Source organism: Microbulbifer guangxiensis, assembly GCF_021729075.1.
Taxonomy (GTDB): Bacteria; Pseudomonadota; Gammaproteobacteria; order Pseudomonadales; family Cellvibrionaceae; genus Microbulbifer; species Microbulbifer guangxiensis.
This window is the reverse complement of sequence record NZ_JAJSAQ010000001.1, coordinates 57,672-115,342: the sequence shown is the minus strand read 5'-3', so window position 1 is coordinate 115,342 and position 57,671 is coordinate 57,672. Positions and strand designations below refer to the sequence as shown.

Genomic DNA, 57,671 nt, shown 5'->3' with positions numbered 1-57,671 from the left:
CCAGTGGATGTCGCCCAGCCGCTGGTAGGCGGCCACCATCGCGGTGAGCCCACCCACCGTATCCAGCGCCGTTGCGATTACGCCGCCATGCAGGATGTTCTTCCAGATATTGCCGATCAGCTCCGGACGCAACTCGAAAGCGGCGGAGATAGTGAGCTGTTCCAGATCCAGCTCACGCATTTCCAGGCCGATCTGCCTGTTGAAGGGGATCTGCTCGAAGAACCCTTTTACCAGCTCGCGGAACTCCGTTGGCGACGGCTCCGTCACAGACGCATCACCCGGTTCAGGCCATCCAGCGCGGCACTGCGATAAGCCTCTGCCATGGTCGGATAGTTGAACGTGGTGTTGACGAAGAAGTCGATCACATTATTGGGTGCCGGCTGCTTCATGATGGCCTGGCCAATGTGCACAATCTCCGCGGCCTCCGCACCAAAGCAGTGGATGCCGAGAATCTCATGCGTTTCGATATGGAACAGGATCTTGAGCATACCGACACGCTCACCGGAAATCTGCGCCCTGGCGGTATGTTTGAACAGTGCCCGCCCGACTTCGTAAGGCACTTTTGCTGCGGTGAGTTCGGACTCTGTCTGGCCGACGGAAGAGATCTCCGGCAGGGTGTAAATCCCGGTGGGTGCATCCTCGATCACCCGGTGACCACGACCGGCAATGGCGGCGGCGACTGCCCTGCCCTGGTCATAGGAGGCACTGGCCAGGCTCGGCCAGCCAATCACATCTCCCACCGCGTAAATACTGTCCACGGCGGTGCAGTAGTGCTCATCGACCGTCAGCTGCCCTCGATGGTTGGCCTCGAGGCCCACGTTTTCCAGCCCCAGTGAACCGGTGTTGCCGGAGCGTCCGTTACACCACAGGAGTGCATCGGCATGGATACGCTTACCGGACTGCATTTCCATGATCACGCCATTTTCCGTGGGCACCACTTTGGCATACTCCTCCTGGTGCCGGACGGTGACGCCCATGTCCCTGAGGTGGTAACTGAGCGCATCGGAAATCTCATCATCGAGGAATTCCAGCAGGCTGCCACGGGTGTTGATCAGGTCAACCTTGATTCCCAGTGCCGCAAAGATGGATGCGTACTCACAGCCAATCACACCGGCACCGTAAATCATCATGGAGTGCGGGGTGTGCTGCATCTCAAGGATGGTATCGCTGTCATAGACACGGGGATGATCAAAATTCACATCACCCGGACGGTACGGCCTGGACCCGGTGGCAACAACAAACCTGTCAGCCCTGATCACTTCCAAGGCGCCATCCTGAAGCTGTACTTCAATCGTGTTGGCATCGCGGAAGCGGGCTTCACCGAGAATCAGCTCGACGCGGTTTCGCGCGTAGAAACTGGTGTGCATCTCCACCTGGTAGTTGATGACTTTGTGCACCGACTCCATGACCTGCGGAAAAGACAGCCGGCAGGGTTCACCCAGGGTACGGAACACGGGCTGGGTGTTATAGCGCATCAGCTGCTTGACCGAGTGACGCAGGGCCTTGGAAGGGATCGTGCCCTTGTGCGTGCAGTTACCACCCACCGCGGGACGCTTCTCGATTACCGCCGCTCGCATGCCCTTTTTGGCCGCGCTCATGGCGGCGGCCTCTCCAGCGGGGCCGGATCCGATTACTACCAGGTCAAACTTTTGCTCTGCCATCTAACAGCTCTGATAATTCTGATTTGTTGTACTTGTATAACTTACTGGCGCTTGGTTGCGTCGTAGGCGAGGTCCGCTGCCTCTGCAAGGCGCTCCTTGCGCTCCTGCTCTTTGCGACACTCATCGTCATCGCCGCCGCAGATCGCACAATCCTGCTTCATGCCAATATTGTTGAGGCCACCACAGCTGCCCTTCAGCGGCTTGTTCTGGATGATGGCTCCGAGGGCCATACCGGTGATTACCAGCGCAACGGCGATAAACGCAAAGATATAGATCATTTCTATTCAGACCTCTTTAAAAACGGTTCGAAGGCAGTGCTGGCGACCGGCTCAAAGCCCTCGTCCGTCTTTACCAGCATATAAACAGCGAGCCCCTCCCGCTCCGCCAATTGTAACCCGGCCTCAGCGCCCATCACATTGAGGGCCGTGGCCAGGCCGTCTGCTTCCGCGCAGCTCTCCGCCAGCACCGTCACCGAGGCGAGTCGATGCTGCAGTGGGCGTCCAGTCCTCGGGTCGATACTGTGCGCGTAGCGGACGCCATCGCGCTCGTAATAATTGCGATAGTCGCCACTGGTGGCCATGGCATAGCCGCTGATCTCAACGGGCAACTGAACCACACTGCCCGAGGGAACGGGCCTCTCGATCCCGATGCGCCACCTGGCGCCCTTCGGGTTTACGCCAGCAGTGCGCAGCTCACCACCGATCTCAACGAGATAGTTCTCGATGCCCTGCTCTTCCAGCAGCTGAGCCACCCGATCGACACCGTGTCCCTTGGCGATCGCCGACAGGTCCAGTTCTACAGGCCGGGTGCGGGTCAGCCGATCCGGGTTGCGCTCGACCTGCAATGCGTCGGAGCCGACGGTCTTCAGCAGCGCGTCAATGGCGTCATCGCCCGGCGTGGTTTCCGGTTCCGGGCCCGGCCCGAATCCCCACAGGTTGACCAGGGGGCCGACCGTAATGTCGAACGCGCCTTCACTGCGCCGGAAAATATCCAGCGACAGCTCCACCACCTCAGCAAGATGACCACTGACCGGCACCGCTTCACCGACTGGCCCGCGGTTGAAACGCATCAGCTCCGAATCCGGGATGTAGGTGGACATCTCCTGATTCACGGCCTGGAGTTCGATATCGATCGCAGCCTGGAGCTGATCCCGCTCCAGGGTAGCCGGGGGGCTCACCACGGTAATGTGGTAACTGGTGCCCATGGTCGGCCCGCTCAGGCGCCAGGTATCTTCACCAGGGGTGCAACCGACGATGAAAAACAGCAGCCCGAAAAGCAAAAACAGGGCCCTGTTAACGGGCCCTGTTTTTGTTGTTGTCGGCACTCGCTTTAAGTCGAGCAGACTAATCACTGCGATCAGCCACCGAAGTCATCGAGCAGGATGTTGTCATCCTCGACACCCAGATCCTTCAGCATGTTGATCACTGCTGCGTTCATCATGGGCGGACCACACATGTAGTACTCACAGTCTTCCGGCGCCGGGTGGTCCTTGAGGTAGTTCTCGTAGACCACGTTGTGGATGAAGCCGGTGTAACCGGTCCAGTTGTCTTCCGGCTGCGGATCGGACAGTGCCACGTGCCACTGGAAGTTATCGAACTCTTCCTGCAGGCCGTTGTAGTCGTCCTCGTAGAACATCTCGCGCAGGGAACGGGCGCCATACCAGAAGCTGATCTTGCGCTTGGAGTTCAGGCGCTTGAGCTGGTCAAAGATGTGTGAACGCATCGGCGCCATGCCGGCACCACCACCGATGAAGACCATCTCGTTATCGGTTTCCTTGGCGAAGAACTCACCGAAGGGACCGTATACCTTGATCTTGTCACCCGGCTTCAGGCTGAAGACGTAAGAGGACATCTGGCCCGGGGGCACACCCTCGGTGCGCGGCGGCGGGGTGGCGATACGGATGTTGAACTTCACAACACCCTTCTCTTCCGGGTAGTTGGCCATGGAATAGGCGCGCACTACCGGCTCGGTCACCTTGGACTCCAGGTTGAAGAAACCGAAATGCTCCCAGTCACCGCGGTACTCCTCTTCGATATCGAAGTCGGAGAACTTGACGTGATGGGGCGGCGCCTCCAGCTGCACGTAACCGCCTGCACGGAAGTCGACGTTCTCACCTTCCGGAAGCTTCAGGGTCAGCTCCTTAATAAAGGTCGCCACGTTCGGGTTGGATTCCACAGTGCACTCCCACTGCTTCACACCGAACACTTCTTCCGGCACCTCAATTTCCATGTCCTGCTTTACCGCGACCTGACAGGAGAGACGCTTGCCCTGCTTCGCTTCACGCGGAGTAAAGTGGGCCGCCTCGGTCGGCAGCATGTCGCCACCACCGGAGACCACTTTACACACACACTGGGCGCAGCTACCGCCACCACCACAGGCAGAGGCCAGGAACAGGTTGTTGGCCGCCAGGGTCTGCAGCAGCTTGCCGCCAGCGGGAACAGTGAGGGTCTTCTCACCATTAACCAGGATGTTGACGTTACCGGTGTTCACCAGGCGCGAGCGGGCGACGAGAATGACCGCCACCAGCGCAATCACGATGATGGTGAACATCAAAACGCCGAGAATAATTTCCAGATTCATGCTAATGCGCTCCCCCGCTTAGATATCGATACCGCCGAAGGACATGAAGCCCAGGGACATCAGACCAACGGTGATAAAGGTGATACCCAGGCCCTTCAGGCCTTCAGGCACATCACTGTACTTGAGTTTTTCGCGGATACCGGCGAGGGCAGTAATCGCCAGCGCCCAGCCGAGGCCAGCACCGAAACCATAGGCAACACTCTCGCCGAAGTTGTACTCGCGCTCCACCATGAACAGTGATGCACCCATGATGGCGCAGTTCACGGTAATCAGCGGCAGGAACACACCCAGGGCGTTGTAGAGCGCCGGTACATACTTATCCAGGAACATCTCAAGGATCTGTACCAGTGCGGCGATTACGCCGATGTATGACAACAGGCCCAGGAAGCTCAGGTCCACATCCGGATAACCTGCCCACGCCAGTGCACCATCCTTCAGCAGGTAGGTGTAGATCAGGTTGTTCACCGGCACGGTGAGCGTCAGTACGAAGATGACCGCCACACCGAGGCCGATGGCCGCATCCACCTTCTTGGACACCGCCAGGAAGGTACACATGCCCAGGAAGAAGGCCAGCGCCATGTTCTCAACGAAGACGGCCCGGACAATCAGAGAAATATAATGTTCCACTTATCAGGCCTCCTGCGCTTTGGTGTTCGGCGCAATCTTGAACTCTTCTTCTTCCACCTGCGCCGGCTTCCAGGTACGGATCGCCCAGATGAACAGGCCGATCAGGAAGAAGGCGCTGGGCGGCAGCAGCAGCATACCGTTGGGCACATACCAGCCACCGTTGTTCACGGTTTCCAGGATGGTGACACCCAGCAGCTTGCCGGCACCGAACAGTTCACGAATGAACGCCAGGCCGATCAGAATCACGCTGTAGCCGAGACCGTTGCCCAGGCCGTCAAAGAAGCTGGCCACCGGGCCATTCTTCATCGCGAACGCTTCCGCACGGCCCATTACGATACAGTTGGTGATGATCAGGCCGACGAATACTGACAGCTGCTTGGAGATGTCGTATGCCAGCGCCTTGATCACCTGGTCCACCAGGATTACCAGGGAGGCAATCACGGTCATCTGCACGATGATGCGGATGCTGTTCGGGATCTGGGTGCGGATCAGGGAGACCAGCACGTTGGAACAGCAGACCACCACGGTCAGGGCCACACACATCACCAGCGTCACTTTCATGGAGCTGGTTACCGCCAGGGCGGAACAGATACCAAGGATCTGCAGGGCAATGGGGTTGTTGTTAAAAATGGGTTCCAGCAGAGTATCTTTGACTTTCATGCTTACGCCTCCCCTGCTTTCAGGTTTTTCAGGAAGGGACCATAGCCCTCACTGCCGAGCCAGAATTCAACCAGGTTGTCGACACCCTTGCTGGTCAGGGTTGCGCCAGACAGGCCATCAACCTTGTGCTCTGCATTCGGGGTGTTCTGGTCGACACTACCCTTGATCACGCTCAGGGCTACGTCGCCATCGGCGGCGTAGGCTTGCTTGCCTTCCCAGATCGCTTTCCAGTTGGGATTGTCCACCTCACCGCCCAGTCCGGGGGTTTCCTTGTGCTCATAGAAACCGATACCGGCGACGGTATTCAGGTCGCTCTTCAGCGCCAGGAAGCCGTACAGCTGACCCCACAGACCATAGCCGCGAACCGGCAGGATGATCTTCTGCAGTTCGCCGTTCTGCTCGACCAGGTACACCTCTTTGATGTGCTCCCGGCGGATGATCTTGGCGATGTCCTGCTCCGGTGACAGCTTTTCACTGGCGGACGGGATCTTGGCAGCCGCACGGCCACTGCCGCCGGCCGGAGCCTCGTCAGTGAACTGGCCGGTGCGGAGGTCAACATACTTGGTGGTGACGTTCGCAAACGCCGCTTCAACCGCTGCGCGACCAGCCTCGGACGGGTCGATCAGGCCACCAGCCAGCAGTACGTTGCGCTTCAGGTCCAGTGCAGCATTGGATTGCTGCATCGGCTTCAGCATCACCGCGGCGGTGGAGACGATGACGGAACAGACGATACACAGCACCAGGGCTACGATCAGTGTTCCCTTGACGGAATCTTTATTAGCCACGTGCCAACCTCCGTTTGATATTGGACTGCACCACGAAGTGGTCAAACAGCGGCGCGAACAGGTTGGCGAACAGGATCGCCAGCATGATGCCTTCCGGGAAGGCCGGGTTCACGACACGGATCAGGACGGTCATGACACCGATCAGGATGCCGTAGTACCAGCGGCTCATGTTGGTCATGGCGGCGGACACCGGGTCGGTGGTCATGAAGATCAGGCCAAACGCGAAACCACCCACTACCAGATGCCAGTACCACGGCACGTTGAAGAACAGGTTGGTGTCGGAACCGATGAAGTTGAACAGCGTGGCGGTTGCCATCATGCCCAGCATGGTGCCGGCTACGATGCGCCAGCTGGCGATCTTCATGCCCATCAGGATGGCGCCGGCAATCAGGATCACAAAGGTGGAAGTCTCACCAATGGAACCGTGCATGTTGCCGAAGAAGGCATCCCACCAGGTCAGCGGACCGGAAGCGGCGTTGATCACACCGTTCTGCACGCCCTCACTGGCCAGTACGGACAGTGCAGTGGCGCCGGTGTAACCGTCGACCGCAGTCCATACCATGTCACCGGACATGGATGCCGGGTAGGCAAAGTAGAGGAAAGCACGGCCGGTCAGTGCCGGGTTCAGGAAGTTTTTGCCGGTACCACCGAACACTTCCTTACCGATCACAACACCGAAGCTGATACCCATGGCCACCAGCCACAGGGGCAGGTCCGGCGGGCAGCTCAGCGCGAACAGGATGGAGGTCACGAAGAAGCCTTCGTTCACCTCATGACCGCGCACCGCTGCGAACAGTACTTCCCAGATACCACCGACCACGAAAGTGGTGAGGTAGATCGGCAGGAAGAACATGGCACCGTAGACGAAGTTGTCCCAGGTGCTGGCCGGGTTGTAGCTGGTCAGCGCGCCAATGATTGCGTGGCGCCAGCCGTCGAACTCGGTGGTGCCCATATCGGCGATGATCAGGTTGGACTGATAACCGATATTCCACATACCCCAGAATGCAGCCAGCATCGCGCAGGCCCACACGCTGATCATGATGCGTTTCAGGTCGATGCCGTCACGCACATGGGCAGTGGTCTTGGTGCGATCGGCGGGCTGGAACAGACCGGTGTCGATCGCTTCGTACAGCGCGTAGAACTTTTCGTACTTACCACCCTTGTGGAAGTGCGGCTCAATCGAATCGAGGAATTTGCGCATCATCCTTAACCCTCCTTCTCAATACGGGTCAGGTTGTCCCGCAAAATGGGGCCGTACTCGTACTTGCCCGGGCAGATGAAAGTGCACAGGGCCAGATCTTCTTCATCCAGCTCCAGGGCACCCAGTTGCTGGGCGGTGGCGGTATCGCCCACGATCAGCGCACGCAGCAACTGAGTCGGGAGGATGTCCAGCGGCATCACGCGCTCATAGGCACCGATCGGCACCATGGCACGCTCTGAACCATTGGTGCTGGTGGTGAAGTCGAACTTCTTACCCTTGAACAGGCCTGAGAGGTAGATCGGCAGCGCAGAGAAACGCTTGTTACCGGCACGCAGGTAGTGCAGGAACGGACGCTCACGGCCTTCCTGGAGCACGCAGACCTGGTTGTGGTAACGACCGAGGAATGCCAGTGCCCCCTCAGCGGTATGGCCTCCGAAAACGGAACCGGAGATTACCCGGTTGTCATCGCCGACAGTCTCGCCGTTGACCAGGGTATTGAGATCGGCACCCAGGCGGGTGCGCAGCAGACGCGGCTGCTTGACCCGCGGGCCACCCAGAGCGACGACACGGTCGGTGTACAGGCGACCGGTGGTGAACAGCTTGCCCACCGCGATCACGTCCTGATAGTTGATGGTCCATACACTCCGGCCGGCTTTCACCGGGCGCAGGAAGTGGATGTGGGTGCCGGACAGACCGGCCGGATGCGGACCGGCAAAGGTTTCGCGGCGGATACCGGAAACGCTGGGAACCGGGATATCAGCCTCGGGCGCCGTGCAGACGAAGGTGGTGTCCGCGAGGCGGGAGAGGACCTGAATGCCCTGCTCGAACGCATTGCGTTGCTCGGCGATGATCACGGCCGGGTCAGCTGCCAGTGGATTGGTGTCCATGGCATTGATGAAGATTGCCTCGGGCTCTGCGTCCAGAGCCGGCACCTTGCTGTAAGGGCGGGTGCGCAGCGCAGTCCACAGACCGGACTGAATCAGGTTCTCGCGAACCTGTTCACCGGTCAGGGTGGCCAGCTGGTCAGCACCGTAGGAAGCGAACTCTTCAGCTTCGTCACCATCGATTTCGATGACGACAGACTGCAGGGCACGACGGGCACCGCGGTTGATGGCCGCCACACGACCGGCGGCCGGCGCCGTGTAACGCACACCTTCGGTCTTCTTATCGGTGAACAGCAGCTGTCCGAGTTTGACGCGATCCCCCTCAGCCACCGCCATGGTCGGCTTCATCCCGTGGTAATCGGGGCCGAGCACTGCGACGGTCTTGAGCGCAGGGCCATCCTGGATGGCCTGCTTGGGCGCGCCGGATATGGGTAAATCCAATCCCCGACGGATCTTTCTCATACGCCTATGCCTAAGTTTCTAGTTTGAAAGACTGCGGGCGGGCCGCTCCCCCGGCCTGAATCAGGGCTTCACCCTGTCGGGCCTGGCTCGGGCACACCCGGGAAATCCTGTCGCGCGAGGTCTTATACCGCTGGGCCCGAGATCGGGCAGAAGGAGAATCACTTCTTTGGCGCACGGTGGCCCCACAAAATCGCGCGCATTATAAAGACGCCCCCCCTGCATTACCAGAGCGTAAGCGGCCGAAATGACCCGTTGCGAGGTTTTTTTCGCTGAAAAAACAGGAAGTTGGAAGGAGATGGGAAGGATAGGATGGAACGCCGGCTCCCGGCTTTTGCACAGCCGGGACCGGCCGGTCGGCGACACCGGCGGTCGCCAACCGTGAACTCTCCAGCGCTGGAGAATCAGTCTTTCTTCGGGAACAGCGCGTAGCGGACACCCGCCATGTCTTCCAGGCAGCGCACCACCTGACAGCTGTAACCAAATTCGTTGTCATACCAGCAGTACAGCACGGCATTGTCGCCATCGACAATGGTGGCGATGGAGTCGTAAACGCAGGCCCTGCGGGAACCGACGAAGTCACTGGAGACCACTTCCGGGGAGTTGGTGTAGTCAATCTGCTGGCGCAGCGGCGAGTGGAGCGCCACCTCGCGCATATACTCGTTCACCTCTTCCTTGGTGGTCTCGCGGCCCAGGCGCAGGTTGAGGATCGCCATGGACACGTTGGGCGTCGGGACCCGGATCGCATTTCCGGTCAGCTTACCCTTCAGCTCCGGCAGAGCCTTGGAGACTGCCTTGGCGGCACCAGTCTCGGTCAGCACCATGTTGAGCGCTGCAGCGCGACCGCGACGCTCGCCCTTGTGGTAGTTGTCGATCAGGTTCTGGTCGTTGGTGTAGGCGTGCACTGTCTCGACGTGGCCGTGCTCAACCCCGAAACCGTCCATCATCGCCTTCAGCACCGGCACGATGGCATTGGTGGTGCAGGAGGCCGCGGACAGGATCTTGTCTTCCGGCTTGATTTCGCCATTGTTGATGCCGTAAACGATGTTCTTGATATCGCCCTTGCCCGGTGCCGTCAGAATCACCTTGGCTGCGCCCGGGGACTCCAGGTGCTGGGCCAGGCCTGCCTCGTCGCGCCACACGCCAGTGCTGTCCACGATGATCGCGTCGTGGATACCGTGCGTGGTGTAATCCACCTCTTGCGGGGAGTTGGCGTAGATCACCTTGATCTCGTTGCCGTTGCAGATCAGGCTGCTGGTTTCTTCATCCACACGAATGGTGCCGTTGAAGGCGCCATGCACAGAATCGCGGCGCAGCAGGGAAGCGCGCTTGACCAGGTCGTTGTCGGCCTTGCCCTTGCGCAGCACGATGGCACGCAGGCGGAGCACATCGCCACTACCGGCCTTCTCGATCAGCAGACGGGCAACCAGGCGCCCGATGCGGCCGAAACCGTAGATCACCACGTCACGGGGCTGAGGGATTGGCTTCCCCGCGCCTTCGGCGTCGGCCAGCTCTTCCTTCACAAACTCGTCCACGGACAGGCCGCGGTCATCGCGCATGTATTTGTTGGTCAGGGTGCCGAGGTCGATATGGACCGGACCCAGGTCCAGCTTGCTGATCGCCTCCAGGACCGGGAAGCTCTCCCACTCGGAAAGCTCGTTCTCCTCCACCTGCCGCACGAAGCGATGCGCCTTCATGATGCTCAGTACGGAACGGTTCACCAGGTTGCGGCCGTACATATAAATACCGACGTTGCGCTCGCGATTGAGCTTGCCAATCATCGGGATCATGGCTTCAGCCAGCGCTTCGCGCTCTTTCCAGTCCTTGAAAAAATCCGCGGGCTTGGGTCGCTTCTGAGTCACTGTCAGACACCTCTGCAATATGATGGGTAGGCAGGAAAAACATGGCATTCCGGGCGCCCCGGGCCACGTGGCTGCGCATTATCAGTATTACCCCCAGACCGCGCAACCGAGCAAAAAACCATCTAAAAATTGTAGTTAAACTACCAATTTGTTCTGCCCGCAGGGCCGCGACGGTATCGCCCAAATCAACCACCGGGACCGAGCCTGCCGCCGACCAGAAAATGACCATGACTGCGCCGGGAGCACATCACCGGTACAATAGCGCACCCTCACCCCCTCCCCGAGGAAATGCGCGGATTTACAAGGTAAACATGACCTCTCTGAACCCCCTCTCCCCACCGGAATTTCAAAGTTCCTCAGATCGCCAGTTCTGGGGCCAGTTGCATGGTTCGGCGGCCGCACTGGCCATCCTCAATGCCGCCCAGCGTCGGCAGGCACCCGTGCTGCTGGTCACCCGGGACAGTCAGGAAGCGCACCGGCTGGAGGTGCAGCTGAAATTTTTTAACAAACGATCGCGAGATGGGGCCCCTGCCAGCCAGTCTGATGACGAGCTGGAGATCATCCACTTCCCGGACTGGGAGATTCTGCCCTACGACACTTTTTCCCCGCACCAGGACATCATCTCGGACCGGCTGGCAACACTCTATCGCCTGCCCCGGATGAAAAAAGGAATCGTCATCGCGCCGGTCAGCACACTGATGCACCGCCTGTCGCCGAGGGACTACATATCCGGCAACGCACTGTTACTGGAGGAGGGGCAGAAGTTCGACCTGGATACGCAGCGGAGGGCGCTGGAGCAGGCGGGTTACCACTGCGTCGATACCGTGTACGAGCACGGTGAGTTTGCCGTGCGCGGCTCACTGATGGACCTGTTCCCCATGGGCAGCTCCCTGCCCTTCCGCATCGACCTGTTCGACGACGAAATCGAGTCCCTGCGCACTTTTGACCCCGAGACCCAGCGCACGGTGGAGCGGGTGGATTCAGTTCAGTTACTGCCGGCCCGGGAATTCCCGATGCACAAGGCCGCCCTTTCCGGCTTCCTTGCCCACTGGCACGAGGCGTTCGAATGCGACCCGGCTAATGTACCGATTTACCAGGATATCAGTGCCGGCATCGCCCCGGCCGGCATCGAGTACTACCTGCCATTGTTCTTCGGTGGCGACTGCGCCAGCCTGTTTGACTACCTGCCCGAAGGCAGTGCGGCCTTCCTGCAGGGAGACATACAGAAACCGCTGGAAAACTTCTGGCGCGAGGTGAACAACCGCTATGAAAGCCGCCGCGGCGACCTGACCCGGCCGATCCTGCCGCCAGCAGAAATCCTGTTGCGGCAGGAAGAATTCAACGGCGCACTGAAGAACCTGCCGCGCGCCATTTTCTCTGAGGACACACTGGAAGAAGCTGCCGGCAATTACAACTTCGCCACCCGGCCCCCGGCCAGCCTGCCGGTCGACGGCAAGGCGGAACAACCCCTCGCCAGGCTCGAAAGCTATCTGCTGGAGCACTCCGGCCGTGTCCTGTTCTGCGCAGAGTCGGGCGGTCGCCGCGAGGCGCTACTGGATCTGCTGAAGGGGATCCGCCTGAAACCGACTCCGTTCAACTCCTGGAGCGAGTTCCTCGCCAGCGATGCCAGCCATGGCATCGCCGTGGCCCCGCTCGACCAGGGCCTGCTACTGGAGTCTCCGGCCGTCAGCCTGATTGCCGAACCGCAGCTGTTCGGTGAGCGGGTGCTGCAGCAGCGGCGCCGCAAGAAAGCCAAGGACGATGCGGAAAATGTGGTCAAGAACCTGGCCGAGCTTCGCATCGGTTCGCCAGTGGTACATATCGATCACGGGGTCGGCCGCTACCGGGGCCTGCAGAGCCTGGATATCGACGGGCAGCCGGCGGAATTCCTCACCCTCGAATACGCGGATGAAGCAAAACTCTATGTGCCGGTCGCCAGCCTGCACCTGATCAGCCGCTATTCCGGCGCCGATGAGGCGCTGGCACCGCTGCACAAGCTCGGCAGTGAGCAGTGGCAGAAGGCCAAGCGCAAGGCCGCCGAAAAGGTCAGGGATGCGGCGGCGGAGTTGCTGGATATCTACGCGCGGCGGGAGGCCCGGGTCGGGCACGCGTTCGACGACCCAGGCCTCGCCTACCGTGAATTCACCGCCGGCTTCCCGTTCGAGGAGACACCGGACCAGCAGGCGGCCATCGAGGCGGTGGTGGCGGACATGTTGTCCGACAAGCCTATGGACCGGCTCGTCTGCGGCGATGTGGGGTTCGGCAAGACCGAAGTGGCCATGCGTGCGGCCTTCGCCGCCGCGCACGCCGGCAAGCAGGTGGCCATGCTGGTGCCCACTACCCTGCTGGCCCAGCAGCACTTCCAGTCCTTCCAGGACCGCTTCGCCGACTGGCCGGTGAATGTGGAGGTGATCTCCCGCTTCCGCTCCGGCAAGGAAGTGGACAGCGTCAAGGAGCGGGTCGCCTCAGGCAAGGTGGATATCCTGGTCGGCACCCACAAGCTGCTGCAGAGCGATCTGGACTTCAAGAACCTGGGCCTGCTGCTGATCGATGAGGAGCACCGCTTTGGCGTGCGACAGAAGGAGCGCCTCAAGAGCCTGCGGGCGGAGGTGGATATCCTCACCCTGACTGCCACCCCGATCCCCCGCACCCTGAACATGGCCATGTCCGGTATCCGCGACCTGTCTGTGATCGCCACCCCGCCGGCACGCCGGCTCTCGGTGAAGACCTTTGTCCGCCAGCGGGACGAGGCGCTCATCAAGGAGGCCATCCTCCGCGAAATCCTGCGTGGTGGTCAGGTCTATTTCCTGCACAACGAGGTAAAGAGCATCGAGCGCATCGCCCGGGAGCTGGAAGCGCTGGTGCCGGAAGCCCGCATCGCGGTGGGCCACGGCCAGATGCGCGAGCGGGAGCTCGAGCAGGTGATGAGCGACTTTTACCACAAGCGTTTCAACGTGCTGGTCTGCACCACCATCATCGAAACCGGGATCGACGTCCCCAGTGCCAACACCATCCTGATCGAGCGGGCCGACAAGTTTGGCCTTGCCCAGCTGCACCAGCTGCGCGGCCGCGTGGGTCGCTCCCACCACCAGGCCTACGCCTACCTGCTGACTCCCGGCAAGCGGTCCATGACCAGCGACGCGGTCAAGCGTCTCGAGGCCATCAGCGAGGCCCAGGACCTGGGCGCCGGCTTTACCCTCGCCACCCACGACCTCGAGATCCGGGGCGCCGGTGAGCTGCTGGGCGAAGAGCAGAGCGGCCAGATCCAGAGCGTCGGCTTCAACCTGTACATGGAAATGCTGGATCGGGCCGTCAAGGCCATCCGCGAAGGCAGGACGCCGAATATCGACGAACCGCTGGAATCCCCGGCGGTGGACGTCAACCTGCGCGTGCCGGCTCTGATTCCTGAAGACTACCTGCCCGATGTTCACGGACGCCTGATCATGTACAAGCGGATTGCCAATGCCGCCGACCGCAATGAATTGCGGGAGCTACAGGTAGAGATGATCGACCGGTTCGGCCTGCTGCCGGAACCCGTCAAGCACCTGTTCCGCACCACGGAAATCAAGCTGCAGGCCAATACCATGGGTATCCGCAAGCTGGAAGCCTCCGCAGCCCGCGGCCGTATCGAGTTCTCCGAATCCACCAGTGTCGACCCGCTGACCCTGGTCAAGCTGGTGCAGAACCAGCCCGGTGTCTACCAGCTGGCGGGGGCCAACCAGCTGACCTTTGCCCTCGACGAGAGCGGCCCGGAGGAACGCCTGGCACAGGTGTCGGGAGTGTTGGAGCGGCTGGCGCAATGATAGACTGCAGCTTTCCGGCGCTCCGGGGCCGGCAATGGAACCCTAACGATCAAAGCGGTATCACCATGAGAAGATTCCTGCACTTGTGTGCGAGCCTGGTCCTCGCCACCGCCTCCGGCATTGCCGCAGCGAAGAACTACGCCGGCAACACCTTTGAGATCGAGATGATCGTCTTCAGTCGGGACAGCGGCATGGCCCAGAGCGGTGAGAACTGGCCCTCTTCCCCGCGGCTGGAGTACCCGCAGCAGTGGGTCGGTTTCGACACCATGGGCGGCGACAGCCCGGTACTGCGACCGGTTGCCACCCGCCTCGACAACAAGGCCGCGGCCATCCGGCGCGCCCGCGGGCAGCAGGTACTCTTCCACAAGGCCTGGCAACAGGTTTTACAGAACAAGCGCAGAAGCCCCGCCGTCGTCATCAGCGGTGGCGAACGCCGTGGCGAGAACCACCAGCTGGAGGGCTCTGTCACCATCAGCGTTGCCCGCTACCTGCACCTGAGCACCAACCTGTGGCTGAGTGACTTCGGGCCGGGCACCCTGTCTGCGGCTATCCCCAACGCCGGGAGCATCACCCTGCCCCTGCCCCCGGTTGCCGAGCCGGAAGTTTTCGGGGAGCCCATGGACCTGGCCGGGCAGGTTGCGGCGCGCCCTGCGACTTTGTCGACAATGAGCGCTGAGCCCCGTGCACCCATGACCGCCACCCGCGTTGCCCTGCTGCAGCAGGAGCGCCGTATGCGCAGTGGCGAGCTCCACTACCTCGACCATCCCCGCTTTGGCGTACTCATCGAAGTGCGGACCGTGGAGCAGGAGGAGCCGCAGACAACGCCCGAGACTCCCTGAAGCTGAGGCTCCCTGAAGCTAAAGCGGGCGATGCGGGCCGCCTGCAAAGGACGGCCCTGCCCGCCCCTCACCGCCATCACAATGTGCGGTCCCGACGATCCCGATAATAAAGACAACGGAAGTACGACCGACCCATGATTACGAACGACGCCATCATCCTCGGCATGCTCGCCGCCATCCTCGGCTTTGTTTTCTACACCGCCGGCAGTGAGCATCGCTTCTGGAAGCGCTTTTACCGTTTTGTCCCGGCACTGCTGCTGTGCTATTTCCTTCCCTCATTGCTGACCACGTTCGGCATCATCGATGCGGAACAGTCCAATCTGTATTACGTGGCCTCCCGCTACCTGCTGCCGGCGAGCCTGGTCCTGCTGACACTGAGCATCGACCTGAAGGCCATCGCCAACCTGGGCCCCAAGGCCCTGGTGATGTTCCTGACCGGTACCCTGGGTATCGTGATCGGGGGCCCAATCGCCCTGCTGATCATGTCTACGATCGATCCCGGCATCCTCGGCGTGAGCGGACCGGATGCGGTGTGGCGTGGGATGACCACGGTCGCGGGCAGCTGGATCGGCGGCGGCGCCAACCAGACCGCCATGAAGGAAATCTTCAGCGTGGGGGACCAGGTGTTCTCCGCCATGGTGGCGGTGGACGTGATCATCGCCAACATCTGGATGGCGGTACTGCTGATCATGGCGGGCAATGCGAAGCAGCTGGATGCCCGACGCGGCGCCGACACCACCGCGATCACCGAACTGCGGGAGAAAGTCGAGACCCTGCAGAAAAAGCACTCCCGCATCCCGTCCCTGCCGGACCTGATGCTGATTGCCGCGGTGGGCTTCGGGGTTACTGCCATTGCACACGGCTTCGCCGACGTGCTGGCGCCCTGGTTCCAGGCCAACGCACCGCAGCTGGCCCGCTTCAGTTTCACCAGCCAGTTCTTCTGGCTCATCATCATTGCCACCACCCTGGGGGTGGCAATGGCATTCTCCCCGGCCTCCAAACTGGAAGGTGCAGGTGCCTCCAGGATCGGCACGGTCTTCATCTACTTCCTGGTGGCCACCATCGGCACCCACATGGATATCACCGCGCTGCGGGACAGCCCGGAGTTGTTCCTGCTGGGGGCGATCTGGATGGCGATCCATGCAGGCCTGATGCTGCTGGTGGCCAAACTGATCAAGGCGCCGACCTTCTTTATGGCCGTTGGCAGCCAGGCGAATGTAGGCGGCGCCGCCTCGGCGCCGGTAGTGGCTGCGGCTTTCCACCCCTCGCTGGCACCGGTCGGTGTTCTGCTGGCGGTCTTCGGCTACGCACTGGGCACCTATGCAGCCTGGTTCTGTGGCCAACTGCTGCGGGTGGTGGGCGGTCCGTAACCGCCCCGCCACTTTTCAGACGGGCATGAAAAAGGCGGGCTTTGGCCCGCCTTGGTGTACCAGTGCTCCTGCAGCGGGCTCAACAATGTGGAGCTGGCCCGCCCTGAGGGAGTGGCAATTACAAAAAAGTTCTTATCGGGGACTCATTCGCAGGGAACGACATCTTCCGCCAACAATCCCTTGTCACCTTTCTGCATTTCAAATTCAACGGCCTGACCCTCATTCAGGGTCTTATATCCTTCGCCGCGAATACTGCGATAGTGAACGAAAATATCCTCGGTACCTTCTCCACAGGTGATAAATCCGTAACCCCGGGCATTGTTAAACCACTTGACGGTACCTGTAACGCGATCACTCATTGAGCCAACCTCATTATTGTTATTGCGTTGACCTCTCTACCCCTGCGTTACCTCAGCGGGTGGAGAGCGACAAACGCCACCCCAATATCGGCAGCCAAAAGGCTGCTCTCTCTTGCACTGTCCACCTAGTCATTCAGGTGTACAACAATGATTCTTAGATAAATTGGCGCCAGTGTCTAGGTTTCTATGTGAAATAAATACTAAATTGCGCGGTTTCCGAGCAATTTTTCATCAACATAAATAGGCAAAACTTCGAGACCTGTTAATTCTGTCACAAAGTACCCAGACAGACTTTTGTGAACTCCCTGTCTTTATATTCAAGCGGGTTCCGGAACAGGCTTTTCTGCATAAGGCATCTCAGCAATATGCACCGTAGAGGTCGGAAAGGCACAGGATGCTCCATTGGCCTCGACGATTTCCAACACCTTCAACAGAATTTCCTGTTTGATTTCGTGGTAACGGACCCACTCGACCGTCTTGGTGAAGGTGTAGATGAAAAAGTCGAGCGACGATGGCGCAAAGCTGTTGAAGTTCACGATCAGCGTCTGATTGGTATCAATCTCGGGGTGGTTCTGCAGCATCGCCTTTACGTCCGCCACGATCGCGGCCATATGCGGCGCGTCTGCGTAGCGGATGCCGACAGTTTCGAAAATCCTGCGGTTGTGCATCCTTGACGGGTTTTCCACCGAGATCTGGGTAAACACACTGTTGGGAATGTAGAGCGGCCGCTTGTCAAAAGTACGGATGCGGGTCAGGCGCCAGCCGATATCCTCGACTGTGCCCTCGATCTCCTTGTCCGGAGAGCGCACCCAGTCTCCCACCGCAAACGGACGGTCGAGGTAGACCATCAGGCCACCGAAGAAATTGGCCAGGAGGTCCTTTGCCGCAAAGCCCACCGCCAGGCCGCCGATACCGCCAAAAGCGAGGATGCCGCTGATGCTGTATTGGAAGTACTGCATGATCACCATGGCCGCAGTGATCAGGATCGAGGCACGCACCAGCTTGCCGAGGGCGCGCACCGTGGTGGCGTCCATAGGCTTGGCGATGTAGCGTGGGTCACGGAGGTTGCGCTCGACATTGTGGGAAAAGCGCCACGCAAACCAGGTCACTACCAGGATCACACCCACATCCCGGATCGGTGTCGCCAGATCGAAGATCTCGGCCCCCGTGGCGGCGCCGGCACGACCGGCAGCGACAGTCAGGCCAATGAGCCAGATCAGTACCGGACCCGGCGGCGTAAGAGCGCCGACCAGTGCATCGTCCCAGGGATTCGATGTTTTCTCGGCGCGCTCCCCCAGTTTCTGTACGAATCGTCTCAGGAACCAGGCACCGAAAGCAGTGGCGAGGATGATCGTGAAGATGACTACGATCCAGAATCGGTTATCGCCAATCCAGGGGACGATCAGTTCCTTGAATGCTTCCACTGACTACTGCTCCAATGACTTCGTTGTAGTTTTCGACACAAGTTGGCGGCACCGGAATACGATCCCGAGCTGACAGGGAGCATGGAGTTGATCCCGGTGCTGAACGTCAGTTAGCGGCCAGCAGGGAATCCAGCCATTTCCGGGTCCGCTGCCAGCGCTCACTCTGCTGTAAAGCCTGCCATGAATCAATGGCCGGCCTGCCGCGCATTCGCGCGAGGCGCGCTGCTGAGGCAGCATCCGGGGAATAGCCGTGCAGAGCCTCCAGGATCTCCTCTGCCCCCGCGCGGTTGTTGCACACAATGCCCATATCGCAGCCAGCAGACAATGCGGCCCGGATCCGGGCTGCATAACCTCCGGCAGCGCCGGCCCCCTCCATGGAGAGGTCATCGCTGAAAATCACTCCATTGAAACCCAGCTGGCCGCGCAGTACCTCCTGAAGCCAGAAGCGGGAGAATCCCACCGGCTGCTGATCCACTTGCACGAAGCGGATATGTGCCGGCATCACCGCATCCAGTTCACCACAGCGGATACATTCGGAAAAAGGCAGTGCGTCACTGGCCAGCACCGCGTCGAGGCTTCTCTCGTCCTCAGGCAGCTCTTCGTGGCTGTCCTCAAGCACATGCCCGTGCCCCGGAAAGTGCTTACCGGTGGTGGCCATCCCCGCCTCATGCATGCCCGCCATAAAGGGGCGGACCTTGCTGGCAACGAGAGCGGGATCGGGATTGAAACTGCGGTCACCGACGATGCGGCAGTGGGCATCGTCCGCATCCAGAACCGGGGCAAAGCTGAAATCGAGGCCCGCTGTCAGCAGTTCCGCGGCCAGTAGCCAGCCCACGTCCCGCAGCTGGTCCTCGTCAGCGACCTGGACGAGCTTCTGCATGGACGGGATACGGGTGAAACCCAGCTCCCGGAATCGCTGCACCCTGCCCCCCTCCTGGTCCACAGCCAGCAGGATGTCGGGGCGCACTGCCCGGATCTCTGCCGCCAAGGCCTGCAGTTGGTCGCGGTCGCGGAAGTTGCGGCTGAAGAAAATCAACCCTCCCACCATCGGGTGTTGCAGGATCTGCCGATCCCGGTCGGTCAGCTCAGTGCCTTCGATATCGATCATCACCGGACCGGGCCCGGTGCCATTTGGCGACTGTTCCATCTGTTCGTCTCACATTCCATGCCAGCCCCGTCAGACATGGGCGGGCAAATTGTCTAAATCGATTGATATCGATGCTTCACGCGTCGGCGTGCAACATGGCGGCCGCAGCGGGCACCAGCCGCTCCAGGGTCTCCTGCAGGCTGCTCTCGGCACCGAAGTCCTCCCGGAGGATAGCTTCGATGGCATCAAAGCTCGACAGCGTGAAAATAGTGGCCCCGAGCATAAAGTAAAGACGCCAGTAAAAAGTCACAGGATCGAGCCCCGGCAGCGCCTTCGATAACAGCCCGGCAAAGCGACGGTAACTGTCACCATAGCGGGAAACAATGAATCGACGCAGGTGCCCCTGGTACTGGGTATAGGCCAGTCCCAACAAGCGCATAAAACGTTGCGGATCCCGCCCCTGGCACTCGAGGCTGGCCATCGCACCGCGATAAAGGCTGTTCAGCAACGCCTCCGCGCTCAAGGGCTCTTCCATTGCCTCACGGCGATCCAGCTCCTTCACCAGGCTGTCGGTAAACGGCGTCAGAAACCGCTCGAAAACGGCCTGAATCAACTCTTTTTTCGAGCCGAAATGGTAGTTTACCGCTGCGAGGTTGACGCCGGCAGTACTGGTGATGGTCCGCAGCGAGGTCTCTGTAAATCCGCGCTCGGCGAACAGCACCTCCGCAGCATCCAGTATCCGGCTGACGGTGTCAGTCTGGGTCATAGGAATTCAAACCACCAATTAAAACACTTGTTTGGCAATGAGCGCAGGTTAGCACATTAACCCACAACTAGCGCAGCTACTGACTCCAGGACGCACACATTAGATTTTGGTAAACACAAGCGGGGCAGGAAGTCATGACACAAATGAAGCCGGACATTGGCAACTGGTTCGAGGACCTGGAAAGTGGCGAGGTTTTTGAGGTGGTAGCCCTCGATGAACTGCACCAGACCGTGGAAGTACAGTATCTGGACGGCACAGTTGGGGAAATGGACCGGGAATACTGGATGGCCCGCTCTCTGGCCCCCGCCGCGGCCCCCGAGGACGCCCACGCCGCCTATGGCCTCACGGCCCGCGAACAGGACCCGGATTCCGCAGGCTCCGTTCCCGAATTGCTCAGCCCCCTGGACAATCTCGAGGGTGAAAGCTTCGCAGGCACCGATGAGAACCCCTTCTGAGGCTCGCGGGGTCTTTCAGACTTTGCCGCGGTGCTCGGGAAAACCATCAACGTGCTCCATAGGTCGCCGGGCCGTCACTCCTTCGAGCGGATAAAGTCGATGATGATTTCCGCCGCCTCATCCACCGTATCCACAACCCGGAACAATTCCAGGTCAGATGCGTCCACACAGCCCCGGTCCAATACTGTTTCCAACAGCCAGTCTTTCAGGCCGCCCCAGAACTGATTGCCCACCAGCACGATAGGGAATTTCTGCACTTTGCGGGTTTGCACGAGCGTCAGCGCTTCGAACAGCTCGTCGAGCGTTCCGTAGCCCCCGGGCAGCCCGACAAACCCGACCGCATGCTTGACGAACATGAACTTGCGCACAAAGAAGTAGCGAAAGTTCAGGCTGATGTCCTGGTACGGGTTTGGTGCCTGCTCGAACGGCAGCTGGATATTCAGTCCGATGGAAGCCCCGGGCTGGGGATGAGCGCCTCGGTTACAGCCCTCCATCAGTCCCGGCCCGCCACCGGTAATTACCGAAATGCCTTCCCCGGCCAGAAGCTCACCCAGGCGGACGGCCTGCTGGTACTCGGCCGTGTCCTCGCTGAAGCGGGCGCTACCGAACACGGTAACGGCCCCGCTGAGCGCGATGAGACGTTCAATCCCGTCCACCAGCTCGGATTGGATACGGAGCACCCTCCAGGCCTCGGGCATCTTGGCATCGAGCATTTTCTGTTTCCTTCCGTGAGGGAACCGGCAGCGCTCAACAACTGAGCGGAAACTGCCAGATTGTGCCGGCTCCGATCATTATCCTTCCTGAGCCCACTTTAGCAGCTGCTTGCGTTGTGACCGACGGGTTTGCGCTCCTGGTTATTCTGTATATAATCACAGCAACTGTATAAAAATACAGATCACTATCAGGCAGGTGACTCTCATGACCAATCTCACTGCGCGCCAGGCTCAGGTACTCGACCTGATCAAATCCTACCTGGACGAAACCGGCTACCCCCCTACCCGCGCGGAAATCGCGCATGAACTGGGATTTCGTTCACCGAATGCTGCAGAAGAGCACCTCAAGGCGCTGGCGCGCAAGGGCGCCATTGAGATGGTAGCGGGGGCATCGCGAGGGATTCGCATCCCCGACTACCAGCCGGGCCTGCCCATCATCGGGAGGGTTGCCGCCGGTAACCCGATTCTGGCTGAGGAGAACATCGAGGATTACTGTGAGCTACCGGCAGATTTCTTCCACCCACCGGCAGATTACCTGCTGCGCGTCCACGGCATGAGCATGAAGGATGCGGGAATTCTGGATGGGGACCTGCTCGCAGTGCAACGCACGGACCAGGTCCGTAACGGCCAGATTGTCGTCGCCCGCATTGAGGACGAGGTGACCGTCAAGCGGTTCCGGCGCCGTGGTAACCAGGCGCTGGTGCAACTCCTGCCTGAGAATGACGAATTTGAGATTATCCAGGTGGATATGCGTGACAAGCATTTCGCGATTGAAGGCCTCGCAGTAGGCGTGATCCGCCAGACCCCCTGAGCACATCAGCCCGCTCTCCATCGCTGCCACCCGGTCCGATGGAGAGCTTCAACCCGGTGAAGAGCTTCAGCCCGGCGGAGAGCTTCAACCCGGTGAAGAGCTTCAGCCCGGCGGAGAGCTTCAGCCCGGCGGAGAGCTTCAGCCCGGTGAAGAGCTTCGGCCAGGCGGAGAGCATCCCCCACTAAGCTGTGAACTCCCACAGCACCCCCGCAACTGCATCAACACGCCACCCCGGATCGCATTCCGGAGCAACGCCTGGCAGAGAGAGAAAATGGATCGGGTCTGAAATGCTGGCGGACGCCGGTCAGTGCCTTTGCCGCCTTGGCGCACGTGAACTCAGGGGGGGGGCGGCAAGCGCCGTTGGAGGAACTCAGTGAATGGTGTGGTTGACCGGCTCCAGTTCTTCTTCAAAGACTTCCGGCTCGGAATCGCCCAAATTTTGAACAGCCTCGATGCCGGCCTCCAGCATCGCCTTGGCAATGGCGATCTTGTGCTCCCGCAGGAACTGCGCGCTCTCCTCGGAAAAATGGATGCGCACCAGCGGATCGTCGCGCTCACCGGCCCGGCGAAGGGCTACATCGCCATTGGCCAGTTCGATGATTTCAAAGGTCTCTGAGGACATGCGCATCTCCGTTCACATCAGTTTTGCGCAGTGTAACACAGCCCCGCAGGGGGGTTCATGGCGTGGAGGCCTGCGGAGTTACCGCCCCTGGTGACAGGTCACCATTCGGCACTGTGAGCACGCTGTCGCTGGATGATCTCGCTGAGTGCAGCCTGCCACTGATTGAGGAGTTCGCCGGAAGGCGCTTCACTGGAACCCCGACTGAGGTCCCGCGCTGGAATCAGCACCGGCTTTGCCGCTCCGCGGCCGTCACCGGGCTCAGAAGAGAACTGCCACAGGCCGCGCCAACAGGACTCTAACCGTGACAGCCAGCTGTCCGGATCCTCCAGCAATGCGAGCAGCTCCCCTGCCTCACCACTACCTTTGTTCTGCGCCTGGGCCAGCCTGGCCAGTGCCGCAGGAGAATCCGGTTCACTCCCCAGCTGTAACTGAAACGCGAGTTCGGCAAGAAATGCCTGATAGGCCCGCCTGAGCTGCAGCAAGCGGGCTTCATCGACGGCCTGCGAAAGGAGGCTGCCTTCAGCCTGGATATCCGCAAGCAGGGCGGATTTTCGCAGTGCCGCCGCCACCACACCCGTGTAGGGATTGCTCATTTCTTCTTGCTCGGCGCTTTCTTGCCCGGTGCCTTCTTGGTTGCGGCCTTTTTGGCCGCCGGCTTCTTCTTTGCTGCTGACTTGCGCTTTGCTGCGGGCTTGGCCTTGCTCGAGCTCTCCGCCTGCCATTTACCGTCCCGGTAGAATGCCCTCCAACCGGTGGCCTTGCCGTCCTCCTCGGACTGCACGTACTGCTCCTGGGTTTTGCGGCTGAAGCGCACGACCGTGTCCCTGCCGTCATCATCCTCGGTCGGTGCAGAGAACAGGAAACTGTACTTCGGGTCGATCTCTGCCTTGTGGGGCAGCAGTTCTTTCACCAGCGGTGCCCGGGTCTCCCGGTTTTTCGGGAACTGGCTCGCCGCGAGGAACAGTCCCGACGCACCATCCCGCAGGATGTAGTGGTCATCCACCTTCTGGCACGGCAGCTCCGGCATGGGCACTGGGTCCATTTTCGGCGGCGCGGGCTGGCCATTCTTGAGCAGCTTACGGGTGTTCTTGCACTCCTCGTTGGTGCAGCCGAAATACTTGCCGAAGCGGCCGGACTTGAGCTGCATGTCACTGCCGCACTTGTCACACTCGATCACCGGGCCATCGTAGCCCTTGATCTTGAAGGTACCCTTCTCCACCTCGTAGCCGGGGCAGTCCGGGTTGTTACCGCAGATATGGAGTTTGCGCTGCTCATCCACGAGGTAGCTGTCCATGGCGGTACCGCACTTCGGACAGCGCCGCTTGTCCCGCAACTGGCGGGTTTCGGCGTCCTCATCCTTGTCTGCATCCACCGCTTCCTCGCCCGGCACCAGATTCATGGTATTGGTGCAGCGCTCCTTTGGCGGCAGCCCATAGCCGGAACAGCCGAGGAATACACCGGTAGAGCCGGTGCGGATCTGCATATGACGGCCGCACTTGGCGCACTCAATATCCGTATCCGTCGGCGTGTTGCGGCGCATCCCCCCTTCTACGGACTGGGCCTTTTCCAGCCGAGAGGAGAAGTCGCCATAAAACTCGTTGAGCAGGTCTTTCCAGCCCCTGTCGCCCTCTGCAACCGCGTCCAGCGATTCCTCCAGGTTGGCGGTAAACCCGTAATCCATCAGGTTCTTGAAACTCTCGCTCAACCGGTCGGTGACAATGTCCCCCATTTTCTCCGCATAGAAGCGTCGATTTTCCAGGCGGACATAACCGCGATCCTGGATGGTGGAAATGATCGAGGCGTAGGTGGACGGACGACCAATGCCACGTTTTTCCAGTTCCTTCACCAGTGCCGCTTCACTGAATCGCGCTGGCGGTTTGGTGAAATGCTGCTTGGGATCGAGTTTCTTCAGGGCCAGCTTTTCACCCACCTTTACATCCGGCAACACCAGGTCTTCGTCCTTCTTGCTGACCTGCGGTGCCACTTTCAGGAAACCATCAAACCGGATCACCCGGCCCCGTGCGCGCAGCTCAAAGTCTCCCGCCGAAACCACCACGGAAGTGGAGGTGAACTCTGCCGGTGTCATCTGACAGGCAACGAACTGCTGCCAGATCAGGTTGTAAAGCCGCTCTGCGTCCCGCTCTACCCCGCTCAGCATATTGGGTTGCATGCGGACATCTGATGGACGGATCGCCTCGTGGGCTTCCTGTGCACCCTCTTTGCTGCTGTAGCTGTTGGGACTCTCCGGCAGGTATTTCTTGCCGAATTTTTCGAGAATGAAATCACGGGCAGAATCCACCGCCTCTTTGCTCAGGTTGGTGGAGTCGGTACGCATATAGGTGATGTGACCGGCCTCGTACAGGCGCTGCGCCAGCATCATGGTCTTTTTCACACTGAAACCCAGCCGGTTGCTCGCGGCCTGCTGGAGTGTCGAAGTGATAAAAGGTGCTGTTGGCCTGGAGCTGGTCGGCTTGTCATCCCGCTGTGAGACAGTGAAGTCACTGGACTGCAGGGCTTTGGCGGCGGCGCTGGCCTGTTCCTCGTTGGTGGGACGAAAAGCTTCGCCAGCCTGGCGCTTGACCTCGAGATGGAGCGGTTCCGATTTGGCCGTCTCGGTGTCGGCTGAAATGGTCCAGTATTCCTCGGGAATAAAGGCCCGGATCTCCCGCTCCCTCTCCACAACCAGGCGCACCGCCACGGACTGCACCCGACCGGCAGAAAGGCCCCGGGCAACTTTTTCCCACAGCAGTGGCGACACCATGTAACCGACGATCCGGTCGAGAAAACGACGCGCCTGCTGGGCATTGACCCGATTGATGTTCAGGCGCCCGGGATCCTTGAAGGCCTCCTGAATCGCGGATTTGGTGATCTCGTTGAACACCACTCGCCGGTAGCGATTGTCATCGCCGCCGATCGCCTCGCGCAGGTGCCAGGCAATTGCTTCCCCCTCACGGTCCAAGTCCGTCGCCAGGTAGATCTGGTCGGCGCTCTCCGCGAGCTTGCGCAGCTCACTGACCACTTTCTCTTTGCCGGGAAGAATTTCATAGTGAGCGGCCCAGTCGTGGTCCGGGTCTATGCCCATGCGCTTGATCAGCTGCTCGCGGTTTTTCTTCCTCTTGTATTTTTCCTTCTCTTCCGGGGAGAGCTTGCGGGTCTCGGCAGCGCGGCGGGCGCGCTCCTTGGGATCGACCGGATTCTTGTTGCTGCCGGCAGTGGGCAAGTCGCGAATATGCCCCACGCTGGACTTCACCACGAAGTCTTTGCCGAGGTATTTGTTGATCGTTTTCGCTTTGGCCGGTGATTCGACAATGACCAGTGATTTACCCATAAGCCCTTGAATTCTTTGATAAATTTTACTTCCAGCAGCGCCGGCCAGACGGCCATCATGGATGCTGCGATGCGCGAATATATAAGCTCCGACCCCATCGGGGTCAAGCGACAGGGGGAAAATCTCCTGATCCCCGGGCCGATCCTGGGGAGCTGTCACATCCCTCCGGCGCAGTCGAATAGAAGACCAGAACCCCGGGTTCAGGCGGGCCAGTCAGGACAAAAACGACTACTGCCGTTCACCTTTTTCTTCTTCGTCCGCGTCGCTGTCACCGTTGCGACCGGCAGGCTGTCGGATGGCCTCTTCTATCTCGGGGCGCATTTGCTGCAGGCTCTGCTCGACGGTCTCAAAGCCCTTGTCACCACTGCGCTCCTGCCACTGTATACCGAGGCCGCCACGGGTACTTTGAATACCGCAGGCGTCTTCCGGCAGACGGTCCAGCAATTCCCGAATGAGGTGCCACGCTGCCTCGGGCGCGGCCCTGCCCGACCAGTCCCAGCGACCGGCGAAGTGCAGCTCATGGGACATGCGCTGCAATTCCAGGTTCCAGCCTACAACCAGCCGACGGGGGTCATCCCAGCGATTGAAATACACCGCGGCGGTACCCTCACCCAGTGCCGGAGGTAACGGACGCATCTTGACCGTCATCCCCGAGGCGATCGCACGCTGCCGCAACCCGGCAAGCCTGCGATCCCGGTCGCTTGGTTTCATCCACATGACCGGACCGACCACGAGGGCAACAGCGAAGATGATAATTAGAAGGGGGAGCCATCCTGACATAAAAAGGTATCCCTGCCCGAATAATCTGGCGCCCATTGTGCTTTGCCGTGCGCCGGTCCTGTCAATCGATTTTTTTTACAGTAGACTCTCTGTGGGCTCTCAAGCCACCGTTGACACCATAATAGAAAGGAGAAGCGCGCTCATGGCGGATTACAAACGTATTCTGGTCGCCCTCGACCTGTCGGAAGAATCCTCCCAAGTGCTGGACAAAGCGGGGGAAATGGCAAAGGCATTTGGCGCCGAACTCTGCCTGACGCACGTAATCGAACCTCTCACCTTTGCCTATGGTGGCGACATCCCAATGGATCTTTCCGAGGTACAGGAGCAACTTCAGACCCAGGCCAAAGAACAGTTGCGCAAGGCGGGCGAAAAGCTCGGCGTTGCCGAAGACCGCCAGCGCGTGGTGTTGGGGCAGCCCGCCACAGAGATTCACCGGCTGGCCGATGAGCTCGGTTCGGACCTGATCATCATGGGCAGCCACGGGCGCCACGGTCTCGCCCTGCTACTGGGCTCCACCGCGAACGGGGTCCTGCACGGTGCCGGCTGTGATGTGCTGGCCGTGCGTGTGCATTCCGACTGAACCCGGTATCAGACGCCCCGGGAGCAGTGTGCGGCAGCATCGCGGTGCACTGCTGGATCCGGTTTCCACCGGAACGGGCTACTTCAGGCAGATCTCGCCGACTCAGGCCTCGCTGTCCAGTTCCGCCCAGCGCTCGAATGCCGTGTCCAGCTCCGCCTGGCGATCTGCCAGCAGCTTGAGGCGTTCCTCTACCTGTGCCGGATCCTGCTCGTAAAACGTGGGCTCACTCACTTCCGCCTCGAGGGTTTCAATTTCCTTCTCCAGCGCCTCGATCACGCCGGGCAGGCTATCCAGCTCCCGTTGCAGCTTGTAGCTGAGTTTTTTCTTCTTGACCGGTTTGTCGCTGCCCCCTCCCTGCTCTCCAGCAGGTTTAGAGGGCTCCGCCTCGGTTTCCGCCCGAGCCCCGGATGTCCCGGTTGCCGGCTCCTTGACGGCAAAGTGCCCACCCTGACGGAGGAAGTCGGAATATCCACCGACGTACTCCCGCACGACACCGTTGCCCTCAAAAGCGAGACACGAGTCGACCACATTATCGAGGAAAGCCCGGTCGTGGCTGACCAGTAGCACGGTTCCCGAGTAATCCAGCAGCAGCTGCTCCAGAAGCTCCAGCGTCTCCACATCCAGGTCATTGGTGGGTTCATCCAGCACCAGGATGTTGGCCGGCTGGCTGAAGAGTTTGGCCAGCAGCGCACGGTTACGCTCACCGCCACTCAGCGCGCCGACAGGCGTACGGGCCTTGACCCCACTGAAGAGAAAATCCGACAGGTACGACATGATATGGCGGCTCCTGCCGCCGACGGTCACGCTGTCGCGCCCCTCGGCAATGTTGTCCACGACCGAGAGATCGGGATCAAGCTGGTCCCGGCGCTGGTCGAAATAGGCGATCTGCTGCTTGGTGCCAAGACGGATGCTGCCCGACTGGGGCTGCAGGTCACCCAGCAACAGCCGGATCAGGGTACTCTTGCCCACGCCATTGGGGCCGATGAGGCCCACCTTGTCGCCGCGCATCAGCGTGTAGGAGAGATCTCGGATCAGATACTCAGGCTCACCACCGGTTGCGCCCCCCTCAGCCGCCGGCGCATATGCAAAAGTGACGTGCTTGAGCTCGGCCACCAGCTTCCCGGAAATCTCGCCGGCGTCCAGCGCCATTCGCGCCGTTCCCTGACGGTTGCGACGCGCATCCCGCTGCCGCCGCAGGGCCTGCAATGCCCTGACCCGGCCCTCGTTGCGGGTGCGTCGGGCCTTGATCCCCTGGCGGATCCAGGCCTCTTCCTGGGCCAGTTTCTTGTCGAACAGCGCCTCGTGTCGGGCCTCCTCCTCGAGCAGCTTGTCCTTCTCCTCCTGATAGCGCTCGAAAGAACAGTTGAATACCCGCAGGTGGCCCCGATCCAGGTCCCACACGCAGGTAGCGAGTCGCTGGGCCAGGGCCCGGTCGTGGGTGACAAATAACAGCGCGCCGCTGAAGCCGGCGAGAAAGTTTTCCAGCCACTCCACCGCGGTGATATCCAGGTGGTTGGTAGGCTCGTCCAGGATTAACAGGTCGGGCTCGGTGACCAGCGCCCTGGCCAGCGCTGCACGACGCTGCCAGCCCCCGGAGAGATCGGCCACGATTGCCGCCTCGTCGAGGCCAAGGCGATCGATGATACTGTCGATGCGCGGCAGCAGATCCCAGCCGTGCGCGGCTTCGATCCGTTCCTGCAACCGCTCTTCGGGCTGTTCGCGATAGGCGGCCAGGTCGCGGCCGATGGTCCCGAGACCCGCCGCCACGTACTGATAGACCGAGTCCCGGCACTCGGATGGCAGCTCCTGCTCGAGGGTGGCAAGGCGGGACCCAGCAGCCCGAATCACTTCGCCCTCATCGGCATCGATTTCACCGGCAATCAGGCGCAACAGGCTCGATTTTCCCTCACCATTGCGGCCGACGAGGCAGATACGGTCCCCTTTCTCGACCCGGGCAGAGACCCCTTCCGCCAATACCTGGGTACCGTAACGCAGGCCGACACTGTCTAACTGGAGCATAAAATACAACTACAATTGAAATTGGTCTGGACCGTTCCGCCACCGCGCACCAAGTACCGGCGACGCGCTCCAGGTCACGCGTAAACACGGAAATTTTACGTAGTTTTCCTCGCGCTGTATTGATAAATTTACTTCCGCGAATTTTCAATCGGGTGATTGAGATGTCGATTGACGCAAAGGGATTCGCGCTGCTGATATCCCTGTTCCTGTCCACAGCGCTCTATGCCGAATCCGGTGCCACCGCGGTGCCGGATGCCGAACACGCAGTCGCACAGCGCGAAAAGCTGCAGAGTGCACGCCTTGCCATTGCCCAGGGCGACCAGAACAGCCTCGAGCAACTCAAACGCGAGCTGGCTGATTACCCCCTGCTGCCCTATCTGGACTACTGGGCACTGAGCAAGAAGCTATCCCGGTTACCCTACGGGGAGATTGACCAGTTCCTGGAGCAATACCGGGACACCGCGATTGGTGACTGGATGCGTGTCAAGGTTCTGCGGGAACTCGGCAGCCGCCAGCATTTTCGCCAGTACCTCAAATACTACGAGCCGGACAAGGTCGAACGCACTTCCCTCCGCTGCTACTACGCCGATGCGCTCGCCCGACACGGTGACAAGGCCGAGGCCTACCGGCTGGTCGAGGAGCTCTGGCTGGTGGGATACTCCCAGGCCGAGGAGTGTGACCCGGTGTTTGCACGCTGGATCGCTGATGGCGGCCTGACCGACGACCTTGCATGGCACCGCCACCTGCTGGCCGTTGAAGCCGGCAACATCGACCTGGCGGAATACATTGCCCGCAGGATGAGCCCCGACAAAGCAGCCCTGGCAAAACTTCTCCGCGCCGTCCACCGGACGCCGGAACAGATCGTCGATCACCGGCGCTTCCTGAGCGATCAGCCGGAGTACCGGCAAATCGTCCTGCACGGGCTCGACAGGCTGGCCGGAAAGAACGCCGGCGAGGCCTTGGCGGCCTGGCACCGCTATGATGCCGGCTACCTGTTCGGCGAGAGGGAACGGGACAGACTGTTGCGGGAAATCGCGCTGCAATTCGCCCGACAGGACAACCTGGATGGCCTCCGCCAGCTGGTGCAACACAGCGAAAACTTCTCCGACGAGCGAACGATCGAGTGGCTTGCACGCCAGGCCCTGCGGGAGCTGGACTGGGAGCAGCTGGATTTCTGGATCAACCGCCTGCCAGAGTCCGCGCGCAATCACGAGCGCTGGCTTTACTGGCGCGCCCGGGTACTCGAGGAGCGTTTTGGTGCCGCCCGCACCCAGGAGGCCGCCTACCTGTACCGGCGCGCCGCCCAGGAGCGCAGCTACTATGGCTTCCTGGCGGCTGATACGCTGGGCCAGAACTACAGCTTTGTCGATCGCCCCGCTCCGATTACACCCAAGGCAGTAGAGGAGATGGCCGCGCGCCCCGCCCTGCTGCGAGCCCGCGAACTACAGGCGATCGGCGAGTTCTATCACGCCCGCCGGGAGTGGGATTACGCCACCCGCACCATGAACCACCAGGAATTGCTGACTGCCGGCAAGGTGGCGAGCGCCTGGGGCTGGTACCACAAGTCCATACGCTCGGTGCTGGCTGCGGACTATCTGGACGACCTGGAGCTGCGCTTCCCGCTGGCGTTCGCCGATATCGTCACCGATGTCAGCCAGCGCATGGGCGGGCAGTCCGCACTCGATCCGTACCTGATTTATGCGGTAGCCCGGCAAGAGAGCCACTTCAGCCATGACGCCAAATCCGGTGCCGGCGCACTGGGCCTGATGCAACTGCTGCCGTCCACCGCCCGCGCCACCGCCCGTCGCGCCGGGGTCAAGTTCCAGCGCAACTGGGACCTGCTGACCCCGAGCACCAACATCGCGCTGGGCAGCTTCTACCTCAGCACCCTGCTGAACCGTTTTGACAATAACCGGATCCTTGCCGCAGCTGCCTACAATGCAGGCCCGACGCGGGTGGCACAATGGCTCAGGGAGACCCGGCAGCAGCTGCCCTACGATGTATGGATTGAGACCATCCCTTACAGTGAGACCCGCAAGTACGTGCAGAATGTGCTGGCCTACAGCGTCATCTACGCCTATCGGAGTGGTACCAACCTGCCCCTGCTGCGGGAGAATGAGGCTACAACCCGGCTGTAACCCGACTCGCTGATATCACCCGGCGTTCGACGCCGGGGAGCCCCGGGATAAAACGGTAGGCAGCAGCAAAGAGAGGGAGAAGGGAGAAGGGAGAAGGGAGAAGCCAGAGTTGAGAGGGTTGGCGGCCGGCCTTGGGGGGCCACGCCGCCACGCTTGTGTACCCCCCCGCTTACAGCCGTTCGGAAATCCACTCCGCCAGCCTTGCCTGATCGAAGGGCCACAGACAGACATCGCCGGGGTCACCAAGTCCAACCGCCGGGATGGAAGTGGCAAACCGCTGCATCAGCTGCTCATCATCGGCGATATCCACCTGCTTCAGGCGCAGGTCAAAAGCCTCCACCACTGGCCAGATTTCCGGCTTTGCCTTCTCGCAGAGGGTGCAACCCAGCGTGGTGTAAAGAATCAGCTCACTGGCCATGGCTTACAACAACCCTTGGCCGCGGGCCCAGAAATAACCGATCACCACGGCGGCAATTGTCAGCACCCCGACCCATGGCCACACTCCCTGCCCGCGCTCCAGGGCCTCCGCCCCCGTCTGCATGCGCTCCCGCTCACGGGTCGTATCACCGGGTGCGGGGACTGCGGCGGCCACTGCCGCGGTGCGATCCCGCACCTGCACCTCAGGCTGGACAACACCGCGGACAACCTCGGGAGGGATGGTGATCGCGGGGCGGACAGTGGTCTTGTCCAGGTCATCTGCCGGCCCAACCACGCTGAAACTCAGGGTATCAAAGCGGAGCTCGTCTCCCCGACGGACCCGGGTTTCTACAACGCGCTTGTTGTTGAGGTAGGTGCCATTGGCTGACCCCAGGTCGATGACGAAAAGCAGGCCATCGCGAACCTCGAGACGGGCATGCCGGCGGGACAGGTGAGACAGGGAAAATGTGATATCGCACTCATCGGAACGGCCGACCACGGTGATTTCCCGTACCGGATATACCTTGCCGGCAATCGCCGGGTGGTTCGCTCGCAGCGCCCAGGCGACCGATGCTGCTGAATTTGCCGCCTTCAGTCGGGTCACCTTGGGATCGATCACGCTCAAAGTGCGGCTGCCGATCGTGACCTTGTCATCGAGCTTGAGCGGACAACTCCGCTGCACCACTTCACCGTTGACGGCGACGGCCCCATTCTCTGCCAGGTTTTTGAGGATCAGGTTGTCGTCCTCGACCAGGATCTCGACCTGTAACTTGGCGACGGCCTCATCCACGATGGTGAAATCGCACTGACTGGCTCGACCGATTGTTACCTTCGGTGCCACCAGCCAGACACTTTGACTGACGTCTTTGAGATCACAAAGTTTAAGCATTGGCATATTGTCCTTGATCGGTCCGCCCTGGCATGGGAACCTCGGAAAAGCTATGCAGGCGTGGCCTTGCATGAAAGCGAAGCTCGCGCCAGACCGCCCTTGCCTTTATGCATCACTCAGGCAACCCGGGCCGGCACCTATTGTTTTGTTCTTTTGCCGCGAGTCTATCACGGGTTTTTTGGTTAGCGTGTGATTCGGTTTGCAGCTTACAATGCCAGCTGACGCTAGTATGCACAGTTGACGGATTTGCAGGCTATTGCCGGGTGGCACAAGGATCAGCGCCCCATGGCCATGGAAGGAACTCCGGCCCGCGGTCTCACCTGGCCGCTGCAGTTGGCATCGATGGCGGTGCCCACCGGATAAACACAATAAACAGGTAGTTGCACGCCAGTGAGTGAAGCCAACGTACGCGAAAGATCGCGGCACAGTGGGACAATCCAGCGCGCCTCCCCGCCCTCCCGGAGCGCGGGAGCCACCCATCCCGGATACAAACGTGAGCAAAACGAGGATGCCCTCTGGTCCGATGAAGACCGCGGCGTCTGGGTTGTCGCGGACGGGCTGGGCGGCCACCACGCGGGCGAAATCGCCAGCATGACCGTGATCGAGGAAGTCCAGCGTTCCGCCGCCACAGACCGCCACTATGAACGCGCACTGCAGAGGGCCCATGCCCTGCTGCTGGGGGAAGAGCAGAATACTGCGAATATGGGTTCAACCGCCGTGGTGCTGGCGGAGGATGGGGCCTACTTCCACATCTACTGGGTCGGTGACAGCCGGGCCTATGTCTTCACACCCGGTGACAAGGGCGGAGAGCTGAAGCAGCTCACCATCGACCACTCCTATGTGCAGATGCTGGTGGACTCGGGAGCGATCAGCGCAGAAGAAGCCGCCAACCACCCCAACCGCCATGTGATCACTCGCTGTATCGGCGGAAGTACCAACCCTCAACTCGAAGTCGATCGGGTATCAGCGCTCTGGCAACCAGGCCAGCGCCTGCTGCTGTGCAGTGACGGACTCAGTGCCGAGGTGCCCGCCGAAGAGATCGGCCGGATCCTGGCCGAGAACCCTGACAATCGCCGCGCCGTGGATCTACTGGTCGCCGCGGCGCTCGATGCTGGCGGCAAGGACAATATTACCGTGCAGGTGGTGGAGGCGCCGCAGAGACCGGCCAACACAAGGGACTGGCCGTTCGGCCGCTCTGCCGGTAAGGAGGAGCGCAGTAACGGCTTTCTTCCCGGCAATACCGTGGCAGTGGCATTCATCGTTGTGATCCTGTCCGCGCTTATCGCCACGCTGATTGCGTGGCTGTTCCACGCGCTCTGAATCGGGGACGAATTCAATGGAAGTCGTCAGCTCTGGTACCTCATCCCTGGAGATCCCCGGTTACCGCATCCTGAAAAAGATCAACCAGGGCGGCATGTCGACCGTCTATCTGGCAGTACAGCGCAGCGTCGGCCGCCAGGTGGCGCTCAAGGTCATGTCGCCGGTGCTCAATGCCGACCCGATATTCAGTGAGCGCTTCCAGCGCGAAGCCAACATCGTCGGCCAGCTCTCCCACCCCAATATCGTTGCCGTCCACGATATCGGCCGCTATCGCAGCCTGAATTACATCGCCATGGACTATATGCCCGGCGGCTCGGTTTCAGACCGGCTGGCGAGGGGCATGATGGATCCCATCGAGGCCCTGAACGTGGCCCGCCAGATCGCCCTCGCCCTAGACCACGCCCATGGCAAGGGGTATGTGCACCGCGATCTGAAGCCCGAAAATATCCTCTTTCGGGAAGACGGCTCTGCAGTGCTGACCGATTTCGGCGTGGCCCGCGCAGTGGCCCGCACCACACGGATGACCAATACCGGGATGGTGGTGGGAACCCCACACTACATGAGCCCGGAACAGGCCCGCGGAGCTGCCATCGACGGCCGTGCCGATCTCTACAGCCTGGGCGTGGTGTTCTATGAAATGGTCACCAACGCCGTCCCCTACCAAGCTGACGAGGCGGTGGCCATCGCCATCAAGCACCTCACCGATCCCATTCCCAGGCTGCCCGCGCGCCACTCGCTGTTTCAGGGACTGATTGACCGCCTGCTGGCCAAGGACCCCGCGGACCGCTTCCAGCGCGGCCTGGAGGTGGTGGATGCCATCGACCATCTTCTCGCTGCCCTGGCTGGCAAACCCACCACGCAGGCAACCCAGCTGAGCAACACCGCCGTCGGCCCCTCCAGTCTGATACGGGCCCTGCTGATGACGCTCTGGGGCACCTTGATGGACAAGGCTGCGGCTCTCTGGGCCCTGCTTCGCGACAAACCCCTGGAGCAGCACCATCCCCGCGCCCAGCAGGACACCATCATGCGCATCCAGCAGGTGATCCAGCAGGCGCCGCAGCGCACACGCCGACAGTGGTTCGCCAGCAGCGTGGGGCTGGCACTGCTTGCCACCTTCGCCCTGGTCTACGCCATCTGGGGAGATAATCTGTCGTGGCCTGACCGTCAGGCTGGCCCTGACGGTAGCGGTATTCCAGTGGCGAGCCGGACAACGGAAACCGGCAACCTCACCAATGGCACAGTGGCCCACACCACTCCTGTCCTGCCACTGCCTCCGACCAGCGCCGCCGGCGACTCCATGGAATTGCCGATTGGCGCCGCCATCCGCCCTCCCCTGCGCCTGCCCGATGAAAACCCCGAAAGGGTTGAAGCGCCGGCAAGAATGCCGGGAGTAGAGGACGACCAGCCGGCTGCCTCCGCAAGCACTGGCGAACCAGCGCTGGAAGAGGCTGCGGCAGTCACAGAGCCTGAACCAGTGGCTGAGAAGAAAGAGCCGGTTGATACATCCACTGACCCAGCACCAGTGGCCAAAAACAACGACGACGCTGGCAGCTCCGGGCCGGAAATCGCAAACAGCCCGGAGCGGCTGCGACTCCGAATCAACCCGCAGCCCGGGGATGCGCTGGTGCGGATCATGAATATCGGGCCGCGATATCGCTATGGGATGGCACTGGAGCCCGGCAGCTACGACGTCGAGGTCAGTAAGCCCGGCTACCGCACCGTGCGCCGCTGGATCAGTCTGAAGGACAATGACCTGACCATGCAGGTAAAACTCAAGCGCGGCTACCCGCCGGGCAGCACCTTACGCAGCCCACTCGCCAGCGGCGGCGATGGTCCGGAGATGGTCGTGGTCAAGGCCGGCACATTCCGCATGGGCAACAGCCGCCATCCGTTCACCAGCCCGATCCAGCGGATCCGCATTGCCGAACCCTTTGCGATCTCTGCCCATGAAATCACCTTCGATGAATACGACCGCTATGCCGATGCCACCGGTGCCGCCCTGCCGGGAGATGGTGGCTGGGGCCGCGGCGACCGGCCGGTAATCAACGTGACCTGGGAGGATGCCCGGGCCTATGCACGCTGGCTATCCCGCGAGACTGGCAAGCGCTACCGACTGCCAAGTGAAGCCGAGTGGGAATATGCGGCACGAGCCGGCAGCTCACGGCCATTCTGGTGGGGCGTAAAAGATGCGAGCGGGAAGGCAAACTGCCGGCGCGGCTGCGCCAGCGAATTCGTCGGCCTGTTCCGGGCCCGGAGTGCACCGGTCGGCCACTACCCGGCAAATGCTTTCGGTCTGCACGACACGGCCGGCAATGTTGCCGAGTGGGTGGAGGATTGCTATGTGGGCGACCACAGCCGCGCCCGCCGCGACGGCAGCCCGGTGCGCCTCAGCAACTGCGACCTGCGCGTAGTGAAAGGCGGTTCCATGCGGGATCCGCTGGGCAACATTGGCTCGGATTACCGCCAGGGGATCGGACAGAAGAGCCTCTCTACCGAGGTGGGCTTTCGTGTTCTGATGGAGCTGGACTGACCCCATAAAAAATAGCCCGCGGCCCTGGCAGGGCTCCGACAGCGACAGGAGCAATCCATGTCCCGCACTCTTTTCCTAGCCGCACTTATGGCCCTTACGGGGTGCCAGGGCCTGCAATTCAGCAGCAGCCTCGGCCCTTACACTGAGGCGCGTATCAAAGCCGCTGCCGTCCGCGAATACAGCCCGGTCGAGATCGGCCGCTACGATGCCACCTCGCTCGGCTTCGTCGAAGCCATGCAGTGCCAGAGGAGAGCGGACGAGCCAGAGCCAGGACGCCGGGCACTGGTGCGGGAACTCAAACAGCGCACACATGCACTGGGCGGCAACGGTGTCGTGGTAGAGAGCTGCGGGGCTGCGCAGGGTGGCTATGAGGGCTGCCTGCGCTATCTGGAGTGTCGCGGCGTCGCCTACGCGGTGCCCGAGTGGCAATCCAGGCCCTGAACGAATAGCAAAGGCAGGCTGCCTTCTCAGCGTTTTTCCTCAGCCTTTCGCCTCCACTCGCCAGACATTGTGGATTTTCGGGTTGCGCTGGAAATCCCGATCCAGCAACACCGCTGACAGGTTCTCCACCGCAAATTCCTCCAGGATTTCCGCGTCCATCTTGAAGCTGCGCAGATTGTTGGAAAAGACCAGCGTGCCCCCCGGGGCCAGCAGGGCCATGCACTCGCGGATCAGCCGGCCGTGGTCCCGCTGTATATCGAGCACACCGCGCATCCTGGCCGAGTTGGAAAAGCTCGGCGGGTCGAGAAAAATCAGGTCATAGTGGCCGCGGCGATTCTGCTGCGCCGAGGTGAGCCACTGCAGGCAATCCGCCTCGACCAGTTGATGGCGATAGGGATCGAGCTGGTTGCGGCGGAAATTGCGCCCTGCCCAGGCCTGGTAGGTTTTGGACATGTCGACACTGGTGCTCTGTGTCGCACCGCCTAGAGCCGCCTGTACCGTGGCGGTCGCCGTATAGCAGAACAGGTTCAGGAATTTTTTTCCGTTCGCCAGCTTCCGGAGATACTGCCGTACCGGGCGGTGATCGAGGAACACACCGGTATCCAGGTAAGTCCAGAGATCGACCTCCAGCTCCGCGCCGTATTCGTTGATCCAGAAATTGCGATCACCTGTTCCCCTGCCCTGCTTCTGATACTGGCTCGGGGCTCTACCACCACCTTTGTGGCTCAGCCTGCGTCGCTCCTTGATGCTGATATTGTCCTGGGGAATTTCCAGGACTTCCCGCACCGCTCGGACCAGGTCACGCAGGCGCCCCCGGGCCTTGTTTTCATCGATTTTGGCCGGCGGCCGGTATTCCTGCACATGGGCATAAACCGCGCCTTCCAGTGAGCGGTAGATATCCACCGCAGCGGCATACTCCGGCAAGTCGGCATCGTAGAGACGATAATTGTCGATGCCATTGCGGCTCGCCCATTTGCCGGTAGTGCGCAGGTTTTTTTGCAGGCGGTTGGCCACCATCTGCGCTTCTTCCGACAGCGCCCGGGGCTCCGCCGGCGCTCCGCCCTCACTGGCCTCGCGCACCCGGAACAACAGTAATTGGCTGGGGATACTGCCGTTGTACAGCTGGTACTGCTTGTGCGAACGAAGGCCAGTGGCAAACCCGAGTTCGGGGTTACCGGTGAAGACTCCCACCAGCCAGCCGGGGAACTCCTGCTTGAGCTGTCGGCCCAGCTCGGCATAGGTTTCCCGCAGCGCTTCCTGCTCACCCAGGCGCTCGCCATAAGGCGGATTCACCAGCACAAGGCCGGTCTGTACCGGGCGGTGACTCGGGATCTTGAATGACGACACCGGCCGGCAGCTTACCCGCACATGCTGCTCGAGACCCGCGCGGCGGATATTGGCCTCGGCGGCAAACAGCACCTTGGCATCGGCATCGTAGCCGCGGATTTCCGGCAGCTCGCGGTCAAGTCCAGCCTCCCGGCGGGCCAGCGCCTCTTCGCGTAGCCCCAGCCAGATATCGTTCTGGTGGTTCAGCCAGCGCTCGAAGCCGAAGCTCTCCCGCAAAAGGCCCGGCGCAAAGTCCGCCGCCATCATCGCGCCCTCGATCAGGTTGGTGCCGGAACCGCACATCGGGTCGAGGAGCGCACCTCCGCCGGCTGCAATCTCTGGCCAGCCGCAGCGCAGCAACAGTGCTGCGGCCAGGTTTTCCTTCAGCGGCGCAGCACCGATATGCGTCCTGTAGCCACGCCGGTGGAGACTTTCACCGCTAAGGTCAATGGAGATGTCGAGCTGATCCCGATGCAGTCGCAGCACGACCGCCAGATCCGGGTGATCCCGCTCTACCAGTGGCCGGGTACCCGATTGCTGCCGCAGCCGGTCGACGATGGCATCCTTGGCCTTCTGGGCGCCGAACTGGCTGTTGCGGATTTCCCGATTGGTGCCGGAAAACTGTACCCACAACTTGCCACTGGGGTTGATGTGCTCCTCCCAGGGCTGGGCAGCCACAGCCTCGTAGAGCGCTTCCGCATCGGCGATTTTCTCACTGGCCAGGCGGAGCAACACCCGGTTGGCCAGGCGACTCCAAAGACAACAGCGATAAGCCACCTCCAGCGTGCCACTGAAATGCACAGCCGCCGGTTGCTCGCGTGTTACCGAGCCGCCCAGGCTATTCAGCTCCGATGCCAGTAGCGACTCCAGCCCCTTCGGGCAGGTGGCGGTCAGGTCAAGGAGTCGTTTTTGAGTCATATTGCACTATCTCGAAATAATTCCGGCGCCAACCGCCTGCGCGCAAAGCCACGCGGTCCTGGCTATGCGCATTGTTTCTATAAAATGACATTTTCAGACCAAACTGGTCGTTCACAGGCACGCCCTCGTTTGCTCTACTGAAACCGTTGGCGGCCGCGTAAATGCAGGGACACACGCGTTTCCGATCGCCAACAACCCACCATAAGCTATGGAATAAGGGTAACGATCCCGGCGACAAAACCCTTCTGCAAACTGCATGAAGACAGTCGATCAACTCCCCGGCGGAAAATGTGTCGCCCATTTCTGCTCTGACTACCAGAAAGCCGGTCCGGCTTTAGCGAGGTGCCAACTCGATGAAACGCCAAAAACGTAACCAGTTTGAGAGAGCCTTTTGCAAAGGGTATCAAGCCGCATCAGAAAACAAACCCCAGGACATTTGTCCCTACATGAACGGTCCATTACACCAGGAATGGATTAACGGCTGGCGCGAAGGGCGGGAAGACTACTGGAACGGATTTGGGGCGTCTGCAAAGGCGCAAAAACTGGAAAGCTACCGTAACTTTTCCGCTGAAAACCATCACCCCGATGGGTGGCGGACCGCATAACTTTTTGACCTGATTGGTTTAGTCATCCAAGTAGAAGTGCCCGGTCTCTGCACCGGGCACTGACACACCACGCCGGGCACTGACACAACACGATAGTCAGCGAACAGCACACCCCATCCTGCGCTGGCTCTATTCGCCAACCATCGCGAACCGCCGTCCGAGCGATAACGCCGTGCTCACGGTGCCGGCCCATGATCCCTGCAGGGCGACGCTCCTAAATGGCGGAATTAGTCCTCGACCTTTTCGCGACGAGCCAGGGCAATGGCCTCCGCCGCCTCTTTTACCAGTTCCGGTCCGCGGTAGATGAGCCCGGTGTAGATCTGCACTGCCGTCGCACCGGCACGCACTTTTTCTGCAGCACTCTCCCCGTCAGTGATACCACCGACACCGATGATCGGCAGCTCACCATTCAGGGCTTTCGCCAGCTGCCGGATCACCCGGGTGGATTTGTCCCGCAGGGGTTTGCCGCTGAGTCCGCCCTCTTCCGTGCCATGGGGCAGGGATTTCACCGGGGATTTGTCGATGGTGGTATTGGTGGCAATCACCCCATCGATTTCGTAGCTGCGCAATGCCTCGGCAATCCGGGCAATGGCTTCGTCTTCCATGTCGGGGGCAATCTTGACCGCCAGCGGCACGTAACGGTCAGATCCAGCTGCCAGCTGCTGCTGTTTTTCCTTCAACCGGCCCAGCAACCGGTTCAGGCTGTCGCCGAACTGCAGGTCACGCAGGCCCTTGGTGTTGGGAGAGGAAACGTTGGCAGTGATGTAATCGGCGTAGGGGTACACCTTTTCCATACAGAGGCAGTAGTCATCCGCCGCGCGCTCAGCCGGGGTATCGAAATTCTTGCCGACATTGATACCCAGTACGCCGCCGTAACGGCGCCGGCGCACCCGGTTTACCAGGTAGTCCACACCCTGGTTATTGAAACCCATGCGATTGATGATGGCCTCCGCCTCTTCCAGGCGGAACACCCTGGGCAGCGGGTTGCCGGGTTGTGGCCGCGGTGTGACCGTGCCCACTTCGACAAAACCGAAACCCAGTGCACCAAAGCCGTTGAACGCCTGTGCATTCTTGTCCAGCCCTGCGGCCAGCCCCACCGGGTTGGGTAGCGTCAGGCCCATCAGCTCCACCGGGTCATTCACCACCGGCTTGGCAAACAGGGACATCAGTCCAAGCCGCTCGGCGGCGCCGACAGCATCGATGGTGAGATGGTGGGCGCGCTCAGGGTCGAGCGAGAACAGGGCTTTTCGCAGGGTCGAATACATGGGTGTCCTTCGTTGCTCACTGTCGGGGATTCCCGGCCAGCAGGCCGGGAGCTCCATCAGGCCTCGGCCAGCGACTCCATGTCGGCAGTGGCGTTGGCCAGGTACATCAGTTCCCGCAGCGCCACCGTGAACATGGCGAAATCACTGGAAGGCGAGGCCTTGAGTTCAGTGAGGATGCTCTTCCAGCGCTGCAGGGCGGGCGCCATGATAACGCCCCAGCGCTCCATCGCGCCATCGGTATCCAGGTCGGAGCCACCCCCCAGACGCAACAGGTTCACCGCCAGGCTGGCCAGCTGGCTGTCCAGGTCATCCATGCTGGTCTCGCGGGCCTGGGCCTGCCAGAAGCTCTCCACCGGCAGGTCGATGATCTGGTTGCCGAACCAGTACAGGTCCAGCATATCGGCGAGGCCAAAGTAGACCCGCGCCACCTCTTCCACCGGCCGGTCACTGGTGCGGGCAGATTCAGAGATGCCCAGTGCCGAGAACAGGTAGGTCGGCGACGCTGCCAGCAGGGCCATCTCCTCGGGGACATGGGTCTCCTGCAGGCGGCGGTAGCGGCGCTCCCACTCCCGGCGCGGTTCACCGCTCAGCACCTCTGGCAGTGCGCGGATCACCCGCTGAACCGACTCGCCAAACTGTTCCTGCTCCCGGGCCGGATCCAGGCCCAGGCGACGGTTGCGGATAAACCAGCGGGTGCCGCGGCGAACGCGCCCGATCATGCTGTTCAGTAATTCGATCTGCAGCTCTGCCGGCACCTTGTAGTCAAGCTCAGCCACCTGGTCCTGGAAGACCGGCATCCGGTAGACCTCCCGGGCACTGAGATAGGCCGCGGCAACGGTATTGATATCCGCCCCGGTCGCACTGCTGATCCGGTTGTAGAAGGTGATACCCATGCTGTTGACCATCTCGTTGGCCACCTGGGTCGCCACGATCTGGCGCCGCAGCGGGTGGTCGTACACCAACTCGCGGTAGCGCGCCACCAGCTCCTGGGGGAACGCGGATTCCACCGCTTCCTGCACCCGCAGGTTGTCGGTGATTTCCGCATTGAGGAGCTCTTCCTTCAGCTTCACCTTCACGTAGGAGATCAGTACGGACAGTTCGGGCCTGGTCAGGTATTGGCCGCGATTCTGCCGATCGGTGATCTGCTCGTTATCCGGAATGAACTCCAGCGAGCGTCGCAGGCGGCCCTCGGCCTCGAGAGTGTTGATGGTGCGGCGGTATTCATCGATCCGCTCCGACACCTGCCGCTCTGCCACACTCAGGGCCTGGGTCTGGTTGTAGTTGTTGTCCAGCACCAGCTCGGCAACAGAATCCGTCATTTCCTCCAGCAGCTGGTTGCGCTGCTTGCCGGTCAGGTCGCCGTTGGCCACCACCTTGTCGAGGAGAATCTTGATGTTTACCTCGTGGTCCGAACAGTCCACACCGCCGGCATTGTCGATAAAGTCGGTATTACAACGACCGCCATGCAGCGCAAATTCGATGCGCCCGCGCTGCGTCATGCCGAGGTTACCGCCCTCACCGAAAACCTTGGCGCGCAGCTCGGTGCCGTTCACCCGCAGATGATCATTGGACTTGTCCCCCACTTCCGCGTGGGATTCGGTGCTCGCCTTCACATAGGTGCCGATCCCGCCATTCCAGATCAGGTCCACCGGCGCGCGCAACATGGCACTGATCAGTTCGTTCGGATTCAGCTGGTCCGCCTCGATACCGAATGCCTCTTTCATCTCCGGAGTGATGCGGATCGACTTGGCGCGGCGCTCGAAAATGCCACCGCCCCTGGAGATCAGCTTCTGGTCGTAGTCCATCCAGCTGGAGCGCGGCATCTCAAACAGACGCTTGCGCTCCTTGAAGCTCGCCGCCGCATCCGGTGTCGGGTCGACAAAAATATGCAGATGGTTGAAGGCACCCTTCAGGCAGATATGCTCCGACAGCAGCATGCCGTTGCCGAACACATCCCCGCCCATGTCGCCGATACCGACTACCGAGAACTCCTCTTCCTGGACATTGATGCCCATTTCGCGGAAATGCCTCTGGACGGAGACCCAGGCACCGCGGGCAGTAATGCCCATTTTCTTGTGGTCATAGCCCTGGCTGCCGCCGGAGGCAAAGGCATCACCCAGCCAGAAGTCGTACTCGGCCGCAATACCGTTGGCAATATCGGAAAATGCCGCAGTGCCCTTGTCGGCCGCAACGACCAGATAGGGGTCGTCCTCGTCCCGGCGCACCACCTGCTCCGGTGGCACCACCTCGCCCTCTTTCAGGTTGTCTGTAATGTCCAGTAACCCGCGGATAAAGGTGCGGTAGCAGGCAATGCCCGCTTCCAGCATGGCGTCGCGACTGCCATCTTTCGGCGGCTTGCGCACCACAAAACCGCCCTTGGCGCCGCTGGGCACGATCACCGCATTCTTCACGTTCTGCGCCTTCACCAGGCCCAGCACCTCGGTGCGGAAATCCTCGAGGCGGTCCGACCAGCGCAGACCGCCGCGGGCCACCTTGCCACCGCGCAGGTGAACACCCTCGACCCGGGGCGAGTAGACAAAGATTTCAAACTCCGGCCGCGGCTCCGGAATATTGGGGATTTCCCGCGGGCTGAACTTGATGGAGATGTAATCCTTCGGCTCGCCCTGCGCATCCACCTGGAAGAAGTTGGTGCGCAGCGTGGCCAGGATCAGGTCCAGGTAACGGCGGATCACCTGGTCTTCGTTCAGGTTGTCGACGCTGTCCAGGCCCTCGTGGATTTTCTTGATCAGGCGCTCGACACGGGTCTGGTCCTGCTTGTTGCTGGTATTGATACGCGGGTCGAACATGGCCCGGAACAGTGCCACCAGATTGCGGGTAATTTCCACATGGTTGGCCAGGGTCGCCGCAATATAGGGCTGGCTGGCACTGAACTTGGTCTGCTTCAGGTAGCGTGCATAGGCGCGCAGCATCGACACTTCGCGCCAGTTCAGGCGCGCTGCCAGCACCAGTCGGTTGAAGGCATCGCTCTCTGCGACCCCATTCCAGATTGCCGCGAAGGCATCCTGGAACATGCCGCGGGAGGCCTGGGCATCGACGCGGGTGGGCAGGCCGAACTCCAGGTGGAATTCGTGCATCCACACATCCGTGGAGCCCTTGGGGCGGATCGTGTAGGGAAATTCACCGATCACCCGCAGGCCCAGATGCTCGAGCACCGGGATCACGTCCGAGAGGGTCAGGCCGCGGCCCCAGTTGAACACCTTGAAGCGCAGGCTGCCGGGCGCCGCGCCCACCGGCTGGTAAAAACTCATCGCCACGCGGTTCTGGGGTGTCAGCTCCTGGACGGCACTGACATCCTGCACCGCGATGCGGGGCTCGAAATCCTCGCGGTAACCGGCAGGGAAAGCATGCCCGAAAATATCGAACAGGCGATTGCCCTCTTCCTCGCCGTGGCTTTCGATAAGGGATTTCTGAAATACATCTTCCCAGGAACGGGTTATATCCACGATCTGCGCCTCCAGTCGCGCGACATCAATATCCACCGGCTGGCTGGGGTCAACACGGAACACGAAGTGGACCCGGGCGAGGATGGACTCGGAAAAATAGGTGGTGAAATCGGATTCCCTGGCGTTGATCGCCCGGGCAATGTGGGCGCAGATCGCCTCCCGCACATCACTGTTGAACTGCTCCCGCGGCACGTAAACGGTCGCGGTGACGAACTTGCCAAAGGGGTCGCGGCGGATGAACAGCCGGATATGTGCGCGCTCATTCATGCTCAGCACGCCCATTACCGTATGGAACAGTTCCTGGGTACTGCTCTGGAACAGCTCATCGCGCGGGAAGGTATCGAGGATGCGCCGCAGCGCCTTGCCGTCGTGGCTGTGGGGCGACAGGCCGCTGGACTCGATCACCGACGCCATTTTGCGGCGGATGATTGGAATCTTGGCCGGGCTCTCGGTATATACCGGCGAGGTGTAGAGCCCCATGAACGCCGACTCCCCGATGACCTCGCCGCGGGAATCGTAGCGCTTGATGGTGACGTAGTCTGAATAGGCGGCCCGGTGCACCCGTGACTTCACCGAAGACTTGGCGAAGGTGAGGTAATTCGGGCCTTGGTAGAAGCGCTGCTTGCCCTCGTTGAAGGCACCCTCGGGGGTCGGCTCAGATGGCTCCTCCAGCTTCTTGAAGATGCCCAGGCGGCGCTCCTCGACCTCGCGCAGCACGCGCTTGTCACCCTCCTCCGCAAACTCGTATTCCCGGTAGCCGAGAAAGGTGAAATTACCGTCGCGCATCCATTGCAGGAAGGCACAGGCCTCCTGCAGGTTGGCGTCCTCGGCATCGATACCGGCGTGTAGCTGATCCTCCATGCCGCTGCAGGTGTCCAGCATCGGCACGTAGTCGTCGACCACCAGTTCCACATCCCCCAGCACATCGCGCAGCGCCGCACCGAGGTCGACCGCATTGTCCTCCGAGGTATCCCGGTTGATCTCGACATAAATGAGAGCTTCGGTGCTGGCACCGGCTTCCGGCTCCTGCCCGGAGTGCAGGCGCGGCAGCAATTCCTGCAGCCGGCCCTTCTTGTCCCGGCGCAGCTGCATCACCGTGCTCTTGATCGAGTGGATCACCGTGTCACGGCGATTGACCTCGATGCGTACCGAGTCCACCAGGAACGGCATGTCCCGCTGCAACACTGCCACCACCGTGTGGGAGCACTGCCAGCCATCGTCCTCCAGCCGCGGGTTGAACACCCTGACCTTGGGGCGACCGGCGGGGCGCTGCTGGATAAAGTCCCACCAGGTGTAGATACAGCCGTAAACGTCCACCAGACGCCGCCCCACCAGGTCCTCGAGTGGGTACTGGTGCAGGAACTGCTCGGCAAACGCCTCCACCGGTCCGGCCTCGTCACCAAGTCGCTTGCGGATCAGTGCGCGAACCTGCTCTACCAACTCTTCCCGGCTTTCGGTAATGACCGTCGCCATACTCACGGAGAACCTCCCAAGTTCCTTTTCCCGCCCGGCGCTACCGGACGGTTTTTTTACTCATCTCCCTGTGGACATACCACAGGCATCAAATTCGTACCGCGGTAACCGCCTGTGGCAACGGGAACCAAGCATCGGTTCCATGGTCAACAGGTCCGCGGTTGTTGTCTAAAAGACAAGTGCCGCTAAAATCAACACACCCACCCCGATTGGCGGCGACTATATATAAAAGATGATAGATACCCAGCCGGGTGGGCAGAGGCAGGATCACTCGCAACAAAAGAGACACTATGGAAGCGCATCTGAATGTCAGGGAACGCATCACTTCCCTGGGGGATTGGCTCGGACAACAGATCATCGGCCAGGAGACCCTGGTCAACCGCATACTGATTGCCCTGCTGGCGGACGGCCACCTGCTGGTGGAGGGTGCGCCGGGACTCGCGAAAACCAAGGCCATCAAGACCCTTGGCGATGCTATTGAAGGTGATTTCCATCGCGTCCAATTCACGCCGGACCTGTTGCCGGCAGACATAACCGGTACCGACATCTACCGGCCGGAAACCGGGGAGTTCCATTTCCAGCCCGGGCCGGTATTCCACAACCTGGTGCTGGCCGACGAGATCAACCGCGCGCCTGCCAAAGTGCAGTCGGCCCTGCTGGAGGCGATGGCGGAACGACAGATCAGCGTCGGCAGAAAAACCTATCCGCTGCCAGACCTCTTTCTGGTGATGGCAACGCAAAACCCCATTGAACAGGAAGGGACTTATCCGCTGCCTGAGGCCCAATTGGACAGGTTCCTCATGCAGGTGAATCTTGCCTACCCGGATGCCAGCGCGGAAGCGAAAATTCTGCGCCTGGCCAGATCCGAGGCAAGTCTTGGCGAAAATCGCCCTTCCGAGACGGTGAGCCAACCGGAGATTTTCCAGGCTCGCAGTCAGGTGCTCGCGCTGCAAATGGTGGAGGCCGTTGAGACCTATATTGTCCAACTTGTCATTGCTACACGCGAGCCCGCGAAGTATGACAGCGAGCTGGCATCCTGGCTAGATTTTGGTGCCAGCCCCAGGGCCACCATTTCCCTCGACCGCTGTGCTCGTGCCCACGCCTGGCTGTCCGGCCGCGACTTCGTCACCCCGGACGATGTCATGGAGGTGGCACCCGACGTCCTCCGCCACCGCCTGCTGCTGAGCTTCGAGGCCGAGGCCGCCGGCGTAACGGCCGACCAGGTCATCGAGCGGCTACTGCAACAGGTCCCTGCGATCTGAATTGGGGCTCAATAATCGCAGGAGAGGCTCTCTAGTGCATTGTCGTCATTCCGGCGAAGGCCGGAACCCACAGGAGAGGCTCTCTAGAGCATTGTCGTCATTCCGGCGAAGGCCGGAATCCACAGGAGAGGCTCTCTAGAGCATTGTCGTCATTCCGGCGAAGGCCGAAATACACAGGAGAGGCTATCTGGAGCATTGTCGTCATCCCAGCGAAGGCCGGAACACACAGGAGAGGCTATCTGGAGCATTGTCGTCATTCCGGCAAAGGCCGGAATCCACAGCAGAGGCTCTCTAGACGATTGTCGTCATTCCGGCGAAGGCCGGAATCCACAGGAGAGGCTCTCTAGACGATTGTCGTCATTCCGGCGAAGGCCGGAATTCACAGGAGAGGCTCTCTAGACGATTGTCGTCATTCCGGCGAAGGCCGAAATCAACAGGAGAGGCTCTCTAGACAATTGTCGTCATTCCGGCGAAGGCCGGAATCCACAGGAGAGGCCCTCTAGACGATTGTCGTCATTCCGGCAAAGGCCGGAATCCAGACGGCCGGAGCGCATCACTGGATGCCGGAACGAGCCCGGGATCAGGCCACTAGGGCTCCTGAACTGAAACACGCTATCTACGACACCAACTTCCCCCTCACTTTCAGCGGGAGGTCGGGGAAAGGGCAACGAAAACTTGCACCAAGCAATGAAGCAAACAGAGTTGGATCTGCGCGGCGCCTACCCCACGGTGGAACCGCTGGTGCAGCTGCGCTATATCGCGCGGCAGATGCAGCTTTTCCGCCCGCGCCAGGTCAAGAGCGACCAGGCCGGCAGCCTGCTCACCCGCTACCGCGGCCGCGGCATGAACTTCGAGGAAGTCCGCGACTACCAGCCCGGGGATGACGTGCGCTCCATCGACTGGCGCGTGACCGCCCGCACCGGCACCACTCATACCAAGCTTTACCAGGAAGAGCGCGAGCGGCCGGTAGTGATCCTGCTGGACCTGCGCTCGCCGATGTTCTTCGGCAGCCGCCGCACCTTCAAGTCGGTTGCCGCCTGCGGTATTGCCGCGGCACTGGGCTGGGCGGGGCTGCAGCACTCCGACCGGATCGGCGCCCTGCTCTTTTCCGACCACGACCTGGAAACCGTGCGCCCCCGGCGCAGCCATCACTCCGTGCTGGCCATGATCCACGGCATGGTGGCGCTGGCGGAAACCCTCGACAACCCGGTCCCCGTGGATGGCAGCCAGCCGCTGAAACAACTGCTCGAGGAGGCCCGCCGCGTGGCGCGACCGGGCAGTGCGCTGTTCCTGATCAGTGACTGCCATGATCTGAATGATGACTGCACCCAACCCCTGACGCTGCTGACCCGTCACGCGGACCTGCAGGTACTGCGCGTGACGGATCCGCTGGAGCAACAGTTGCCGGAACAGGCCCTGACCATTTCCGACGGCCGCCAGCGCACCTTTCTCAATGCGGGCAACCGGGCGCTGCGTACCCAGTTCGCCGAATTGCAGGCCGAGGTGCGCACCGGGGTGGAACAGCTCTGCCGCCGGCACCGTATCCCGTTGCTGGACTTCGACAATACACTGCCGCTGGTACCCGCCCTGCTGTCAGTCTACGGCGGTCGCCAGAATGGTGGCCGACCGAGCCACCGGTCGGATGCGCGTGAATCCGGAGGGGTACGCGCGTGAAAAGCCTACTGATGCAACAACAACCGGCGCAGCCATCTCCAGCAGAACAGGCTCTGCTGGACCAGCTGCGGGATATCCACACGCCGGACCCGATCGGCTGGTGGCCACCGGCACCGGGCTGGTGGCTCCTGGCGGCGCTGTTAATGATTGGCCTCTACTTCCTGCTCCGCTGGCTGCGCCAGCGCAAACTGCGCTGGAGCCGCAACCGCTACCGCAAGGAAGCCGAGCGCCTGTTGCGCGCGATTGACACCAGCACACCGGACGCCGCCCAAGACATCAACGAAATCCTAAAGCGGGTCGCCGTGACCACCTATGGCCGCCAGGGATGTGGCAATTTAACCGGGCGGGCCTGGCTCGATTTTCTCCGCACTACTGCAGACGTGGACTGCCCCCCCCAGGCGGAAACCGTGCTGCTGGAACAGCTTTACCGGGCTGACCGCTGGGATGAGAGCGGCAACAATGCGCTGCGCGACTACGCCATCCGGTGGAGCCGCAACCACAAGCGCGACCGCTGGCCACAGACCGTCCAGCAAGCAGGCGAGGAAATCACCGGGGAGGCAAGCCGTGTTTGAATTTGCCTGGCCCTGGGTATTCGCCCTTTTACCGCTGCCACTACTGGCCCGGCTGCTGTTACCGCGCACCAAACCGTTAACCAGCGCCTTGAAAGTCCCTTTTTATGGCAGCCTCGCGCAGCGCGGCGGCGGCACCCCACACAACCCGTTCAACCTGCTGCTACTGACGATTCTCTGGCTGCTGCTGCTCACCGCCGCCGCCCGCCCGCAGTGGTATGGCGAACCCATCACCCAGACCAGCAGCGCCCGCGACCTGCTGTTGGCGGTGGACATCTCCGGCAGTATGGAAACGCCGGATATGCTCCTCAATGGCCGGCCGGCGATGCGGATCGATGCAGTGAAGAATGTCGTCGGCGATTTCGTCGAGCGACGGGAGGGCGACCGGCTGGGTCTGGTCCTGTTCGGCACCCGCGCCTACCTGCAGGCACCACTCACCTACGACCGGGAAACCGTCGGCACCCTGCTGCGGGAGGCTCAGATCGGCTTTGCCGGCCAGGGTACCGCCATCGGGGATGCCATCGGCCTGTCCGTCAAACGCCTGATGGAACGGCCGGCGGAACAGCGGGTGCTGATTCTGCTGACGGACGGCGCCAACACTGCCGGCGAGGTTGCCCCGCTGAAAGCCGCAGAGCTGGCGCAACAGGCGGGCGTCCGGGTTTACACGGTGGGTATCGGTGCTGAGGAAATGGTGCAACCGGGCCTGCTCGGCAGCCGCTTCGGTGCCCGCCGCATCAACCCGTCCCGCGACCTGGACAGCGACACCCTGCAGGCCATCGCCGATAAAACCGGCGGCAGGTTCTTCCGCGCCCATAATCCCGAGGAACTGGCGCAAATCTATGAAGAACTGGACCGTCTCGAACCGGTAGAGCAGGAGGCGGCCAGCTACCGCCCACTGAAGTCCCTCTACGTCTGGCCACTGGCTGCCGCCCTGCTGCTGGCACTCTTGTGGGCCGCGATCCCGCTGCTGATGAATCTTCGCTCCAGAAGTTCAGGCAACGGTCAGCAGAGGACCGCGACCGCAGTAACACAGGAGGGCCCTGCATGAATGAAATGGCCCAGTTCCATTTCCTGCGCCCGCATGCCCTGTGGTTACTGATTCCAGCTGCGCTGGCCTGCCTCGGCCTCGCGCGCACGGTCATCAACAGCAGCCAGCTGCAAAAAGTCATCGACCCGGACCTGCTGCCACATCTACTGCTTCGTGGCGGTGAGCGACGCCCGTGGCTGTTCGGACTGATCTTTGCCCTGCTGGCCCTGATGATTCTGGCCCTCGCCGGCCCCACCTGGCGCAAATTGCCGACACCGGTGTTCAGCAGCCAGGATGCCCTGGTCATCCTGCTGGACCTGTCGCCGTCGATGATGGCCACCGACCTGACACCCAACCGTCTCACCCGGGCGCGGCTCAAGATTCTCGATATCCTGCGCCAGCGGGAGGACGGCCTCACCGCGCTGGTGGCATACGGTGGCGAAGCCCATCTGGTTACACCACTGACGGAAGATACCGCCACCATCGCCAACCTGGTCCCGGCCCTATCGCCAACGATCATGCCGGTACCGGGCAGCAACATCGAGATGGCGGTGGAAACCGGGCTGCGCCTACTGGAGGATGGTGCCAATGGACGCGGCCAGCTACTGGTGATCACCGACGGCATCGCCGAAGAAGCAGTGCCGACAGTCGCTGGCATGGTGGCGGGCGACCTGGCCAGCCTGTCGATCCTGGCAGTTGGCAGTGGTGATGGCAGCCCGATCCCGCGCGGAGATGGTGGCGGTTTTGTCACCGACAGCAACGGGGCCATCGTTATCGCCGGATTCGACCCCGGCAAACTGCAGAAACTGGCCCGTGGCAGCGGCGGACGCTTCGCCCGCATCGCAGTAGATGACAAGGACATCGCCAGGCTGCTACCCGAAGAAAGCGCACCAGACCAGGCCCGCCTGACCGAGCGCGAGTTTGACCAATGGCGCGAGGAAGGCCCTTGGCTGCTATTGCTCTTACTTCCCCTGGCCGCCCTGTTATTCCGGCGCGGTGCACTGGCCTGCGCCCTGCCCCTCTCCTTCACACTCCTCCTGCCGGAGCCGGCCAGCGCGGTCGAACTGCAGGATCTCTGGCTGCGGGAGGATCAGCAGGCCAAACGTCTGCTGGAGGAAGGCAAGGCGGACCTTGCCGCAGAAAAGTTTCGCGATCCCCAGTGGCGGGGCACCGCCCAGTACCGCGCTGGCGATTTCCCCGCCGCCCAGAAGGAATTCGCTCAGGGCGAGAATGCGGACAGCCTGTACAATCTCGGTAACGCCCTCACCCGTCAGGGTCGCTATGACGAGGCCATCGAAGCCTTCGATGCCGCGCTCGACAGACAGCCACAGCTGACCGATGCCCAGCACAACCGGGAAATTGCCAAACAACTCCGCGACCTGCAGCAACAGCAGCAACAGCAATCCCAACAGGGGCAGGATCAGCAGCAACAGGACCAGCAGCAGGGTGAGCAAGACCAACAGCAATCCCAGAGCGGCCAGCAACAGCAGCAAGACCAGTCTGGCCAACAACAGGACCAGCAAAACCAGGGTTCCCGGCAGAACCAGCAGGGGGAGCCCGAGGATTCAGGGGAACAGCAGGCCGACTCCAGCGAGCAGCAACAGGACCAGAGCGAGCAAGAGCAGCAGGCCGGCAAAGCCCGCGATGGCGAAGAGCAGAAGAAGAATGGCGAGCAACAGCAGGCCGATGCCAGGGAGAGCGAACTTGACCCCGAGACCCAACAGGCCCTCGACCAGTGGCTGCGCCAGATTCCCGACGATCCCGCCGGCCTGATGCGGGAGAAATTCAAATACGAAAGCCTGCAGCGCCGCCGGGCCTATCGAACCGGCGAGTGGGAACCGCCGGAAAATGGAGCCACCCAACGATGGTAGTGACCGAGGGCCCGATGACCCGAAAACTGACTAGCGCCTTTTCCAGCCGCAATCCGTACGCTGCAGCGCTACTACTGTGCCTACTGTTTGCCCTGGGCCTGCCTACTACTGTCATGGCATCGGACCTGCTGTCGGCCACCGTCGACCGCAACGAAATCGGTATCGACGAGACCCTCAACCTGCGCCTGCGCTATTCCGGCACCGAGAGCGGTGGCCAACCCGACTTCGAACTGCTGGAACAGGATTTCGACATCCTCTCCCGCCAGCAGTCCAACCAGTACCGGGTGATCAACGGCCGCGCCGAGAGCTTCGTCGAATGGATGCTGGTGCTGGCACCAAAACGGGAGGGCAAGCTGTTCATCCCCTCCCTCCACTACCATGGTGAAGTCTCGGACGCGATCCCCATCACCATAACCGAAGCCGGCAGCCGCCCGGACGCCGTCAATCGCCAGGCGTTTCTCGAAGTGGAACTGGACAAGAAAGAGATCTTTGTCCAGGAGCAGCTGTTAGTAAAAGTCCGCCTGTACACCACTATCGGCCTGCACGACATCGCCACCGAAGCCCTTCAGGTACCGGGGGCCCACGTCGAAAAAGTGGACGAGCAGCGCTACGAGCGCCGCATCAACGGCGTCGGCCACGCCGTTTATGAGCTCACCTATGCCATCTTCCCGGAGAGCTCCGGTAAGCTGACCATCCCGGCGCTGAACTACGTCGCCGTCGCCGGCCGCCGGGACCCATTCTCGTTGTTCAACCGCAACACCCAGCGGCTGCGCCTGCGCTCGGAACCGCAGACCATCCAGGTCAACCCCAAGCCCGACACCTACACCGGCACCCACTGGCTCCCCGCCGCCAGCCTGGGTATCGTGCAGAGCTGGAGCCAGGATCCGGACACTTTCACCGTCGGCGAACCCATCACCCGCATCCTGACCCTGCGCGCCGAAGGCCTCCGCGCCGCCCAGCTGCCCCCCCTGCCCCAGCTGAACGTGGACGGGCTCAAGACCTACCCCGACCAGCCACAGCAGGATGATCAAGTCAGCACTAACGGAATAACAGGGAGCCGCATTGAGACTACGGCCATCGTCGCGACCAAGCCCGGGGACTATCAGCTACCGCCGATTACGATCACCTGGTGGGATACCAAGACCGGGCGACAGCGGGCGACGCAGTTGCCAGCTTTCAGGTTTAAGGTGATTGGTAGTGCCGCGGCCACCAACACAGCACCACCAGGGAGCGCTGCTGACCTTGTGCCACAGCCCAGAACAGCCATGCCTGCAGACAACTTCTGGCGGAATCTCGCGCTGGCGGCTATCGCTGCTCACCTTCTTTGGGTCTTTTATTATTTCTGGCTGCAAAAGCAGCAAGGCAGCAGTCTAAGGAAGCCGCATCCCACCAACGCTGGAGATAAGGGAAAAAAGGCCAAGGAACTGAAACGGGCCTGCCAAGGGAATGAACCCAAAGCTATTCAGGCTGCTCTCGTTCGGTGGGTGCATGCACGCTGGCCCCACACTGCAGGGCGGAGTCTCGCAGAGGCGAGCCGACTTCTTCAGCTGCCAGAACTCACCCGGTTACAGTCAGCGCTCGACTCCGCAATCTATTCTTCACCTGCCCGACCACTGAATCAGAAAGAGGCTCAGATGCTGGTGGATCGTTTATTGAGGTCTCCTACAGAGCAAGTGGGGAGTCAGCAGCGTAAGGCACTTCCGGAACTATTCTGACCGCTCCACAGGTCATTGGTGCAGATCTGGCCCCCGCCCGCCGCCTCTCCACATGCGAAAGCCGACAAAATGCTCTCAATGATCAGTTTTCAATCAACCCCAGAGGGTTAGATACAAAACAAATGGATCTCACCCCAGCAGAAATCTGAGCGCGCAATGAAAGTCAGTCGGCAGATCTGTCGCCACGTGAAAACCAACCGCACCAACTGTACGCTTATCAACCAACCACAGGGAAATTTAGCCTGAAAGTGTACTGATCCCCCCCTCATTGGTAGTATTTGCCACCTAATTAGAACTCAAGTTTGTAGATGGCATCAGCCACGGATTATCGGAAGTAGGCAGTAACCATGGGAACAATTTTGGTAACGGGGGGAGCCGGCTTTATTGGAAGCGCGGTCGTCCGTCATATCGTCAATAACACTCACGACACCGTCGTTAACGTAGATAAGCTCACCTACGCGGGGAACCTCGAATCTCTCGCTTCGGTAGAAAAATCAGAGCGTTACCACTTCGAACAGGTCGATATCTGCAATCAGGCCGAAATTTCAGCATTGCTGAGCAAATATCGACCAATGGCAATCATGCACTTGGCTGCTGAGTCTCATGTGGATCGCTCCATTGATGGTCCTGGGGAGTTCATCCAAACCAACATCGTCGGCACCTACTCCATGCTGGAGGCAGCCCGGGGTTACTGGCTAAGCCTACCCGAAGCAGAGCGAGCTAATTTCCGCTTCCACCACATCTCTACCGACGAAGTGTATGGCGATCTGGAGGGCACTGAGGACCTCTTTACCGAGGAAACCCCTTACGCACCTAGCTCCCCCTACTCTGCAAGCAAGGCGTCATCAGATCACCTGGTGCGGGCTTGGGGTCGTACTTATGGCCTCCCAGTGATCATCACGAATTGCTCGAACAACTACGGGCCATTCCACTTCCCGGAAAAATTGATTCCCCATGTGATTCTCAATGCCTTGGCCGGCAAACCGCTTCCTGTATACGGAGACGGCTCCCAAATCCGCGACTGGCTGTATGTAGAGGATCATGCGAAAGCACTCTATCGCGTTGTCACGGAAGGCCAAGTTGGCGAAACTTTCAACATCGGTGGCCACAACGAGAAGAAAAACATTGAGGTCGTAGAAACAATATGTTCGCTTCTGGAAGAGCTGGCTCCAAACAAGCCAGAAGGGATAGAGAACTACCAAGACCTCATCACCTTTGTTAAGGATCGCCCTGGGCACGACCAGCGCTATGCAATTGATGCTGCAAAAATTGGCTCCGAGCTCGGGTGGGTACCGGAGGAAACGTTTGAAAGCGGCATTCGCAAGACCGTAAAGTGGTATCTAGACAACACGAAGTGGTGGGAAAACGTCCTAAACGGTGAATACAAACTTCACCGCATCGGCAAACAAGAAAAAGAAGTAGAGGTAGCATGAAGAAATATAAGGGAATCGTATTAGCAGGCGGTTCCGGAACTCGCTTACACCCAATTACACTCGGGGTCTCTAAACAACTACTTCCAGTGTATGACAAGCCGATGATTTATTATCCGATTTCGACGCTTATGTTAGCGGGAATTCAGGATATCTTGATTATTTCCACACCTCGAGATCTCCCACAATATCAGGAGCTTCTTGGAGACGGCAGCAACTTCGGCATCAACCTGAGCTACGCCATACAACCTAGCCCTGATGGCCTCGCCCAAGCCTTTATTATTGGAGAGGAGTTTATCGGCGATGACAACGTTGCCCTAATTCTTGGCGACAACATCTTCTACGGTGAACACTTTTCAACAAAGTTACAGAGCGCGGTTAGCAGAGAAGCTGGAGCAAGCGTATTTGCCTACCATGTATCTGACCCTGAGCGATTTGGTGTGGTTGAGTTCAACGATAGTGGACGAGCAATTTCAATTGAAGAGAAACCTCAAAAACCAAAATCCAATTACGCGGTCACTGGCTTGTATTTCTATGACAACCAGGTCATTGATATAGCCAAAGCAACAAAACCATCTCCACGTGGCGAGTTGGAAATTACAGATATAAATGGCAACTATCTACAAGATGGCTTACTTAATGTAGAGGTTCTTGGCCGCGGCTTTGCGTGGCTGGATACAGGCACACACGACTCACTGATTGAAGCCGGGCACTTTGTTCAAACGATTGAACATCGACAAGGCCTCAAGGTGGCATGCCTTGAGGAAATTGGCTATAAGAATGGCTGGTTAAGTAAGGAATCAATCACCTCAAAAGCAGAGCAATTGCGGAAAACAGGATATGGGAAATATCTAAGCAGCTTGATCAACTAAAAATAATTGCATTTATACGCTGCACCCAACATGGGTGGAGCGTAATAACCAGCATCAAACCAGAAAAAAATAAGAAACATTATAACGCAGTGGCGGCAGCTAAGACCAACTTTGAAATGAACAACCATCGAGCAAGACAAAACACAGTGGGCCTTGAGTCTTTACGAGGACTAGCGGCTTTATTGATTATAATCTTCCACCTCCCCCACCTCCTAAAATTTGAAGTCCCTCAAGGATGGAGCATAATCAGCACCCACTTTGGGTTAGGCGTCCCCCTGTTCTATGTCTTAAGTGGGTTTGTCCTCGCGTTTGGGTACTCGCAGCGACTAGAAACAACAAACCAAATAGTTAATTTCTATACTCGACGCCTATTTCGGATTTTACCACTTTTTTACTCAATGCTGTTTTTGTGGATGATAATCCAGTGGATTACCTTTAACAAAATACACTCGCTAGAAACGGTCTTCCTGAATGTCACATTTCTGTTTGGGCTCGTCCCAGGGGAGCATGAGAGTATCGCATGGGCAGGATGGTCCGTCGGAATTGAGATGCTGTTTTATGCTATTTTCCCTGTACTGATATTGCTCATTCGCGATCTTAAACTTTCCTTAGCCGCCTTTATTGCAAGTTGCATATTATCAAAAGCAATTCAAACGAACTTATCCACTATGGATGTTGGCAGTTATAAGTATATGAATCTGGTGACACACTTGCCATATTTCGTGGCTGGAATTACGACCTTCAATATTTGGAAAAAACTAGATTTCTCACAGCAGAAAAACGTAGGTCT

General features: G+C 60.4%; 47 protein-coding genes (2 of these 47 cut by a window edge). 21 read left to right on the top strand and 26 right to left on the bottom strand.

The features are described from left to right. The 11 genes from LVD12_RS00500 to LVD12_RS00450 form a co-directional block, all read right to left on the bottom strand. Nucleotides 1-267: the 5' portion of a thioesterase family protein gene (locus LVD12_RS00500; RefSeq protein WP_237064796.1), read on the bottom strand. The gene continues 198 nt to the left of window position 1, outside the view; the window shows 267 of its 465 coding nt (coding positions 1-267); the start codon lies at nt 265-267; the stop codon falls past the left edge of the window. Further along, nucleotides 264-1,661 carry a Si-specific NAD(P)(+) transhydrogenase gene (gene sthA, locus LVD12_RS00495; RefSeq protein WP_237064794.1) on the bottom strand — a complete coding sequence of 466 codons (1,398 nt, stop codon included), beginning with the start codon at nt 1,659-1,661 and terminating at the stop codon, nt 264-266. Before sthA ends, LVD12_RS00500 begins: the two co-directional genes overlap by 4 nt. 41 nt (nt 1,662-1,702) lie before the next feature. Beyond that, a complete protein-coding gene (gene nqrM, locus LVD12_RS00490) occupies nt 1,703-1,939 on the bottom strand; it encodes a (Na+)-NQR maturation NqrM (RefSeq protein ID WP_237064792.1) in 237 nt (78 codons plus the stop codon). Between the two features lie 2 nt (nt 1,940-1,941). Further along, nucleotides 1,942-2,940 (bottom strand): FAD:protein FMN transferase, encoded by a 999-nt coding sequence (locus tag LVD12_RS00485; protein ID WP_237064791.1) that lies wholly within the window; start codon nt 2,938-2,940, stop codon nt 1,942-1,944. A gap of 77 nt (nt 2,941-3,017) precedes the next feature. After that, nucleotides 3,018-4,241 (bottom strand): NADH:ubiquinone reductase (Na(+)-transporting) subunit F, encoded by a 1,224-nt coding sequence (gene nqrF / locus LVD12_RS00480; RefSeq protein ID WP_237064790.1) that lies wholly within the window; start codon nt 4,239-4,241, stop codon nt 3,018-3,020. A gap of 18 nt (nt 4,242-4,259) precedes the next feature. Next, nucleotides 4,260-4,868: an NADH:ubiquinone reductase (Na(+)-transporting) subunit E gene (nqrE, locus tag LVD12_RS00475; RefSeq protein ID WP_069947765.1), complete on the bottom strand. Its 609-nt coding sequence runs from the start codon at nt 4,866-4,868 to the stop codon at nt 4,260-4,262. Between the two features lie 3 nt (nt 4,869-4,871). Then, nucleotides 4,872-5,528, bottom strand: coding sequence for an NADH:ubiquinone reductase (Na(+)-transporting) subunit D (locus LVD12_RS00470; RefSeq protein WP_237064789.1), 657 nt, complete (start codon nt 5,526-5,528; stop codon nt 4,872-4,874). A gap of 2 nt (nt 5,529-5,530) precedes the next feature. Next, nucleotides 5,531-6,313, bottom strand: coding sequence for a Na(+)-translocating NADH-quinone reductase subunit C (locus tag LVD12_RS00465; RefSeq protein WP_237064788.1), 783 nt, complete (start codon nt 6,311-6,313; stop codon nt 5,531-5,533). Further along, entirely contained in the window at nt 6,306-7,517 is a 1,212-nt protein-coding gene (locus LVD12_RS00460; protein ID WP_237064787.1) for an NADH:ubiquinone reductase (Na(+)-transporting) subunit B, read from the bottom strand. The genes LVD12_RS00465 and LVD12_RS00460 overlap by 8 nt, the downstream gene beginning before the upstream one ends. Before the next feature lie 2 nt (nt 7,518-7,519). Then, complete coding sequence (locus tag LVD12_RS00455; protein WP_237064785.1) at nt 7,520-8,860, bottom strand: Na(+)-translocating NADH-quinone reductase subunit A; 1,341 nt, start codon at nt 8,858-8,860, stop codon at nt 7,520-7,522. A gap of 401 nt (nt 8,861-9,261) precedes the next feature. Beyond that, nucleotides 9,262-10,767: a glyceraldehyde-3-phosphate dehydrogenase gene (locus LVD12_RS00450; protein ID WP_237064783.1), complete on the bottom strand. Its 1,506-nt coding sequence runs from the start codon at nt 10,765-10,767 to the stop codon at nt 9,262-9,264. Between the two features lie 263 nt (nt 10,768-11,030). Between LVD12_RS00450 and mfd the strand changes: the two genes are divergently transcribed. The 3 genes from mfd to LVD12_RS00435 all read left to right on the top strand — a co-directional run bounded on the left by mfd (nt 11,031) and on the right by LVD12_RS00435 (nt 16,731). Continuing rightward, nucleotides 11,031-14,522 (top strand): transcription-repair coupling factor, encoded by a 3,492-nt coding sequence (gene mfd, locus LVD12_RS00445; protein ID WP_237064781.1) that lies wholly within the window; start codon nt 11,031-11,033, stop codon nt 14,520-14,522. 65 nt (nt 14,523-14,587) lie between these two features. Beyond that, nucleotides 14,588-15,361, top strand: a complete 774-nt coding sequence (locus LVD12_RS00440) for a CsiV family protein (RefSeq protein ID WP_237064780.1) — start codon at nt 14,588-14,590, stop codon at nt 15,359-15,361. A gap of 134 nt (nt 15,362-15,495) precedes the next feature. Beyond that, nucleotides 15,496-16,731, top strand: a complete 1,236-nt coding sequence (locus LVD12_RS00435) for a DUF819 family protein (protein ID WP_237064778.1) — start codon at nt 15,496-15,498, stop codon at nt 16,729-16,731. A 143-nt stretch (nt 16,732-16,874) separates the two neighbouring features. Here LVD12_RS00435 and LVD12_RS00430 read toward each other — a convergent pair whose 3' ends face one another. The 4 genes from LVD12_RS00430 to LVD12_RS00415 all read right to left on the bottom strand — a co-directional run bounded on the left by LVD12_RS00430 (nt 16,875) and on the right by LVD12_RS00415 (nt 20,367). Further along, entirely contained in the window at nt 16,875-17,090 is a 216-nt protein-coding gene (locus LVD12_RS00430; protein WP_067081471.1) for a cold-shock protein, read from the bottom strand. A 317-nt stretch (nt 17,091-17,407) separates the two neighbouring features. Continuing rightward, nucleotides 17,408-18,514 (bottom strand): mechanosensitive ion channel family protein, encoded by a 1,107-nt coding sequence (locus tag LVD12_RS00425; RefSeq protein ID WP_237064777.1) that lies wholly within the window; start codon nt 18,512-18,514, stop codon nt 17,408-17,410. A 106-nt stretch (nt 18,515-18,620) separates the two neighbouring features. Continuing rightward, nucleotides 18,621-19,661, bottom strand: a complete 1,041-nt coding sequence (gene nagZ, locus LVD12_RS00420) for a beta-N-acetylhexosaminidase (RefSeq protein WP_237064776.1) — start codon at nt 19,659-19,661, stop codon at nt 18,621-18,623. Between the two features lie 76 nt (nt 19,662-19,737). Further along, nucleotides 19,738-20,367, bottom strand: a complete 630-nt coding sequence (locus tag LVD12_RS00415; RefSeq protein ID WP_237064775.1) for a TetR/AcrR family transcriptional regulator — start codon at nt 20,365-20,367, stop codon at nt 19,738-19,740. Nucleotides 20,368-20,510: 143 nt separating this feature from the next. On the opposite strand from LVD12_RS00415, the gene LVD12_RS00410 reads away from it, so the two are divergent. Continuing rightward, nucleotides 20,511-20,822: a DUF6763 family protein gene (locus tag LVD12_RS00410; protein ID WP_237064774.1), complete on the top strand. Its 312-nt coding sequence runs from the start codon at nt 20,511-20,513 to the stop codon at nt 20,820-20,822. A gap of 74 nt (nt 20,823-20,896) precedes the next feature. On the opposite strand, the gene LVD12_RS00405 is transcribed toward LVD12_RS00410, so the two are convergent. Next, entirely contained in the window at nt 20,897-21,535 is a 639-nt protein-coding gene (locus LVD12_RS00405) for an LOG family protein (protein ID WP_237064773.1), read from the bottom strand. A 205-nt stretch (nt 21,536-21,740) separates the two neighbouring features. Between LVD12_RS00405 and lexA the strand changes: the two genes are divergently transcribed. Both lexA and LVD12_RS16035 read left to right on the top strand, forming a co-directional pair. Continuing rightward, nucleotides 21,741-22,346 (top strand): transcriptional repressor LexA, encoded by a 606-nt coding sequence (gene lexA / locus LVD12_RS00400; RefSeq protein WP_237064772.1) that lies wholly within the window; start codon nt 21,741-21,743, stop codon nt 22,344-22,346. Nucleotides 22,347-22,402: 56 nt separating this feature from the next. Next, nucleotides 22,403-22,531 (top strand): hypothetical protein, encoded by a 129-nt coding sequence (locus LVD12_RS16035; protein ID WP_255771289.1) that lies wholly within the window; start codon nt 22,403-22,405, stop codon nt 22,529-22,531. Nucleotides 22,532-22,716: 185 nt separating this feature from the next. Here the strand turns inward: LVD12_RS16035 and LVD12_RS00395 are convergent, their stop codons facing one another. From LVD12_RS00395 to LVD12_RS00380, 4 genes are all read right to left on the bottom strand, one after another. Further along, nucleotides 22,717-22,968: a hypothetical protein gene (locus tag LVD12_RS00395; RefSeq protein ID WP_237064770.1), complete on the bottom strand. Its 252-nt coding sequence runs from the start codon at nt 22,966-22,968 to the stop codon at nt 22,717-22,719. 98 nt (nt 22,969-23,066) lie between these two features. Beyond that, nucleotides 23,067-23,561 carry a DUF6586 family protein gene (locus LVD12_RS00390; RefSeq protein WP_237064768.1) on the bottom strand — a complete coding sequence of 165 codons (495 nt, stop codon included), beginning with the start codon at nt 23,559-23,561 and terminating at the stop codon, nt 23,067-23,069. Further along, nucleotides 23,558-26,296: a type I DNA topoisomerase gene (gene topA, locus LVD12_RS00385; protein ID WP_237064766.1), complete on the bottom strand. Its 2,739-nt coding sequence runs from the start codon at nt 26,294-26,296 to the stop codon at nt 23,558-23,560. Before topA ends, LVD12_RS00390 begins: the two co-directional genes overlap by 4 nt. A 228-nt stretch (nt 26,297-26,524) precedes the next feature. After that, nucleotides 26,525-27,007, bottom strand: coding sequence for a hypothetical protein (locus LVD12_RS00380; RefSeq protein WP_237064764.1), 483 nt, complete (start codon nt 27,005-27,007; stop codon nt 26,525-26,527). Between the two features lie 211 nt (nt 27,008-27,218). Here LVD12_RS00380 and LVD12_RS00375 point away from each other — a divergent pair, with 211 nt between their 5' ends. Next, nucleotides 27,219-27,656 (top strand): universal stress protein, encoded by a 438-nt coding sequence (locus tag LVD12_RS00375; RefSeq protein ID WP_237064762.1) that lies wholly within the window; start codon nt 27,219-27,221, stop codon nt 27,654-27,656. Nucleotides 27,657-27,758: 102 nt separating this feature from the next. Here the strand turns inward: LVD12_RS00375 and abc-f are convergent, their stop codons facing one another. Next, complete coding sequence (gene abc-f, locus LVD12_RS00370; protein ID WP_237064760.1) at nt 27,759-29,675, bottom strand: ribosomal protection-like ABC-F family protein; 1,917 nt, start codon at nt 29,673-29,675, stop codon at nt 27,759-27,761. A gap of 161 nt (nt 29,676-29,836) precedes the next feature. On the opposite strand from abc-f, the gene LVD12_RS00365 reads away from it, so the two are divergent. Beyond that, on the top strand, nt 29,837-31,813 hold the full coding sequence (locus LVD12_RS00365) for a transglycosylase SLT domain-containing protein (protein ID WP_237064757.1): 1,977 nt from the start codon (nt 29,837-29,839) through the stop codon (nt 31,811-31,813). 169 nt (nt 31,814-31,982) lie between these two features. On the opposite strand, the gene LVD12_RS00360 is transcribed toward LVD12_RS00365, so the two are convergent. After that, nucleotides 31,983-32,231, bottom strand: coding sequence for a glutaredoxin family protein (locus LVD12_RS00360; RefSeq protein WP_237064755.1), 249 nt, complete (start codon nt 32,229-32,231; stop codon nt 31,983-31,985). 3 nt (nt 32,232-32,234) lie between these two features. Then, complete coding sequence (locus LVD12_RS00355; RefSeq protein WP_237064754.1) at nt 32,235-33,119, bottom strand: FHA domain-containing protein; 885 nt, start codon at nt 33,117-33,119, stop codon at nt 32,235-32,237. A gap of 390 nt (nt 33,120-33,509) precedes the next feature. On the opposite strand from LVD12_RS00355, the gene LVD12_RS00350 reads away from it, so the two are divergent. The 3 genes from LVD12_RS00350 to LVD12_RS00340 are packed head-to-tail and all read left to right on the top strand — an operon-like array spanning nt 33,510 to nt 37,410. Continuing rightward, nucleotides 33,510-34,439, top strand: a complete 930-nt coding sequence (locus LVD12_RS00350) for a PP2C family protein-serine/threonine phosphatase (RefSeq protein ID WP_237064753.1) — start codon at nt 33,510-33,512, stop codon at nt 34,437-34,439. A 16-nt stretch (nt 34,440-34,455) separates the two neighbouring features. Continuing rightward, nucleotides 34,456-36,969 (top strand): bifunctional serine/threonine-protein kinase/formylglycine-generating enzyme family protein, encoded by a 2,514-nt coding sequence (locus LVD12_RS00345; RefSeq protein ID WP_237064752.1) that lies wholly within the window; start codon nt 34,456-34,458, stop codon nt 36,967-36,969. Nucleotides 36,970-37,026: 57 nt separating this feature from the next. Then, nucleotides 37,027-37,410, top strand: a complete 384-nt coding sequence (locus tag LVD12_RS00340; RefSeq protein ID WP_237064751.1) for a hypothetical protein — start codon at nt 37,027-37,029, stop codon at nt 37,408-37,410. A 39-nt stretch (nt 37,411-37,449) separates the two neighbouring features. Here the strand turns inward: LVD12_RS00340 and rlmKL are convergent, their stop codons facing one another. Next, nucleotides 37,450-39,654, bottom strand: a complete 2,205-nt coding sequence (gene rlmKL, locus LVD12_RS00335; RefSeq protein ID WP_237064750.1) for a bifunctional 23S rRNA (guanine(2069)-N(7))-methyltransferase RlmK/23S rRNA (guanine(2445)-N(2))-methyltransferase RlmL — start codon at nt 39,652-39,654, stop codon at nt 37,450-37,452. Nucleotides 39,655-40,007: 353 nt separating this feature from the next. Between rlmKL and rmf the strand changes: the two genes are divergently transcribed. Beyond that, nucleotides 40,008-40,259 carry a ribosome modulation factor gene (rmf, locus tag LVD12_RS00330; RefSeq protein ID WP_237064749.1) on the top strand — a complete coding sequence of 84 codons (252 nt, stop codon included), beginning with the start codon at nt 40,008-40,010 and terminating at the stop codon, nt 40,257-40,259. Nucleotides 40,260-40,486: 227 nt separating this feature from the next. Here rmf and LVD12_RS00325 read toward each other — a convergent pair whose 3' ends face one another. Together LVD12_RS00325 and LVD12_RS00320 are read right to left on the bottom strand one after the other, a co-directional pair. After that, on the bottom strand, nt 40,487-41,524 hold the full coding sequence (locus tag LVD12_RS00325) for a quinone-dependent dihydroorotate dehydrogenase (protein ID WP_237064747.1): 1,038 nt from the start codon (nt 41,522-41,524) through the stop codon (nt 40,487-40,489). Between the two features lie 56 nt (nt 41,525-41,580). Beyond that, nucleotides 41,581-46,461 carry an NAD-glutamate dehydrogenase gene (locus LVD12_RS00320; RefSeq protein ID WP_237065870.1) on the bottom strand — a complete coding sequence of 1,627 codons (4,881 nt, stop codon included), beginning with the start codon at nt 46,459-46,461 and terminating at the stop codon, nt 41,581-41,583. 290 nt (nt 46,462-46,751) lie between these two features. Here LVD12_RS00320 and LVD12_RS00315 point away from each other — a divergent pair, with 290 nt between their 5' ends. The 9 genes from LVD12_RS00315 to LVD12_RS00275 form a co-directional block, all read left to right on the top strand. Beyond that, nucleotides 46,752-47,723, top strand: coding sequence for an AAA family ATPase (locus LVD12_RS00315; protein WP_237064746.1), 972 nt, complete (start codon nt 46,752-46,754; stop codon nt 47,721-47,723). A gap of 687 nt (nt 47,724-48,410) precedes the next feature. Next, nucleotides 48,411-49,397, top strand: coding sequence for a DUF58 domain-containing protein (locus tag LVD12_RS00310; protein WP_237064744.1), 987 nt, complete (start codon nt 48,411-48,413; stop codon nt 49,395-49,397). Further along, complete coding sequence (locus tag LVD12_RS00305) at nt 49,394-49,969, top strand: DUF4381 domain-containing protein (protein ID WP_237064743.1); 576 nt, start codon at nt 49,394-49,396, stop codon at nt 49,967-49,969. Before LVD12_RS00310 ends, LVD12_RS00305 begins: the two co-directional genes overlap by 4 nt. After that, nucleotides 49,962-51,014, top strand: coding sequence for a vWA domain-containing protein (locus LVD12_RS00300; RefSeq protein ID WP_237064741.1), 1,053 nt, complete (start codon nt 49,962-49,964; stop codon nt 51,012-51,014). The genes LVD12_RS00305 and LVD12_RS00300 overlap by 8 nt, the downstream gene beginning before the upstream one ends. Continuing rightward, entirely contained in the window at nt 51,011-52,864 is a 1,854-nt protein-coding gene (locus LVD12_RS00295) for a VWA domain-containing protein (RefSeq protein WP_237064740.1), read from the top strand. Before LVD12_RS00300 ends, LVD12_RS00295 begins: the two co-directional genes overlap by 4 nt. Nucleotides 52,865-52,878: 14 nt before the next feature. Continuing rightward, nucleotides 52,879-54,579 carry a BatD family protein gene (locus LVD12_RS00290; RefSeq protein WP_237064738.1) on the top strand — a complete coding sequence of 567 codons (1,701 nt, stop codon included), beginning with the start codon at nt 52,879-52,881 and terminating at the stop codon, nt 54,577-54,579. 347 nt (nt 54,580-54,926) lie between these two features. Continuing rightward, nucleotides 54,927-56,012 (top strand): dTDP-glucose 4,6-dehydratase, encoded by a 1,086-nt coding sequence (rfbB, locus tag LVD12_RS00285; RefSeq protein WP_237064736.1) that lies wholly within the window; start codon nt 54,927-54,929, stop codon nt 56,010-56,012. After that, nucleotides 56,009-56,881 (top strand): glucose-1-phosphate thymidylyltransferase RfbA, encoded by an 873-nt coding sequence (gene rfbA / locus LVD12_RS00280; protein ID WP_237064734.1) that lies wholly within the window; start codon nt 56,009-56,011, stop codon nt 56,879-56,881. The genes rfbB and rfbA overlap by 4 nt, the downstream gene beginning before the upstream one ends. A 116-nt stretch (nt 56,882-56,997) precedes the next feature. Next, a protein-coding gene (locus LVD12_RS00275) for an acyltransferase family protein (protein ID WP_237065869.1) crosses the window boundary here: on the top strand, nt 56,998-57,671 show its 5' portion. Its footprint extends 466 nt past the window's final position; only the first 674 of its 1,140 coding nucleotides appear in the window; its start codon is at nt 56,998-57,000; its stop codon lies beyond the right edge, outside the window.

Coding starts and splice junctions, on each gene's coding strand:
- rfbA (WP_237064734.1), top strand. CDS start 56,009: ATGAAGAAATATAAGGGAATCGTATTAGCAGGCGGTTCCGGAACTCGC.
- LVD12_RS00375 (WP_237064762.1), top strand. CDS start 27,219: ATGGCGGATTACAAACGTATTCTGGTCGCCCTCGACCTGTCGGAAGAA.
- LVD12_RS00320 (WP_237065870.1), bottom strand. CDS start 46,461: ATGGCGACGGTCATTACCGAAAGCCGGGAAGAGTTGGTAGAGCAGGTT.
- nagZ (WP_237064776.1), bottom strand. CDS start 19,661: ATGGAACAGTCGCCAAATGGCACCGGGCCCGGTCCGGTGATGATCGAT.
- LVD12_RS00470 (WP_237064789.1), bottom strand. CDS start 5,528: ATGAAAGTCAAAGATACTCTGCTGGAACCCATTTTTAACAACAACCCC.
- nqrF (WP_237064790.1), bottom strand. CDS start 4,241: ATGAATCTGGAAATTATTCTCGGCGTTTTGATGTTCACCATCATCGTG.
- LVD12_RS00380 (WP_237064764.1), bottom strand. CDS start 27,007: ATGAAACCAAGCGACCGGGATCGCAGGCTTGCCGGGTTGCGGCAGCGT.
- topA (WP_237064766.1), bottom strand. CDS start 26,296: ATGGGTAAATCACTGGTCATTGTCGAATCACCGGCCAAAGCGAAAACG.
- LVD12_RS00415 (WP_237064775.1), bottom strand. CDS start 20,367: ATGACCCAGACTGACACCGTCAGCCGGATACTGGATGCTGCGGAGGTG.
- LVD12_RS00395 (WP_237064770.1), bottom strand. CDS start 22,968: ATGTCCTCAGAGACCTTTGAAATCATCGAACTGGCCAATGGCGATGTA.
- abc-f (WP_237064760.1), bottom strand. CDS start 29,675: ATGCTCCAGTTAGACAGTGTCGGCCTGCGTTACGGTACCCAGGTATTG.
- LVD12_RS00315 (WP_237064746.1), top strand. CDS start 46,752: ATGGAAGCGCATCTGAATGTCAGGGAACGCATCACTTCCCTGGGGGAT.
- LVD12_RS00455 (WP_237064785.1), bottom strand. CDS start 8,860: ATGAGAAAGATCCGTCGGGGATTGGATTTACCCATATCCGGCGCGCCC.
- LVD12_RS00430 (WP_067081471.1), bottom strand. CDS start 17,090: ATGAGTGATCGCGTTACAGGTACCGTCAAGTGGTTTAACAATGCCCGG.
- LVD12_RS00290 (WP_237064738.1), top strand. CDS start 52,879: ATGACCCGAAAACTGACTAGCGCCTTTTCCAGCCGCAATCCGTACGCT.
- rlmKL (WP_237064750.1), bottom strand. CDS start 39,654: ATGACTCAAAAACGACTCCTTGACCTGACCGCCACCTGCCCGAAGGGG.
- LVD12_RS00435 (WP_237064778.1), top strand. CDS start 15,496: ATGATTACGAACGACGCCATCATCCTCGGCATGCTCGCCGCCATCCTC.
- rmf (WP_237064749.1), top strand. CDS start 40,008: ATGAAACGCCAAAAACGTAACCAGTTTGAGAGAGCCTTTTGCAAAGGG.
- LVD12_RS00360 (WP_237064755.1), bottom strand. CDS start 32,231: ATGGCCAGTGAGCTGATTCTTTACACCACGCTGGGTTGCACCCTCTGC.
- LVD12_RS00440 (WP_237064780.1), top strand. CDS start 14,588: ATGAGAAGATTCCTGCACTTGTGTGCGAGCCTGGTCCTCGCCACCGCC.
- LVD12_RS00295 (WP_237064740.1), top strand. CDS start 51,011: ATGAATGAAATGGCCCAGTTCCATTTCCTGCGCCCGCATGCCCTGTGG.
- LVD12_RS00340 (WP_237064751.1), top strand. CDS start 37,027: ATGTCCCGCACTCTTTTCCTAGCCGCACTTATGGCCCTTACGGGGTGC.
- rfbB (WP_237064736.1), top strand. CDS start 54,927: ATGGGAACAATTTTGGTAACGGGGGGAGCCGGCTTTATTGGAAGCGCG.
- lexA (WP_237064772.1), top strand. CDS start 21,741: ATGACCAATCTCACTGCGCGCCAGGCTCAGGTACTCGACCTGATCAAA.
- LVD12_RS00365 (WP_237064757.1), top strand. CDS start 29,837: ATGTCGATTGACGCAAAGGGATTCGCGCTGCTGATATCCCTGTTCCTG.
- sthA (WP_237064794.1), bottom strand. CDS start 1,661: ATGGCAGAGCAAAAGTTTGACCTGGTAGTAATCGGATCCGGCCCCGCT.
- LVD12_RS00310 (WP_237064744.1), top strand. CDS start 48,411: ATGAAGCAAACAGAGTTGGATCTGCGCGGCGCCTACCCCACGGTGGAA.
- LVD12_RS00390 (WP_237064768.1), bottom strand. CDS start 23,561: ATGAGCAATCCCTACACGGGTGTGGTGGCGGCGGCACTGCGAAAATCC.
- LVD12_RS00450 (WP_237064783.1), bottom strand. CDS start 10,767: ATGCCATGTTTTTCCTGCCTACCCATCATATTGCAGAGGTGTCTGACA.
- LVD12_RS00460 (WP_237064787.1), bottom strand. CDS start 7,517: ATGATGCGCAAATTCCTCGATTCGATTGAGCCGCACTTCCACAAGGGT.
- LVD12_RS00345 (WP_237064752.1), top strand. CDS start 34,456: ATGGAAGTCGTCAGCTCTGGTACCTCATCCCTGGAGATCCCCGGTTAC.
- LVD12_RS00410 (WP_237064774.1), top strand. CDS start 20,511: ATGAAGCCGGACATTGGCAACTGGTTCGAGGACCTGGAAAGTGGCGAG.
- LVD12_RS00355 (WP_237064754.1), bottom strand. CDS start 33,119: ATGCTTAAACTTTGTGATCTCAAAGACGTCAGTCAAAGTGTCTGGCTG.
- mfd (WP_237064781.1), top strand. CDS start 11,031: ATGACCTCTCTGAACCCCCTCTCCCCACCGGAATTTCAAAGTTCCTCA.
- nqrM (WP_237064792.1), bottom strand. CDS start 1,939: ATGATCTATATCTTTGCGTTTATCGCCGTTGCGCTGGTAATCACCGGT.
- LVD12_RS00405 (WP_237064773.1), bottom strand. CDS start 21,535: ATGCTCGATGCCAAGATGCCCGAGGCCTGGAGGGTGCTCCGTATCCAA.
- LVD12_RS00325 (WP_237064747.1), bottom strand. CDS start 41,524: ATGTATTCGACCCTGCGAAAAGCCCTGTTCTCGCTCGACCCTGAGCGC.